At 67.6% G+C, this 56,726-nt stretch carries 52 protein-coding genes (2 of these 52 cut by a window edge); 29 read left to right on the forward strand and 23 right to left on the reverse strand.

Translation table 11 applies throughout. From position 1 onward, the window contains the following. Window positions 1-354: the 5' end (the start) of an SDR family NAD(P)-dependent oxidoreductase gene (locus DBO33_RS01330; RefSeq protein ID WP_234390641.1), read on the reverse strand. 492 nt of this gene lie to the left of the window's left edge; the window shows 354 of its 846 coding nt (coding positions 1-354); it begins with the start codon at window positions 352-354; its stop codon lies beyond the left edge, outside the window. Window positions 355-432: 78 nt separating this feature from the next. Further along, on the reverse strand, window positions 433-1,359 hold the full coding sequence (locus tag DBO33_RS01335; RefSeq protein ID WP_234390642.1) for a polysaccharide deacetylase family protein: 927 nt from the start codon (window positions 1,357-1,359) through the stop codon (window positions 433-435). A gap of 245 nt (window positions 1,360-1,604) precedes the next feature. On the opposite strand from DBO33_RS01335, the gene DBO33_RS01340 reads away from it, so the two are divergent. Then, window positions 1,605-3,977, forward strand: a complete 2,373-nt coding sequence (locus tag DBO33_RS01340; RefSeq protein WP_107653419.1) for a lysylphosphatidylglycerol synthase transmembrane domain-containing protein — start codon at window positions 1,605-1,607, stop codon at window positions 3,975-3,977. On the opposite strand, the gene DBO33_RS01345 is transcribed toward DBO33_RS01340, so the two are convergent. Continuing rightward, the gene (locus tag DBO33_RS01345) at window positions 3,974-4,690 is read right to left on the reverse strand and encodes a class I SAM-dependent methyltransferase (RefSeq protein ID WP_107653420.1); all 717 of its coding nucleotides are present in this window, start codon (window positions 4,688-4,690) and stop codon (window positions 3,974-3,976) included. The two genes, DBO33_RS01340 and DBO33_RS01345, sit on opposite strands and share 4 nt — an antisense overlap. A gap of 110 nt (window positions 4,691-4,800) precedes the next feature. Here DBO33_RS01345 and DBO33_RS01350 point away from each other — a divergent pair, with 110 nt between their 5' ends. Continuing rightward, window positions 4,801-5,385, forward strand: coding sequence for a TetR/AcrR family transcriptional regulator (locus DBO33_RS01350; RefSeq protein WP_234390643.1), 585 nt, complete (start codon window positions 4,801-4,803; stop codon window positions 5,383-5,385). An 8-nt stretch (window positions 5,386-5,393) separates the two neighbouring features. On the opposite strand, the gene DBO33_RS01355 is transcribed toward DBO33_RS01350, so the two are convergent. Beyond that, window positions 5,394-6,365 (reverse strand): NAD(P)H-dependent flavin oxidoreductase, encoded by a 972-nt coding sequence (locus tag DBO33_RS01355; RefSeq protein ID WP_107653421.1) that lies wholly within the window; start codon window positions 6,363-6,365, stop codon window positions 5,394-5,396. Window positions 6,366-6,706: 341 nt separating this feature from the next. Between DBO33_RS01355 and fadD5 the strand changes: the two genes are divergently transcribed. Both fadD5 and DBO33_RS01365 read left to right on the forward strand, forming a co-directional pair. Beyond that, a complete protein-coding gene (fadD5, locus tag DBO33_RS01360; RefSeq protein ID WP_107653422.1) occupies window positions 6,707-8,278 on the forward strand; it encodes a fatty-acid--CoA ligase FadD5 in 1,572 nt (523 codons plus the stop codon). A 27-nt stretch (window positions 8,279-8,305) separates the two neighbouring features. Further along, window positions 8,306-8,911, forward strand: coding sequence for a cysteine hydrolase (locus DBO33_RS01365; protein WP_107653423.1), 606 nt, complete (start codon window positions 8,306-8,308; stop codon window positions 8,909-8,911). An 18-nt stretch (window positions 8,912-8,929) separates the two neighbouring features. Here DBO33_RS01365 and DBO33_RS01370 read toward each other — a convergent pair whose 3' ends face one another. Then, complete coding sequence (locus DBO33_RS01370) at window positions 8,930-9,889, reverse strand: MBL fold metallo-hydrolase (protein ID WP_234390644.1); 960 nt, start codon at window positions 9,887-9,889, stop codon at window positions 8,930-8,932. Between the two features lie 151 nt (window positions 9,890-10,040). Between DBO33_RS01370 and DBO33_RS01375 the strand changes: the two genes are divergently transcribed. From DBO33_RS01375 to DBO33_RS01390, 4 genes are all read left to right on the forward strand, one after another. After that, entirely contained in the window at window positions 10,041-10,280 is a 240-nt protein-coding gene (locus tag DBO33_RS01375; RefSeq protein ID WP_107659858.1) for an acyl carrier protein, read from the forward strand. Next, the gene (locus tag DBO33_RS01380) at window positions 10,277-14,764 is read left to right on the forward strand and encodes an SDR family NAD(P)-dependent oxidoreductase (protein WP_107653424.1); all 4,488 of its coding nucleotides are present in this window, start codon (window positions 10,277-10,279) and stop codon (window positions 14,762-14,764) included. The genes DBO33_RS01375 and DBO33_RS01380 overlap by 4 nt, the downstream gene beginning before the upstream one ends. Beyond that, complete coding sequence (locus DBO33_RS01385) at window positions 14,761-16,476, forward strand: fatty acyl-AMP ligase (RefSeq protein WP_107653425.1); 1,716 nt, start codon at window positions 14,761-14,763, stop codon at window positions 16,474-16,476. The genes DBO33_RS01380 and DBO33_RS01385 overlap by 4 nt, the downstream gene beginning before the upstream one ends. 74 nt (window positions 16,477-16,550) lie before the next feature. After that, a complete protein-coding gene (locus DBO33_RS01390; RefSeq protein ID WP_199856916.1) occupies window positions 16,551-16,928 on the forward strand; it encodes a hypothetical protein in 378 nt (125 codons plus the stop codon). A gap of 72 nt (window positions 16,929-17,000) precedes the next feature. Here the strand turns inward: DBO33_RS01390 and DBO33_RS01395 are convergent, their stop codons facing one another. The 3 genes from DBO33_RS01395 to DBO33_RS01405 all read right to left on the reverse strand — a co-directional run bounded on the left by DBO33_RS01395 (window position 17,001) and on the right by DBO33_RS01405 (window position 18,742). Further along, on the reverse strand, window positions 17,001-17,420 hold the full coding sequence (locus DBO33_RS01395) for an RNA-binding S4 domain-containing protein (RefSeq protein ID WP_267897872.1): 420 nt from the start codon (window positions 17,418-17,420) through the stop codon (window positions 17,001-17,003). 2 nt (window positions 17,421-17,422) lie between these two features. Continuing rightward, window positions 17,423-18,055, reverse strand: a complete 633-nt coding sequence (locus tag DBO33_RS01400) for a C40 family peptidase (RefSeq protein WP_306796124.1) — start codon at window positions 18,053-18,055, stop codon at window positions 17,423-17,425. 408 nt (window positions 18,056-18,463) lie between these two features. Continuing rightward, window positions 18,464-18,742 (reverse strand): hypothetical protein, encoded by a 279-nt coding sequence (locus DBO33_RS01405; RefSeq protein WP_107653427.1) that lies wholly within the window; start codon window positions 18,740-18,742, stop codon window positions 18,464-18,466. Window positions 18,743-18,901: 159 nt separating this feature from the next. Here DBO33_RS01405 and DBO33_RS01410 point away from each other — a divergent pair, with 159 nt between their 5' ends. The 4 genes from DBO33_RS01410 to DBO33_RS01425 all read left to right on the forward strand — a co-directional run bounded on the left by DBO33_RS01410 (window position 18,902) and on the right by DBO33_RS01425 (window position 24,127). Continuing rightward, complete coding sequence (locus DBO33_RS01410; protein ID WP_107653428.1) at window positions 18,902-20,083, forward strand: ATP-binding protein; 1,182 nt, start codon at window positions 18,902-18,904, stop codon at window positions 20,081-20,083. Between the two features lie 154 nt (window positions 20,084-20,237). Beyond that, the gene (locus DBO33_RS01415) at window positions 20,238-22,193 is read left to right on the forward strand and encodes an acyl-CoA dehydrogenase family protein (protein ID WP_107659861.1); all 1,956 of its coding nucleotides are present in this window, start codon (window positions 20,238-20,240) and stop codon (window positions 22,191-22,193) included. A 423-nt stretch (window positions 22,194-22,616) separates the two neighbouring features. Then, window positions 22,617-23,582 (forward strand): alpha/beta fold hydrolase, encoded by a 966-nt coding sequence (locus tag DBO33_RS01420; protein WP_107659862.1) that lies wholly within the window; start codon window positions 22,617-22,619, stop codon window positions 23,580-23,582. Between the two features lie 257 nt (window positions 23,583-23,839). Next, the gene (locus tag DBO33_RS01425; RefSeq protein WP_107653429.1) at window positions 23,840-24,127 is read left to right on the forward strand and encodes a hypothetical protein; all 288 of its coding nucleotides are present in this window, start codon (window positions 23,840-23,842) and stop codon (window positions 24,125-24,127) included. A gap of 135 nt (window positions 24,128-24,262) precedes the next feature. Here the strand turns inward: DBO33_RS01425 and DBO33_RS01430 are convergent, their stop codons facing one another. Further along, window positions 24,263-25,486, reverse strand: a complete 1,224-nt coding sequence (locus tag DBO33_RS01430) for an acetyl-CoA C-acyltransferase (RefSeq protein ID WP_107659863.1) — start codon at window positions 25,484-25,486, stop codon at window positions 24,263-24,265. Window positions 25,487-26,020: 534 nt separating this feature from the next. Here DBO33_RS01430 and DBO33_RS01435 point away from each other — a divergent pair. From DBO33_RS01435 to DBO33_RS01445, 3 genes are read left to right on the forward strand one after another with little or no spacing between them, the layout of a single operon-like run. Further along, on the forward strand, window positions 26,021-26,854 hold the full coding sequence (locus DBO33_RS01435) for a hypothetical protein (protein ID WP_107653430.1): 834 nt from the start codon (window positions 26,021-26,023) through the stop codon (window positions 26,852-26,854). A gap of 30 nt (window positions 26,855-26,884) precedes the next feature. Continuing rightward, on the forward strand, window positions 26,885-28,825 hold the full coding sequence (locus tag DBO33_RS01440) for a fumarate reductase/succinate dehydrogenase flavoprotein subunit (RefSeq protein ID WP_107653431.1): 1,941 nt from the start codon (window positions 26,885-26,887) through the stop codon (window positions 28,823-28,825). Between the two features lie 2 nt (window positions 28,826-28,827). Further along, window positions 28,828-29,574, forward strand: a complete 747-nt coding sequence (locus DBO33_RS01445; RefSeq protein WP_107653432.1) for a succinate dehydrogenase/fumarate reductase iron-sulfur subunit — start codon at window positions 28,828-28,830, stop codon at window positions 29,572-29,574. Window positions 29,575-29,623: 49 nt separating this feature from the next. Here DBO33_RS01445 and DBO33_RS43475 read toward each other — a convergent pair whose 3' ends face one another. The 4 genes from DBO33_RS43475 to DBO33_RS01460 all read right to left on the reverse strand — a co-directional run bounded on the left by DBO33_RS43475 (window position 29,624) and on the right by DBO33_RS01460 (window position 31,435). Further along, complete coding sequence (locus tag DBO33_RS43475) at window positions 29,624-29,761, reverse strand: hypothetical protein (protein WP_228540563.1); 138 nt, start codon at window positions 29,759-29,761, stop codon at window positions 29,624-29,626. Window positions 29,762-29,957: 196 nt separating this feature from the next. Next, complete coding sequence (locus tag DBO33_RS01450) at window positions 29,958-30,185, reverse strand: DUF397 domain-containing protein (protein WP_107653433.1); 228 nt, start codon at window positions 30,183-30,185, stop codon at window positions 29,958-29,960. 96 nt (window positions 30,186-30,281) lie between these two features. Further along, window positions 30,282-30,485 carry a DUF397 domain-containing protein gene (locus DBO33_RS01455; protein ID WP_107653434.1) on the reverse strand — a complete coding sequence of 68 codons (204 nt, stop codon included), beginning with the start codon at window positions 30,483-30,485 and terminating at the stop codon, window positions 30,282-30,284. Next, on the reverse strand, window positions 30,482-31,435 hold the full coding sequence (locus DBO33_RS01460) for a helix-turn-helix domain-containing protein (RefSeq protein WP_234390645.1): 954 nt from the start codon (window positions 31,433-31,435) through the stop codon (window positions 30,482-30,484). The genes DBO33_RS01455 and DBO33_RS01460 overlap by 4 nt, the downstream gene beginning before the upstream one ends. Window positions 31,436-31,739: 304 nt before the next feature. Between DBO33_RS01460 and DBO33_RS01465 the strand changes: the two genes are divergently transcribed. The 3 genes from DBO33_RS01465 (at window position 31,740) to DBO33_RS01475 (ending at window position 33,886) form a co-directional block, all read left to right on the forward strand. Beyond that, window positions 31,740-32,060 carry a hypothetical protein gene (locus DBO33_RS01465; RefSeq protein ID WP_107653435.1) on the forward strand — a complete coding sequence of 107 codons (321 nt, stop codon included), beginning with the start codon at window positions 31,740-31,742 and terminating at the stop codon, window positions 32,058-32,060. Then, window positions 32,060-32,266, forward strand: a complete 207-nt coding sequence (locus DBO33_RS01470) for a hypothetical protein (protein ID WP_107653436.1) — start codon at window positions 32,060-32,062, stop codon at window positions 32,264-32,266. The genes DBO33_RS01465 and DBO33_RS01470 overlap by 1 nt, the downstream gene beginning before the upstream one ends. A 99-nt stretch (window positions 32,267-32,365) precedes the next feature. Then, window positions 32,366-33,886: an alpha/beta hydrolase gene (locus DBO33_RS01475; protein WP_199856507.1), complete on the forward strand. Its 1,521-nt coding sequence runs from the start codon at window positions 32,366-32,368 to the stop codon at window positions 33,884-33,886. A 4-nt stretch (window positions 33,887-33,890) separates the two neighbouring features. Here the strand turns inward: DBO33_RS01475 and DBO33_RS01480 are convergent, their stop codons facing one another. After that, window positions 33,891-35,771: an ABC transporter ATP-binding protein gene (locus tag DBO33_RS01480; RefSeq protein ID WP_107653437.1), complete on the reverse strand. Its 1,881-nt coding sequence runs from the start codon at window positions 35,769-35,771 to the stop codon at window positions 33,891-33,893. A 232-nt stretch (window positions 35,772-36,003) separates the two neighbouring features. Between DBO33_RS01480 and DBO33_RS01485 the strand changes: the two genes are divergently transcribed. Both DBO33_RS01485 and DBO33_RS01490 read left to right on the forward strand, forming a co-directional pair. Beyond that, window positions 36,004-38,856: an FAD-binding and (Fe-S)-binding domain-containing protein gene (locus tag DBO33_RS01485; RefSeq protein WP_107659866.1), complete on the forward strand. Its 2,853-nt coding sequence runs from the start codon at window positions 36,004-36,006 to the stop codon at window positions 38,854-38,856. 362 nt (window positions 38,857-39,218) lie between these two features. Continuing rightward, window positions 39,219-40,166, forward strand: a complete 948-nt coding sequence (locus DBO33_RS01490; protein ID WP_107659867.1) for a DNA-3-methyladenine glycosylase family protein — start codon at window positions 39,219-39,221, stop codon at window positions 40,164-40,166. Window positions 40,167-40,182: 16 nt separating this feature from the next. Here DBO33_RS01490 and DBO33_RS01495 read toward each other — a convergent pair whose 3' ends face one another. Next, entirely contained in the window at window positions 40,183-40,899 is a 717-nt protein-coding gene (locus tag DBO33_RS01495; RefSeq protein WP_107653438.1) for a TetR/AcrR family transcriptional regulator, read from the reverse strand. Window positions 40,900-41,025: 126 nt separating this feature from the next. Here DBO33_RS01495 and DBO33_RS01500 point away from each other — a divergent pair, with 126 nt between their 5' ends. Continuing rightward, on the forward strand, window positions 41,026-42,537 hold the full coding sequence (locus DBO33_RS01500; RefSeq protein ID WP_107653439.1) for an MFS transporter: 1,512 nt from the start codon (window positions 41,026-41,028) through the stop codon (window positions 42,535-42,537). 69 nt (window positions 42,538-42,606) lie between these two features. Here DBO33_RS01500 and DBO33_RS01505 read toward each other — a convergent pair whose 3' ends face one another. Together DBO33_RS01505 and DBO33_RS01510 are read right to left on the reverse strand one after the other, a co-directional pair. Next, window positions 42,607-43,602 carry an oxidoreductase gene (locus DBO33_RS01505; RefSeq protein WP_107653440.1) on the reverse strand — a complete coding sequence of 332 codons (996 nt, stop codon included), beginning with the start codon at window positions 43,600-43,602 and terminating at the stop codon, window positions 42,607-42,609. Window positions 43,603-43,666: 64 nt separating this feature from the next. Then, window positions 43,667-44,737 carry a DNA polymerase IV gene (locus tag DBO33_RS01510; protein WP_107653441.1) on the reverse strand — a complete coding sequence of 357 codons (1,071 nt, stop codon included), beginning with the start codon at window positions 44,735-44,737 and terminating at the stop codon, window positions 43,667-43,669. 128 nt (window positions 44,738-44,865) lie between these two features. Here DBO33_RS01510 and DBO33_RS01515 point away from each other — a divergent pair, with 128 nt between their 5' ends. Genes DBO33_RS01515 through DBO33_RS01525 form a run of 3 tightly spaced genes read left to right on the forward strand, consistent with a single transcriptional unit; the run spans window position 44,866 to window position 46,579 of the window. After that, on the forward strand, window positions 44,866-45,471 hold the full coding sequence (locus tag DBO33_RS01515) for a DUF1707 SHOCT-like domain-containing protein (RefSeq protein WP_107653442.1): 606 nt from the start codon (window positions 44,866-44,868) through the stop codon (window positions 45,469-45,471). Between the two features lie 60 nt (window positions 45,472-45,531). Next, window positions 45,532-46,086, forward strand: coding sequence for a TetR/AcrR family transcriptional regulator (locus DBO33_RS01520; protein ID WP_107653443.1), 555 nt, complete (start codon window positions 45,532-45,534; stop codon window positions 46,084-46,086). 55 nt (window positions 46,087-46,141) lie between these two features. Further along, the gene (locus DBO33_RS01525; RefSeq protein WP_107653444.1) at window positions 46,142-46,579 is read left to right on the forward strand and encodes a PaaI family thioesterase; all 438 of its coding nucleotides are present in this window, start codon (window positions 46,142-46,144) and stop codon (window positions 46,577-46,579) included. 161 nt (window positions 46,580-46,740) lie between these two features. On the opposite strand, the gene lon is transcribed toward DBO33_RS01525, so the two are convergent. The 4 genes from lon to DBO33_RS01545 all read right to left on the reverse strand — a co-directional run bounded on the left by lon (window position 46,741) and on the right by DBO33_RS01545 (window position 50,832). Further along, window positions 46,741-49,101: an endopeptidase La gene (gene lon / locus DBO33_RS01530; protein WP_234391311.1), complete on the reverse strand. Its 2,361-nt coding sequence runs from the start codon at window positions 49,099-49,101 to the stop codon at window positions 46,741-46,743. Window positions 49,102-49,259: 158 nt separating this feature from the next. Beyond that, window positions 49,260-49,529, reverse strand: a complete 270-nt coding sequence (locus DBO33_RS01535) for a Txe/YoeB family addiction module toxin (RefSeq protein WP_325050685.1) — start codon at window positions 49,527-49,529, stop codon at window positions 49,260-49,262. Window positions 49,530-49,533: 4 nt separating this feature from the next. After that, window positions 49,534-50,151 (reverse strand): type II toxin-antitoxin system Phd/YefM family antitoxin, encoded by a 618-nt coding sequence (locus tag DBO33_RS01540; RefSeq protein ID WP_107653447.1) that lies wholly within the window; start codon window positions 50,149-50,151, stop codon window positions 49,534-49,536. 114 nt (window positions 50,152-50,265) lie between these two features. Beyond that, on the reverse strand, window positions 50,266-50,832 hold the full coding sequence (locus DBO33_RS01545; RefSeq protein WP_107653448.1) for a dihydrofolate reductase family protein: 567 nt from the start codon (window positions 50,830-50,832) through the stop codon (window positions 50,266-50,268). A 246-nt stretch (window positions 50,833-51,078) separates the two neighbouring features. Here DBO33_RS01545 and DBO33_RS01550 point away from each other — a divergent pair, with 246 nt between their 5' ends. Then, a complete protein-coding gene (locus DBO33_RS01550) occupies window positions 51,079-51,621 on the forward strand; it encodes a hypothetical protein (RefSeq protein ID WP_107653449.1) in 543 nt (180 codons plus the stop codon). A 50-nt stretch (window positions 51,622-51,671) separates the two neighbouring features. On the opposite strand, the gene DBO33_RS42535 is transcribed toward DBO33_RS01550, so the two are convergent. After that, the gene (locus DBO33_RS42535) at window positions 51,672-51,845 is read right to left on the reverse strand and encodes a hypothetical protein (RefSeq protein ID WP_159080095.1); all 174 of its coding nucleotides are present in this window, start codon (window positions 51,843-51,845) and stop codon (window positions 51,672-51,674) included. Here DBO33_RS42535 and DBO33_RS01555 point away from each other — a divergent pair. Beyond that, window positions 51,844-52,662: a PrsW family intramembrane metalloprotease gene (locus DBO33_RS01555; RefSeq protein ID WP_107653450.1), complete on the forward strand. Its 819-nt coding sequence runs from the start codon at window positions 51,844-51,846 to the stop codon at window positions 52,660-52,662. The genes DBO33_RS42535 and DBO33_RS01555 overlap by 2 nt on opposite strands. Window positions 52,663-52,666: 4 nt before the next feature. Here DBO33_RS01555 and DBO33_RS01560 read toward each other — a convergent pair whose 3' ends face one another. Then, a complete protein-coding gene (locus DBO33_RS01560; protein WP_234390646.1) occupies window positions 52,667-53,383 on the reverse strand; it encodes a cupin domain-containing protein in 717 nt (238 codons plus the stop codon). 213 nt (window positions 53,384-53,596) lie between these two features. Here DBO33_RS01560 and DBO33_RS01565 point away from each other — a divergent pair, with 213 nt between their 5' ends. The 3 genes from DBO33_RS01565 to DBO33_RS01575 form a co-directional block, all read left to right on the forward strand. After that, window positions 53,597-54,952: a hypothetical protein gene (locus DBO33_RS01565; protein ID WP_107653452.1), complete on the forward strand. Its 1,356-nt coding sequence runs from the start codon at window positions 53,597-53,599 to the stop codon at window positions 54,950-54,952. A gap of 175 nt (window positions 54,953-55,127) precedes the next feature. Further along, a complete protein-coding gene (locus DBO33_RS01570) occupies window positions 55,128-55,919 on the forward strand; it encodes a TIGR03084 family metal-binding protein (RefSeq protein WP_107653453.1) in 792 nt (263 codons plus the stop codon). 375 nt (window positions 55,920-56,294) lie between these two features. Further along, window positions 56,295-56,726, forward strand: partial view of a hypothetical protein gene (locus DBO33_RS01575; RefSeq protein WP_159080096.1) — the 5' portion only. The gene runs 264 nt beyond the window's last position; the window shows 432 of its 696 coding nt (coding positions 1-432); its start codon is at window positions 56,295-56,297; the stop codon falls past the right edge of the window.

Below are 56,726 nucleotides of genomic sequence, written 5' to 3' on the forward strand. Positions count from 1 at the left end.
CAGCAGGAACGGGGACAGGTGATTGACCTGGAAGGTCAGCTCGTTGCCGTCGTCGGTGGCGGTCCGCTTCGGCCAGGAACCGCCCGCGTTGTTGGCCAGCACGTCGATGCGGGGATAGCGGTCGAGCAGCTGGTCGGCGAGTTTGCGCACCTCGTCGAACCGGGCGAAGTCGGCGAGGAAGGGCTCAGCACCCGCCTTGGCCGCCACCTCGGCGGTCCGCTCCGGTGACCGGCCGACCACCGCGACGGTGGCGCCGCGGGCGGCCAGTGCCGCCGCCGCCTCGGCGCCGATGCCGGAGCTCGCACCGGTCACCACCACCGTCTTCCCTGTCAGATCCTGGTCCTGCACAGCCATTCCTGCCTCCTGAACATCGGGCCAAACGCGAGCAGCCGGACGTAGTCGATCCCCGGCCTCGTACGGCCGCGGGTACGCCTAACTGACCTGATCGTCTTCGGCGCGCGCGGATTCGGCAAGGGGTGACTCGCCCGCGAAGTGCGCGGCGATGTCGTCCGCGGTGGTCGACCACACGCCGGGATGGTTCACCACGTACTCCAGCGCCTGATCCAGATACTTGGCGCGAAACGCTTGCCCGATGACGAAGGGGTGCAGCGCGAGCGCGAGCACCCGGCCGCTGTCGGCCGACTCCGCGTAGAGCTGATCGAGTTGGTCTCGCACGATCTGTACGAAGTCGGGGCCGCTGGTCCCCTTGCCGAGGAACAGGGTGTTGTCGTTCAGCTCGACCGTGTACGGAACGCTGAGCATTCCAGGCACATTCAGACGATACGGCTGGTCGTCGTTGGTCCAGTCGAGCACGTAACTCAGGCCGAGCTCGGCCAGCAGCGCCGGGGTGTGGAAGGTCTCGGTGAGCGCCGGGCCCATCCAGCCGCGCGGCCTGCGCCCGGTCGCCCGCTCGATCGTCTCGACCACCTCGGTGAGGTAGTCGCGCTCCTGCTCGATCGTCATATCGGCCTGGAAGATCGAGTTGTTCTTCCCGTGCGCCAGCCAAGCCCAGTCCCTGGCCAGGCCCGCCGTGATGATCTGCGGATTGTGCTCGACCACATCGGAATTGAGCAGCACGCTGGCGCGGATACGGTGCCGGTCCAGGATCTCGGTCAACCGCCAGATGCCCACCCGGGGGCCATAATCACGCCAGCCGTAGTTCAACGGATCGGGGGTGAGCGCGGCGGTCCCGGGGAAGATGCTCGTCGAGGGCCGATCCACCTGATAGTGCTCGACGTTCAGGCCGACGTAGAAGGCGATGCGAGCGCCGTCGGGCCAGCGAATCGGGGATCGGTCGGTGATCGGGCTGTAGTCGTAGAGCTCGTTGTCCATGTGTTGATTCTTGAATCTGACACTCATGTCAGGTTCAATCCCGGCGCGGCGTGAGATACGGCACAGCCCGGCGGATCGGCGGCGATTCGGGCGAGGCAGCCGCGCCGCGGCGGTGTGTATTCTCCCCGGCGGACGTAAACAACTGATTTCGTCACTACACGGGTAACTCGCCGGGTACGCCCAGAACGCAGCATGCCGTGAACCGCCGGGCCGCGACGGTACGTTGAGCGCACCGAACGACCGGCAAGAGACGCGGAGAGGCGGAGGAGCTCATGCGAGTCGACGGGCGGGAAATCCCGGTAACGGGCAACCTCCTACAACCGCTGATCCGGCGGACGAGCGACATCATTCGTGTGGTGCTCGCGGCGACGTGGGTGGCGATCGTCATCGCGGCCTCGGTGATCACCCGGCCGGAATGGCTTGCGCTGGAACGTTCGGTATCCAACATCGTCGGATTCTTGAACCCCGACCAATCGAATCTGGTGTATCTCGTCTACGGCATGGCGATTCTGGCGCTGCCGTTCGCCATCCTGATCGAGTTGATCATCGGCAGGCAGTGGAAACTGCTGGCCGGCTACGCGGCCGCGGGGCTCACCGCCGGGCTACTGCTCTCGATCACCGGCACGGGCCTCTCGGCGCCGAAATGGCATCTGCAGGTGCCGGATCGGCTCGACACCTTCCTCTCCCAGTTCCTGGACGATCCGCGCTGGATCGCGATGCTGGCGGCCGTGCTCACGGTGTCCAGCCCGTGGCTGCCCAACCGCCCCCGGCGCTACCTGTGGTTCCTGCTGCTGGCGTTCGCGCCGATCCACCTGGTGGTCAGTACCGTCGTGCCCGCGCGGGCGATGTTCGGATTGGCCGTCGGCTGGCTGGTCGGCGCGGTCATCGTGCTGGTCGTCGGCACACCCGCGCTGGAGGTGCCGCTCGACGCGGCGGTGCGGGTGCTGGCCAGACGCGGGCACACGGTCACCAGATTCACCGTGGTGCATCCGGCCGGGCGCGGCCCGCTGGTGCTGGCCGCCGCCATCGACGGGCCCGAACGCGGACTCGTCGTCGAGATGTACGGCAAGAACCAGCGCAGCTTCGGCGCGCTACGCCAGCTCTGGCGCTGGCTCACCTTCCGCGCCAGCGAAACCGCGGCGATGCACGGCTCCATGCACCGCGCCGTCGAACATCGCGCCCTGATGACCATTGCGGTCGGCGAGCTCGGCCTGGCGAGCAGCACACCGGTCGCCGTCGCGGCGCTGGACCGCGGCTGGATGCTGCACGCGCACACCATGCCGAAGGGCACCCGGATCAGCGAAGCGTCGGTCGACCAGCTGGCCGGGGTCTGGAAATCGCTCGGCGCCCTGCACCAAGGTCAGATCTCGCACGGCGACCTGCGCCCGACCGAGATCCGAATCGACAACGGCACCACGCTGTTCGGCGGCTTCGCCAACGCCGAGTACGGCGCCTCGGACAAGCAGCAACAATCCGACATCGCCCAGCTGCTGGTGTCCACCACCGCGATCTTCGGCAAGGAACCCGCGGTCCGCGCGGCCATCGAGTCCCTGGGCAAGGAGCCGGTCATCGCCGCGGCGAGCCGACTCGCCAAGTCCGCCATGCCGGCCGGGCTGCGCAAGTCGGTGCCCGGCTGGAAGGACGCGCTGGCCGACGCCCGCGACGAGGTGCGCAAGCAGACCGGCCAGGACAAGATCGAGGCCGAACAGATCACCCGGTTCACCCGCAACCAGATCATCCAGCTGGTGCTGCTGATCGGGCTCGTCTACGTCGCGTACCCGTTCATCAGCGCGGTGCCGACGTTCTTCACCCAGCTCAAGACCGCCGACTGGTGGTGGGCCCTGCTCGGGCTCGCCGTCTCCAGCCTCACCTATGTCGGTGCGGCGGCGGCACTCTGGGCCTGCGCGTCCGGCGCGGTGAGCCTGAAGAACCTGGTGATCATGCAGATCGCCAACACCTTCGCCGCGACGACCACCCCGGCCAGGGTCGGTGGCCTCGCCCTCAGCGTCCGGTTCCTGCAGAAGGGCGGCGTCGGCACGGTGCGCGCCACCGCGGCGGTGGCGCTGCAGCAGGCGGTCCAGGTGATCACGCACCTGTGCCTGCTCGCGGTATTCAGCATCGCGGCGGGCACCTCCGCGGATCTTTCGCACTTCGTGCCCGATGCCACGGTGCTGTATCTGATCGCCGGTGTCGGCGTCGGCATCATCGGCACCTTCATGTTCGTGCCGAAATTGCGCCGCTGGCTGAATAATTCGGTGCGCCCGCAATTGCAGGAGGTGCTCGGCGAGCTCGCCCAACTGGCGCGCGATCCCAAGCGTTTCTCGGTGATCATTCTCGGCTGTGCCGCGATCACTCTCGGCATGGCCGGTGCGCTGTGGGCCAGCGTGGAGGCCTTCGGCGGCGGCACCACCTTCATCACCGTCACCATCGTCACCATGATCGGCGGCACGCTGGCCTCGGCGGCGCCGACACCCGGCGGCGTCGGCGCCGTCGAGGCGGCCCTGATCGGTGGTCTGGGCGCCTTCAACGTGCCGCTGGATATCGCGGTGCCCTCGGTGCTGCTCTACCGCGTGCTCACCTGCTGGCTGCCGGTGCTGTGCGGCTGGTTCACCATGCGCTGGCTGGCATCGAAGGACATGATCTAGACCTGAGCCGGCTTGGTGGCCAGCAGGACTCCCGTCGCGGGCTTTACCGCGTGGAAGGTCACGGTGGCGAATCCGGCCGTGGTCAGCATGTCTCGATAGCGGCGAATATCTATCGCCGCCAACGGATCCGAGTGGTGATCCGAGCCGATCTCGTCATGCGTGCGGTGGGCGGCGGCGCGTGCCATTACCCGGACCACCGCGGGCAATACCCGGCCCGTCGGATGGGTATCGGCCAGCAGTAGCGTGCCGCCGGGCCGCAGTATCCGGAACATGTGCGCGACGGCCGCCGCGCGGTGCGCCTCCGGGATATGGTGCATGGCGAAGGTCGAGGTGACCACGTCACAGGAAGCGTCGGGCAGCGGCAGCGTCTGTGCGGCACCGAGTTCGAATCGGCAATTCGGCACCGCACGGGAATGCCGGGTCGCGAACTCGATCATTTCCACGGCCGGATCAATGCCGATGGCAGTACCGTCGCGGCCGATTCGCGCGGCCAGTGCTCGGACGAGATCACCTGGCCCGCAACCGATATCGGCTACCGCATCGCCGGGGGCCGCACCACTGAGCGCGACCAGCCTGGCGTTGAGGCGGTTACCTCGACCGAGTAGAAATAGAGCCTTGAATATGCGGTAACGCCGCGGCTCGGTAAGCAGAACACCGGTTTCGGTGTCATGGTGGCCCTGTCGAATGGAAGACTGGGGTGCGTTTTTGGTCATGTGTTCATGGTCGGGAGGGGCCGCCACTTCGACCAGAGGCAAAACCACGGAAACCGTTCCATTCGGGACGGATTCGCGACATTTGTACGGGAGGCACATTGTCGTCGGAAGTGAAAAGACTGACGGGCAGCACGGATCGCCGGGTACGGCGGACCAAAAGCCTGCTGCATCGGGCGTTGATCGAACTCATGCTGGAGCGCGGTTACGACCGAATCTCGGTGCGCGACATCTTGCACCGGGCCGACGTCGGGCGGTCCACGTTCTACGCGCACTTCCGCGACAAGGACGACCTGCTGTTGCTGAGCAGCACCGACTACCTGCGGGCCGCGGTGACCGCACCCGGCGCCGACGCGGGTGCGGACGCCACGACGCCGCTGGCCCCGGTGCACACACTGTTCCAGCTGGCCGCGGCGAATCCTGAGGTGTACCAAGCCCTGCTCGGTCGCAAAAGCGGTGCGCTGCTGCTGCGGACGACGCGGGAGATGGTCGCCGAGATCCTCGCCGAACGCCTCGCCGAGCAGCTCGACATGGATGAGGCCGAGTTCGCCGCGACCGTGACGTTCCTGTCCTGGGGCGTGGTCGGGATCCTCGGCGCGATCGCCGACGCCGACCCGCCGCTCTCGCCCACCGAGGCGTACCGGCGGCTGGTGCAACTGATCGGACCCGGCCTGTCCGGCCGGGTCCGATCAGGCTGAACAGGGGGTCAGGCGACCACGCCGGCGAGCCGGGCGGTGATGAGCGCTTCGGCCTCGCTGACCATGCGGCTGATGAGCTCCGCGCAGGTGGGGATGTCGTGGATGAGGCCCTGCACCTGACCGGCGCTCCAGATGCCGGCGTCGAGGTCGCCCTCTTCGAAGACGCGGCGGCCGCGGGCGCCGGCGACCAGGTCGCGCACGTCGTCGAAAGTGCCGCCCGCCTTCTCGATTTCGACGACCTTGCGGCTGATCTCGTTGTCCGCGACGCGGGCGGTGTTGTGCATGGTGCGGAAGATCAGCTGGGTGTCGCGTTCGGTGTGCGCGACGATCTGCTCCTTGACCTTCTGGTGCACCGCGGACTCCTGCGTGCACAGGAAGCGGGTGCCCATGTTGACGCCGTCCGCCCCGAGGGCGAGCGCGGCGACCAGTCCGCTGGCGTCGGCGAAACCGCCGGACGCGACCATCGGAATGTCGAGCACCCGTGCGGCGGCGGGGATCAGGATCAGGCCGGGCACGTCGTCCTCGCCGGGGTGACCCGCGCATTCGAAACCGTCGATGCTGACGCCGTCGACGCCGATCCGCTGCGCCTTCAGCGCGTGCCGCACGCTGGTGCACTTGTGCAGCACCTTGATGCCCGCGTCCTTGTAATACGGCAGGAACGGTTCCGGATTGCTGCCTGCCGTCTCCACGATCTTGACGCCGCTGTCGATGATCGCCTGCACGTACTCGGCGTACGGCGGCGGGTTGATCGACGGCAGGATGGTGACGTTCACGCCGAACGGCTTGTCGGTCAGCTCCCTGGTGCGGGCGATCTCGCGGCGCAGGTCCTCGGGTGTCGGTTGGGTGAGTGCGGTGATGAAGCCGAGCCCGCCCGCATTCGCGACGGCCGCGACGAGCTCGGCGCGGCCGACCCACATCATTCCGCCCTGCACGATCGGGTGTTCGACGCCGAAGGTCTCGGTGAACCTGGTCCGCAGCATTGCGCTCTCCTCTGCCTCGCGCGGGCGTGCCAGTTCGCCCGAAGACCTGAATGGTGACACGGGGATCCACTCGGGTTCAACCCATAAGTGAGCCAGCATTCGCATCTGGATGCCACACTTGAGCCTTTGACCGCCCGTTTAGACGGGCGGAAGTTCAGGGAAACTGCCTGCTGAACCGCCGTTTTCCGGCTGGAACGGCGCATCGGCCGAATTAACCGCGATTCATTACTTGATCTCTTGCCGCTGCGCTAAGTTACTTGTTATTCTGCTCGCAGTTCAGCCCGTCACGGTTGTCGGCCACCCCGGCGGACGCAGGTGACGGTCCGAGAGGAGTTCGTGGCATGACCACCGGTGCGCAGGCGCTCGACGAGCCGCTCAGGTCGCGGCGCAACCACTGGAACAACCAGATCGCCGGGCACGCGCAGATGCGGCCCGACGCGGTGGCGCTGCGCTTCCGAGGTGCGGACACCACCTGGCGGCAGTTGCACGAGCGTTCGCAGAAGTTCGCCGACGCGCTCGCCCGCCGCGGTGTCGGCTTCGGCGATCGGGTGCTGATCCTCGCGCTGAACTACCCCGAATACATCGAGGCCGTGTTCGGCATCAACGCACTCGGCGCCATCGCGGTCCCGGTCAACTTCCGGCTCACGCCGCCCGAGGTCGCCTACATCGTCAGCGACAGCGGCGCGAAGGCGATCGTCACCGACACCGTGCTGCAACCGCTGGCCACCGCCGTGCAGGCGCAATCCGCCACGCTGGAAACCTGTTTCGTGATCGGCGGGGCAACCGCGGACGGCGTGCTCGGCTTCGAGGACGTGCTCGCCGAGGGCGGTACGCCGCACACCCCGCTCGACATTCCCGAGGACACCCCGTCGCTGATCATGTACACCTCGGGCACCACCGGCAGCCCCAAGGGCGCGATCCTGTCGTACGCGAACATGAATTCCCAAGCGCTGACCGTCATTCGGGCGCTCGCGACGGAGCAGAGCTCGATCGGTTTCTGTACCTCGCCGCTGTTCCACATCGCCGGACTCGGCAGTCTCGCACCGTGTTTCCTGCTCGGTGCGAAGACCGTGCTGCATCCGCTCGGCGCGTTCGACCCGACCGAATTCCTCGACGCGATCGAGCAGGAGCAGGCGACCAGTGCGTTCTGCGTGCCCGCCCAATGGCAGGCCATCTGTGCCGAGCCGACGGTGAAGGAACGCAAGCTGGCGCTCACCGCGCTCAGCTGGGGTGCCGCACCCGCCTCGGACACGGTGCTGAAGGCGATGGCCGAGTGCTTCCCGAACGCGTTCAACGTGGCGGTATTCGGTCAGACCGAGATGTCGCCGATCACCTGCGTGCTGGAGGGCAAAGACGCGCTGCGCAAGCTCGGCTCGGTCGGCAAACCCATCCCGACCATCCAGGCCAGGATCGTCGACGACGAGATGAACGATGTCGCCCCCGGCGAGGTCGGCGAGATCGTCTATCGCGGACCCACGCTCATGCAGGGCTACTGGAACAAGCCCGAGGCCACGGCGGAGGCGTTCGCGGGCGGCTGGTTCCACTCCGGTGACCTGGTCAGCCAGGACGAGGAGGGCTTCATCTGGGTGGTGGACCGCAAGAAGGACATGATCATCTCCGGCGGTGAGAACATCTACTGCGCCGAGGTGGAGAACGTGCTCTTCGCCCACCCCAAGGTCCGCGAGGCCGCGGTGATCGGCCGGGCGCACGAGAAGTGGGGCGAGGTGCCGGTCGCCGTCGTCGCGCTCAACAGCGCCGAGGACGAACTCACCCTGGACGAACTGACCGCGTTCCTCAACGAGAACCTGGCCCGATACAAGCATCCCAAGGATTTGGTGCTGGTCCAGGAACTACCGCGCAATGCCAGCGGCAAGGTCGTGAAAGGCCAACTGCGCAAAGATTATTCATCCTGATTCGGGTCAGCTGAGTATGGTCGGGGGATGGCGAATCCTCGTATCCGCGCAGCCGTACTCGCCCTGCACTGGCAGGTGAATGTCATCAAGTCCGAGGGTTTCTTCGGGCCGATGCTCGCGGAGCCGGTGGCGGCCAGCGGGGTTGTCGCGCGTGCGGTGGAGTTTCATAACGCCGCCGCCGCGCGCAAGATTCCGGTGGTCTTCACCCGCTTCACCATTCCGGTAGGCGAGGGGGAACTGGTGCGCAACACCGGGTTCATGCGCTCGGTGGGCGCGGCGCAGACCGAGTTCCGGCCGGATTCGCCGGGCAGCCAGCTCATTCCGGAGATGGCGGCGCAGGCGACCGAAGTCTTCGACAACCAGAAGCTGTCCGGGTTGGCGGGCAACGCACTAGCGGAGTGGCTGGCCGGACAGGGAATCGATACCCTGTTCATCACCGGTGTCGCGACCAACTTGACGGTGGAGCAAACGGCAAGACAGGCCACCGATCTGGGCTTCACTGTGCACGTGCTGGCCGACTGCACCGCCGCTGCCAACGTGGCAGCACACGAAGCTTCGCTGGCCAACCTAGAACTCGTCACCGCGGGTTCGCTCACCGCGGCACAGGCGCTGGAGCTGACCGGCCGCCACTGACATTCGTGGCACAGCGCCTCAGGCCCGGGCCAGGACCGCGTCGTAGTCGTGGCTGGCGATGACCTCGATGTCGGCCGGGAGGGCGTGCAGGCGCTGGATGGTGCGGAAGGCGGCGTCGCGGTCGGCGTCGAAGAGGTTGCCGGGCATGGGAGCTTTTTCGCGGATCAGTTTGATTTGCAGCGTGTTCCAGACGGCGTCGCCGGCCAGCAGTACTCGGGTGCCGTCCTCGACTGCCAGCAGGACACCGATGCTGCCGGGGGTGTGCCCGGCCAGGTCGACGAGGATGACGGCGCCGTCGCCGAATACGTCGTGGCTGCGCGGGAAGGTGAGGACCGGCGGGCCGTCCAGTTCCACCGGGGCGACGGCCTGGCCGCGCAGGGGTTCGCGGATGACGCCGATCGGGGCCTCGGCACCGCGCATCGCCCAGTCGTATTCCACCGCGGGGACCCTCAGTTCGATCGAGTCCGGTAGTTCGAGCAGGCCCGCGACATGGTCCCAGTGCAGGTGGGTGGCCAGGGTGAAGTCGATGTCGGTGGGTGCGAGATCGCGGGCGGCGAGCGCGTTGCTCAGTCCGAGGACCGGCTTGTCGGGAGACACCAGCTTGCCGACCGGAAACGGGTGCCCGGACAGGACCCGCTCGTGCACATCCGAGCAGATGGCGGGATCTACCAGGAATCTGGCCTGCGGATGCTCGATCAGGAAGGCGCCCATCGACATCGGCAACTCGCGCAGGCTGCGCACCCCCTCGGCGACGATGATGGCAGGCGCGGCCATCTTCGCCTGCGGCAGCGCGGTCAACCGGACCGTCGCGGTGGCCTTCGGCGCGGGCGCATCCGCCAGGCTTGCCAGAAACGCCGCGTCGGGCTGCCGCGGGCGGAGCAACCGGCCGGGCGTCGCGGCCAGCGCGGCGCAACAGCGGGCCAGCGTGCGCAGGGTTCCAGGGCGGCCATCGGCCAGGCGTGCGGAGTTTTCGCTCACCTCGCCACGGTAGGTGATGGGTGTTCGCGGCGCATGCCGCGCAAGAGACTCTTCTCCACAGTGCGATATCTCGGCATAATCGCGGGGGGTACCTGGGCGGTCGAGACGAGCCGCCGTTGCGGGGGTACGTCTCGGGATGGATCGGAGCTCGATGGTACGCAGTCGTGCGGCGCTCACCACCACGGCGGTCACGGCCGTGGCGGAGCTGCTCGGCGTCGACGCGACCGCCGTCTGCACCGACGCGCCGTTCGCCGACCTCGGCCTGAACTCCACCCAATTGGCCCGGTTGACGGCACGCCTCGAGGACGCGACGGGGGTGGAGGTTTCGCTCACCGCGATGTACGACTACCCCGACATAGACCGGCTGGTCGAGTATCTCGCGATGCGATGACCGGGGCCGGGGTATCCATCATCGGGATCGGTTGCCGCGTGCCGGGAGCCGAAGGCGACGACTTCCGGCGGCTGCTGGGGCGCGACGCACCCGGTCCGAAATCGGACGGGCCGCGCGGTGAGTATCCGGACGACACCGCGTGGTTCGACACCGAATGGTTCGCCATCACCGACCAGGCGGCGGCGCTGCTGGATCCGCGGCAGCGGATAGCCATGGAGGTCGCGGTCGAGGCCATCGATGACGCCGGTATCGGCTATCGCACCAGAGGTTCGGGAGCCGCGGTGCTCTTCGGCTACGACCACAGCGCGGTGCTGGGCCGGGATGGACTCGACGCACCGCACGCAGGCACCGCGCTCAGCGGCGTCGCCACTCGGCTGTCCGCTGTGCTGGAGCTGCACGGACCGAGCCTCGTGGTGGACAGCGCGGGTTCGTCGTTGGTAGCCGTCGACTTGGCGGTCCGGCTGCTCGTCGACGAGGCGGTGCCGTTCGCCGTCGTGGGCGGGGTCGACCTGCCGGCACGCTATGCCGGCTGCGCCGTGGTGATCATGCAGCGCACCGATGATGCCGTGCGCGAAGGCAATCGGGTATACGCGGAACTCGTTGCGAAATCAGATTCCGTTGTTGCACAAGGCGTTTCATCGACCACCGAACAGATCCGGAACGGCTCGACGGCCTCCGATGACGTTTACCTTACGGCCGGCACAGGCCTGATCGGACTGATCGATGCGGCACTGTCTATGCACTACGGAGCCGGCACGGCTACGGTCGGTGCGCGCAGTCCACAGGTGTCCACCCGGCCTGTCCACTCGACCGCTGCGCGGCCCGGCGAACACGGCTGGGGCGTAGGCGTATTCGACATCGGCACTGCGCACAAGGTGCTGCGCCGCATCGAGACACCCCCGGTGACCCGCGGCGACGATCCTCCGGTACTCATCCCCGTCACCGGGCGCGACGCCGAAGAACTGAGCGCACAGGCGCTCCGGCTCGCCGACCGACTCGAATCCAGTGCCGATCCTTTGCGCGAAATCGCTTCCGCCGCTTCGCGGTTGCTGCCGGAGCGGATGCGGGCCTGCGTGCTGGCGGGGGACCGCGACGATGCGGTGCAGGGGCTGCGCGCGCTGGCAGGCGACGATCCGAGCACCGCGGTGATCGGTCCGTCCCCGACTCGACGGCCGGGCGGACTGTTGTTCTTGTTCGCCGGTACGGGCGAACAACATCTCGCCATGGGACGGGCACTCGCCGCCCGGCACAGCGCATTCGCGGCCGCCTTGACCAGGGTCGCCGACGCGATCGTCACGGCGGGCGGCCCGCGGGTCTGGACGCCGCGGCACGGCTTCGCCCTCGGCGCTGCGACACTCGCCCATCCCGCTATTTTCGCGTTCCATTTGGCGATGGCGGAGTTGCTCGCGACGTGGGGTATCCGGCCGGACGCGGTGGTGGGGCACGGTCTCGGCGAGATCGCCGCGGCCGTGGTCGGCGGCGCGCTGTCACTGCCCGATGCGGCACGGGTCGTGTTGCGGCGCAGCGCGATCCTGTCCGAATCCGGGCACGGCGACGCGGTAGCCCTGCTGTCGGCGCCGTCGCACGAGGTGGTGAAACTGGTGGAGCCGATGCGCGCACAGGTCACCGTCGCGGCGATCAACGGTCCGCGGTCGGTGGCCGTCTCCGGCACCCCGCGATACATCGATACGCTGGTGCGCCGAGCCAAGCGCCGCGACATGCCCGCACTGCGGATCGCCGGCGAGTCCGCCGCCTACCCGCGCCTCGCCACCGTGCCCGCGGAGTTCATCGAATCACTCGCCGACATGACGCCGATGACACCGCACACTCCCCTGTACTCCACCACCCGCCGCGGCGAGCTGATCGATACCGCAGCGCTGGACGGCAAGTACTGGGCCGAGAATGCTTCGTGCACAGTCGATCTAGCATCCGCGCTGGAGCGGGCTGCCGCAGCCGGGCTCTCGACGGTGCTGGAGCTCGCGCCACATCCCTCGTTGCTGTCGGCGGTCGAGGAGTACCCCGAATTCCAGGACGGCGCCCACCCGGTAGCGACTCGTGCCGACGAGGCCGGCGAATTCCTGACCTGCCTTGCCCGTCTTCATCTCGAAGGCCGGCCGGTCGACTGGTCCGCGCAAGGCCCGTTCCGGGCCGCACCACGACGGGTGTGGCGCAAGCACCGATTCCCCCTGCCTGCCGACGCGGCGACACCGGCGGCTGTCGAATCCGATTCCGCTCCTGAGGATCTCGCGGATCACGTGATCAACGGCGCACCGACCGTGCCCGCGACCTTCTGGCTGCTCGGGTTGCTGCAGCTGACCCGCACCGGCGGCGCCGCCGCGACGATGCTCACCGACTTCGTGCTGCACGAGCGGCTCGATCTCGCGGCACTGCCCGCGGTCCGCTATCGCAGGCAGGGCGGAAGCGTACGGGCGGAGGTCACGGCGGCCGCAGCGCTGGCATCGGCGCGGCCCGGCGGCGACCCCACACCCGCGGATATCGTCGCATGGATGCGAGTGGTGGATGCCAACCGGGCTGGGCGGCACCGCATGCGGGTCATCGCACCTGCCGCCTTCTACGATGCGCTGCGCGAGCTACGGCTGGAGTACGGGCCGCGTTTCCGGGTGCTGCGCGGCATCGCGACGGGACCCGATCGGGCGATCGGCGTGTTCGACGTCGCGGAAACGCGGAGTGCCGCAACGTTGAGTGGTTGCTTGCATCTGCTCGGTGCGATTGTTTTCGAAGAGATGCCCACGGGGGCGAGCCCGCTATCGATCGGGATCGACTCCGTCTGGCTGTCGGCCGAACCGAATCGGGTGGTGCTGGAGGCGCACGCCTTGCTCAGCGAGCGCACCGACACCGAATTCAGCGGCGACGTCATCGGCACCGACCAGCACGGTGTGCCGTGTCTGGCGATGTCCGGCGTGCGCATCCGAATCGCGGAATCCAGCACTTCCGCACGTCTTTCCGTGCGCCCACGAGGTACCGAGTGGCGGGTACCGCTCCGCCAGGAGATGTGGGAGTCGCTCGACACCGACTTCTTCGGCACAGCGAGCTACTCTCCCGACCACCCTAATGCCGTACGCGCCTTGGTAATCGGCGATTCGGAACTGGCTATCCGGTTGTCCGACACCCTCTCGGCCACCCTGCCCACCGAGCGGGTCGCTCGTGAACCCGACGCCGCGAGTCCCCTCATCACCGCCTTGCCGATGTCGGGTACCGGTGGCGCGCACACTGCCGTTGTGCTCGTCTGGCCGGCCGAAACAGCCTCGGCGGCCATGCTGTCCGACCCCATCGGCCCCGGCCGGAGTGCCACCGCGACCACCTGCCGGGTACTCGACCTGCTGCAACGCGTGCATGCCGACGACGGCACCGGGTCCGTGACGGTTGTGCTGCCGGAATCCGTCGAACGAACCACCGCGGCCGGGCTGCTGAGCGCCGATACCGATGCTTTGGCTGCCCCACCGGCCATCGCCGGTCTGGTTCGCTCCTTGCAGCTCGAATCCGACCTTCCGGTGCGCCTGATCTGGATCGACACGGATCCCAGAAACATCGCACCATTGAGTCGACTCGTTGCTCAGGGACTGGGCGCTTCGACCCGGCTGCTCGACGAGATACGGCTCAGGGCAGGTACTTTCGCGATCCGCCGCTTCATGCCCGCACAGCTTCGTCCTATTCCGACCGCCACCGTCGACACCACCGGCACCTACGTGGTGACCGGCGGTTTGGGTGCGGTCGGCGCGGTCGCGGTGCGCTGGCTGCTCGATGCCGGGGCACGCGACGTGGTGGTACTCACCCGCGCGCCCCGTCCGGTGCCCCCGCTGCTGGACGGACTGGAGGACCGGATCGTCATCGTGCGCTGTGACGCCGCAGATCGACGTGATCTCGCGAACGCGCTCAACGACATTCGGGAATGCGGCTCCACCATCCGCGGTGTCGTACACGCCGCAGGCGCAGCGACCGAAGCAACCTTCGACACGACCACCCCGGGGCAACTGGCCGAGGTGTTCTCGCCCAAGCTGACCGCGGCAGGCAATCTGATCGGACTCACCTCGGCCGACCCGACCGACTTCATTCTGCTGTTCTCCACGGCCGCCGGCGCACTCGGCGCACCGGGCCGGGCGGCCGAAGCCGCTGCCAACGCCGCGATGGATTCCCTCGCACTGGCGCACCCCGGGCGGGGCGTGCTCAGCATCGGCTGGGGTGCGTGGGCGACAGGGCCGGCAGTGCCGCTGCGGCAGGCGGGCACAGCCGGCTTCGACGTCCGCAGTGCGGCCGCGTTGCTGTCCGATGCGCTGCGGTACACGGGGGCATACCTGTTGGCCGTCGACCACACCCCGTCCGCCGACACCTCACCCATGGCGATGCGGCTGTCGAATCTGCTTGCGCCCATGGCGGTTTCATCCGAGCCCACCCGCACGGCCGAACGCCATACACTCGACTCCCTCGGCCGCCTGGTCGACGCACACCTCGGCGAGGCCCCATGACCGCCTGCAACAGCCTCGCCGCCCGGATCGCCGAGTGGGCCGCGTCCCGGCCGGACACGGTGGCCTGCACCGAGCTGCGCTACCGGATCCACGAGCGGCTGCCCGTCAGCGTGACCTACGCCCGCTTGCACGCCGCCGCAGGCGAACTCGCCGAACGCATCCGGGACGGCAGCGCACCGGGCGACCGCGTCGCCATCCTCTGCGCGCACGGACTCGACTATGCCGTCGCGTTTCTCGCCTGCCTGTACAGCAATCGCATTGCGGTGCCGTTGTTCCCGGCGGCCGGTACCCGCAACAAGGAGCGGCTGCTCGCGGTACTCGCCGATGCGCGGCCCACGCTCGCCTTGCTCTCGCACGGCGACTCGACCAGTTCGTCCGTACTGGGTCCCATGCTCGGCCAGGTGCTCGAACTGCCGCCGGATGTCACTGCGTCGCCGCAGGATTCGGCCGAGCCGGTCATCGACCCGATCCGCACCGAACTCGCCTACCTGCAATACACCTCGGGTTCCACCCAGTCGCCCGCCGGCGTACGAGTCACCCATTCGAACATGACCACGGCACTGGACCAGCTCTGCCAGGCGCTGGCACCCTCCCCGGACAAACCCATCCTGACCTGGCTGCCGTTCTTCCACGACATGGGTCTCATCCTCGGCATGGCGCTGCCGCTCTATTGCGGCGTGCTCGGTGTGACCATGTCCCCCTCGGAGTTCGTGAAGCGCCCGATCCGGTGGCTGCGGGCCGTCAGCGACTACCGTGCGGGCATCACGGGTGTACCGAATTTCGGCTTGGCCCTTGCGGTTTCGGCGACGACGCCGGAGGAGCGGGCCGGGCTCGACCTGTCCTGCCTCGACATGCTGCTCAACGGCTCCGAACCCATCCGGGCCGAGGCCCTCACGGACTTCACCGCGACGTTCGCCGAGTACGGGTTCCGGCATCGGGCACACACGCCCGGCTTCGGCCTGGCCGAGGCGACGCTGACGGTGACCGTCGGTGACTGGCGAAAACCGCCGGTGGCACAGCATTTCGAGCGAAGTGCGCTCGCCGAGGGCCGGGCGGTGCCGCATGCCGCCGATCCGCCACCGCTCGGCGGTGCGCCGCTGGTGGGTTGCGGCGCGCCGATCGGTCAGGACGTGCGCATCGTGCACCCGGTGTCCTGCGTCGAGCTGCCGGTCGGCCGGGTCGGCGAGATCTGGGTCGCCGGCGCCAATGTGTGCGACGGCTACCACGGCAGACCCGACGCCACCGCCGAGACCTTCCATGCCACGCTGCGCGGCAGCGACGCTCGCTGGCTGCGCACCGGGGACCTCGGCTTCTGGTTCGACGGCCAGCTCTACATCGCGGGACGCCGCAAGGACGTCATCGTGGTGGACGGCCGCAATCACTTTCCGGTCGATATCGAGGCGACGGTCGAGAGCTGCGCCGCCGCGATCCGGCCCGGCCATGTGACGGCGTTCGGGCACGACGACGGGCGCCGCGAGGATCTGGTGATCGTCGCCGAACTGACCGCCGTCGAGGCCATCGAGCCCGCCGAACTCTCGGCGCTGGCGCGTCGGATCCGGGCCGAGGTCGCGGCCGCGCACGAGGTGATCCCCGGTGCGGTGATGCTGGTCGAGCCTGGACGCATACCGAAGACGACCAGCGGAAAGCTGCGCCGTGGTGAGTGCCGGGCCCGCTATATCGCCGGTCAGCTCGAGCCGGTGGCGATGATCTGAGCTCGGCCGAAACACCGTCGAGGTCCCGCCGATCCGGCCGGCTGGCCGCGAGGATGTGGCCTATGGCAACCGAGATCATCGCTGTGCGATGGAAAGACGTCCCCGAGGAGCACGACTACCCCGCGGCGGCCGACTATCTGGAGTTGCTGGCCGGACCGAAGATCGTCAGCGCGGTGGTGGACGATCTGCGAACGGCCCCGATCGTGCACAAAAAGGCGAAGGACATTCTTCGTGCCGCGCGGCTCGACCTGCTGCCACCGGAGAACCTGCACGTCCGCCGCGACCTGATCAAGATTCACAACGGCAAGGCACTGTCGCCGATCCTGTTGGTGCGCGGCGACTTTCGCACCGGCGCACCGATGGTGATCGCCGACGGATACCACCGGGTCTGTGCGATCCACTGGGCCGACGAGAACCTTGCTATTCCGGCGAAACTCGCCGCGATGCCGTGATTTTCCCGCGCCGCGCATTCACAAATGCGCTGCGGCGAATCGCCTAGGCGCGCCGACTTCGACGAAGAACGTTCAGTCTTCGGTGCGGCCGAGCAGCCGATCCGTCTCGCGCCGTTCGCGTTTGGTGGGCCGGCCGGAGCCGCGGTCGCGCCGCGGCAGGGCGGCGAGCAGTTCGCGCGACGGTGGCGGCGGGCTGCGATCGATCAGGCATTGGGCCGCGACGGGGGCGCCGACGCGTTTGGTGACGATCTGTTCCACGATCACGATGCGTTCGAGGCCGCTGACGCGGATGCGCACCTCGTCGCCGGGCTTGACCGGCTGGGCGGGTTTGGCCGCGACGCCGTTGACGCGGACGTGACCGCCTCGGCAGGCCGCGGCGGCGGCGGATCTTGTTTTGAACAGGCGCACGGCCCAAGTCCAGGAATCGACTCGGGCCTGCGTCGCAGTGCTCTTGTTTCCGTTCGCACGGATGCCGTTATCGGCGGGGGTCACCCTTAAACGATACGGCGTGCGGTGACGACGTCGCCGGGGCGGAGCGGGGTGTAGGAGACGGGCGAGCCGGACTGGACGGCGTTGAGCAGCTTGCCGTCGCCCGCGTAGATGCCGACGTGGTTACCGCCGTTGGTGATGACGATGTCGCCGGGCTGCAGGTTCTGGAAGGCCACCGGAGCGCCGACGTGCGACTGCTCGAAGCTGGTGCGGGGGAGTTCGACGCCGGCCTGCCGGTAGGCCCACTGGACCAGACCCGAGCAGTCGAAGTTGGAGGGGCCCGCAGCACCCCAGGAGTACATCGCGCCGACCTTGGTCTTGGCGGCGTCGAGCGCGATATCGCTGGCACTAGGAGCGGGATTGAACATGCCGGGCATGTTCGGCGCGAAGTTGGGGACGCCGGGCGCCGACTGCTGCGGGGCACCGGGCAGCTGCGCGTTCGGCATCGCCGAGACAGCCTGCTGGATCTGCTGGTTCAGTTGCTGGACCGGCGCCTCGTATTCCTGCGGAACAGGAACATCGAAGTTGCCGAGGCCGGGAATGCTGACGGTTGCCGCCATCGCGGGAATCGCCGGCATGGCACCGGTTGTCGCGGCCACCGCGCCCATCACGAGGGCACCCTTGACGGAATTCGGCAAGCGAGAATCCCGCTGCATGCTGTGTTTACCCACCGAGCTACGTCTCCGATCTTCGTGCTTTCCCGCCGACCGGGCTAGCTGACCAGAAAATGGCCGCAAGGCATCACCCGAATGAACCCTGTGGGTGATCCCGGCACGACAGCCGGGAAGATGGCCCCGACGGCCGTTAAGGCGGTAACTCTGTGGCGCCGCTTCTCTTTCGAAGCGACAGGATTCCACTAAGTCACGAAGAGATTACGATGCCGACGCGGTGTTGTCCAGCGCACAGACCTGCGAGTTTTTCACTCTCGGCAAACCCGCTGGACGATCGCCCGGAAACGCGACACGCCCACTAGGTCACGACACGATCTCGGCGCAGCGGTGTCCGTTACCGATCGGCGGCAAATGTCCGAATCGGCCGCTGCGAATTCAGGATTCGTGGCCGTTCGAGGACTCGTCGTCGCGTTCGGCGAGCGCCCGCTCGAGTTCGATGATCCGGCGCCGCGCATCGGCCAGTCCGACTTCCAGCTGCCCCAAAGCCATCACCAACGGCCCGACCGCCAGATCCGCCACCAGCTGCGGATCGTCATAGCCGCGCTCTATCGCCACCAGGATGTTGGAGCGGATGCGCCGCGCGACGGTGGCACCCGCCGGAACGTTCCAGGATTCGACCACCTCGGCCGTGGTGGGGGTGGGTTCGTCGGACATGGCCCTCCGATACTCGCCGGAAACGCCACCAGCGTAGTGAGTTCCGGGCCTATAGCAATAGTGCGAGTGTCATCGTGCAATACCTTGCGCTAGGCGTATCTAGGACACGCCGTAGATACGGGCAGATTCTCCGGACCGAACGGGCTACGGTGTCAGGGTATGGACCCCGTGCGGAATCCGTATGCTCCCGGAGCCGGACAGCGCCCACCCGAATTAGCCGGGCGCGACAAACAACTCACCGCCTTCGACATCGTGCTGGAACGCGTCGCCCGCGGCCGCCCGGAACGCAGCGTCATGCTCACGGGGTTGCGCGGCGTCGGAAAGACGGTGCTGCTCAACCAACTTCGCTCCGCCGCCGTCTCGCGCGGCTGGGGCACCGGCAAGATCGAGGCCAGGCCGGACCAGGAGCTACGCCGCCCGCTGTCTTCGGCGCTCCATATGGCCGTGCGCGCGATCGCCATGGCACACCGCAATCCGGAGCGGGTCGACGACTTCCTCGGCATCCTCAAGGCTTTCGCGCTGCGCGCCACCGCCGACAAGGGCATGCGCGAACGCTGGCAGCCCGGTATCGACGTGCCCGCGGTGACCGGGCGCGCGGACTCCGGCGATATCGAGATCGACTTGGTCGAGCTACTCGTCGAGGCGGCCGCGCTGGCCAGCGAGATCGGCGTCGGCATCGCGATTTTCATCGACGAGATGCAGGACCTGGGCCCCGCCGACGTCTCCGCGATCTGCGGGGCCTGCCACGAATTGAGCCAGGACGCAGCGCCGCTCATCGTGGTCGGGGCCGGGCTGCCACACCTGCCCGCCGTGCTGTCGGCCTCGAAGAGTTACTCGGAGCGACTGTTCAGTTACCACCGCATCGATCGACTCGACCGGGAATCCGCGGACCTCGCGCTGATCGCGCCCGCCGAGCGCGAGGAGGTGAAGTTCACCGACGAGGCGCTGGATGCGCTGTACCACAAGGCCGATGGCTATCCGTACTTTGTGCAGGCCTACGGCAAGGCGGCCTGGGACCAGGCGCCGGAGAGCCCGATCACGGCCGAGGATGTCGAGGTGGCCGCGCCGAGCGCGGAAGAGGAGCTGGCGGTCGGCTTCTTCGGCTCCCGCTACGAACGGGCAACGCCGGCCGAGCGCGAATACATGCGCGCCATGGCGGATCTGGCCGGCGACGACGGTCCGGTGGCGACCTCGGCGGTGGCCAGCGAACTCGGCCGCAAACCCGCCTCCCTCTCGCCCGCGCGCGACGGCCTGATCAAGAAGGGCCTGATCTACTCGGCCGAGCGCGGCACCATCGGATTCACCGTGCCGCACTTCGGCCGCTACCTGCGCAGCGTCTGACGTTCTGAAATGCGGACGACCGGATAGCCTCGAATTAGCTTGTCTACCAAGATCGTTAGAGATCGGTAGAAATCAATCGGCCCACAGCCCTACCGGCCGGTAACTAAAGTTCTTACACTCGAATGTGATCCTGATCACGTCCGAGGAGGACATCATGGCGACAGCCGCGAAAGTCGACGCCACCGAAGAACAGGCCCGCGCACTGGTCGAGGAGTCCCGCGAAACCAGCTGGGCCAAACCATCGTTCGCGAAGGAGATGTTCCTCGGGCGGTTCCGGCTCGATCTGATCCACCCCTACCCAGAGCCGAGCCCGGAGGATGCCGCGCGAACCGAGGCCTACCTCGCCCGGCTGCGGCCGTTCTGCGAGTCCATCGACGGCGGGGTGATCGAGGCGGAGGGCCGGATCCCGGACGAGTACGTCAAGGGGCTCGCCGAACTCGGCTGCTTCGGCTTGAAGATTCCAGAATCCTATGGCGGACAGGGCCTCTCCCAGTTCGGCTACAACCGGGCGTTGATGCTGGTCGGCTCCGCCCATCCCAGCCTCGGCGTGCTGCTCTCGGCGCACCAGTCCATCGGCGTGCCCGAGCCGCTGAAGCTGGCGGGCACCGCGGAGCAGAAAGCGGAGTTCCTGCCCCGCTGCGCCGCGGGCGCGGTGAGCGCCTTCCTGCTCACCGAGCCCGACGTCGGCTCCGACCCGGCCAGGATGGCCAGCACCGCCACCCCGGTCGATGACGGAACGGCCTATGAACTCAACGGCGTCAAGCTGTGGACTACCAATGGTGTGGTGGCCGAGCTGCTGGTGGTGATGGCCAGGGTGCCCAAGAGCGAGGGCCATCGCGGCGGCATCTCCGCGTTCGTGGTCGAGGCCGATTCGCCGGGCATCACCGTCGAGCGGCGCAATGCGTTCATGGGCCTTCGCGGCATCGAGAACGGTGTCACCAGAATGCACAACGTGCGGGTGCCGCGAGCCAACCTCATCGGGCGCGAAGGCGACGGCCTGAAGATCGCGCTCACCACCCTCAACGCGGGCAGGCTGGCCATCCCGGCGCTGTGCACCGCGTCGGCGAAGTGGTCGCTGAAGATCGCCAGGGAGTGGAGCACCGAGCGGGTGCAGTGGGGCAGGCCGGTCGGCGAGCACGAGGCGGTCGGCCAGAAGATCTCCTTCATCGCCGCGACCACCTACGCGCTGGAGGCCGCGCTCGATCTGTCCGCCGCCATGTGCGACGAGGCGCGCAACGACATCCGGATCGAGGCGGCGCTGGCCAAGCTGTGGGCCAGCGAGATGAGCTGCACCATCGCCGACGAGCTCGTGCAGATCCGCGGTGGTCGCGGCTACGAGACGGCGGCCTCGCTCGCGGCCCGCGGCGAGCGTGCGGTCGGCGCCGAACAACTGGTCCGTGATCTGCGCATCAACCGGATCTTCGAAGGCTCCAGCGAGATCATGCGGCTGCTGATCGCCCGGGAGATGGCCGACGCGCACATGGCGGCCGCCGGCGCGCTGGTGGACCGCAACGCCGAGTTGAAGGACAAGGCCAAGGCGGCGGTCGGCGCAACCGGCTTCTATGCCAAGTGGTTCCCGCAACTCGCGGTCGGTTCGGGCACCGTGCCCGCGACCTATACCGAATTCGGTTCGCTGGCAAAACATCTGCGCTTCATCGAGCGCAGCTCGCGCAAACAGGCCAGGTCGCTGATGTACGCGATGGGCCGCTGGCAGGCGAAGCTCGAGTACAAGCAGAACTTCCTCGGCCGGATCGTCGATATCGGCGCCGAGTTGTTCGCCATGTCGGCGGCCTGCGTGCGAGCGCACGCACTGCACGCCGCGGGCGCGCCGGAGGCCAACGCCGCCGCCGAGCTCGCCGACGCCTTCTGCAAGCAGGCCAGGGTGCGGGTGCGCAGCCTGTTCGACCGGCTCTGGGACAACACCGACGACGACGATCGCGCGCTGACCCGCGGCGTGCTCACCGGTCGCTACACCTGGCTGGAGGAGGGTGTGTTCGACCCCAGCGAGGGCACCGGTCCGTGGATCGCCGAGTGGCAGGTCGGCCCGTCCACCGAGGAGAACCTGCTGCGGCCGTTCCTCCCCTCCACCCGCAGCACCGCTACCCCATAAACGGTCGGCCGCTCACCGGGCGTCACGTTCGATAACGCTGTGCCACGAACGTGACGTCCGGCGGGTGCATCATCAGGCGAATATCAGTCCATATGGGCAAATCACTAGACGGGCATAGATTTTCATGACAGCGGAGCGGTGGCCGCTCTGTAACCAAATCTAGGGGAGTCTAGGGAATTCGATCGAGGGCCCGATATCGGGCAAGCGACGGACGATCATGGTTCTCTATCGGAATCTAGCGTTTGACCTAGGGATTCCTAGATTGCCCGAGAGGGGAGCGGCGCCGGGGCGGTAACTACGTCTCCGGCGTCAGTTGCACAACTTGTCCATAACGCCGGGTATGACCTGCTAACGCGGCGGAAATGTATATCGACAACCGGGCAAGAACGCTCCGCGAGGATGCACCCTCCCCAGGAGGACGTCATGTCCATGATCATCGCCCGCAGCGCCGCTGGCTATGACGGTCACCGTGTCACCGTGTCGGCCGACGACGGCGTTCCACTGTCGGTCCGCGTGTTCGGCACCGACACCGCACCTGTCACCGTGGTATTCGCCCACGGCCACTGCTTACGCACCGAATCGTGGCGCTTCCTGCGCGACCAACTGCTGCGTCAGTGGGGTGCCGAAACCAGGATGGTGTTCTACGACCACCGCGGTCACGGCGAATCCGGGCAGGCCCACCCGTCGACGTACACCATCGACCAGCTCGGCCACGACCTCGACGCCGTGCTGCGCACGGTCGCGCCGACCGGACCGGTGATCCTGATCGGGCATTCGATGGGCGCGATGGTCGTGCTCGCTTACGCCCGGCTGTTCCCGGAGATGATCGGCACCCGCATCGTCGGTGTCGGCCTGATCGCGGGCGCTGCCAACGGCATCACCGAGGTCGGCCTCGGCCGGTTCCTCAAGCGCCGCGCGGTGAACTCGCTGCAGGTGGCCGTGGTTCGCGCGCCGCGCGTCATGCAGGGCTCGAAGCGGCTGTCCCGCCGGATCTTCGAGCCGATCATCCGGGCGGCGAATTCCGGTACCAGGAAGGTGAATCCGCGCATGGTCGCGGTCGCCACCGCCATGCTGAACGACACGCCACTGCTGACCATGTCCAGCTTCCTCGCCTCGCTGATCACCTTCGACGAGACCGCGACCCTGCACCGCCTCGGCACCATCCCGGCGCTGGTGCTGGCGGGCACGGCGGACATCGTGGTGCCGTTCGCGCATTCGGTGGTGCTCGCCTCGCAGCTGGCCGGCTCGCAACTGGTTCCGCTCGAAGGGGCGGGGCACAGCGTGATCTTCGAGCGGGCCGAGGAGGTCGCGCTGTCCATCGTCGGACTGGTCGATCAGGTCGTCGCGAGCCTGCGCGGGCAGGGGCCGGAGTACGCCGTCGCCGGATGAGTGCCGAGTGAGTCGGGAGTACCGAAAATGACCCACCGTCGGTTCACACAAAGCGCGATGCCGGAGGCTGAGCAACAATTGGGCGAACTGCCGAAGATTCGCAGCTGACGAGCCAGATCAGGAATCTTTCTGTACTGTGTTAAAGATCACGTTGTGTGGTGAGTCACACGGCTTGGTGCAGCGCGCTTCCAGGCAGGACACGGAAGTACCCGTTACCCACCGAGTTCGCATGTCTGCCCGGAACACAGGAGGTATCGATGACACGCAGCGAAATCGCGGAACTCCGCTACACCGTCGGCCAGCTCCGGCAATCCATCGGCGCACTGCGCGCCCACTACGGTGACGCCAACATGGTGCGGCGGCTGGAGAACGATCTCGAGCGGCTCGTCATCGACGCCGACGAGCTCGAGCAGTCGCCGCCGCCGGAGGTCCGCCGCCGCCCGCAGGACACCATCTACGTCCCGGACAGCAAGTCCGACGAGGCGGCCTGGATGGGTGCGCAGGACGAGGGGCTGGGTTTCCACTCCCGCCCGCGGACCGAGTAGCGCACGACCGAACAACTTCGCGGGCCCGCTCCGTGCCGGTGGGCCCGCGAAGTCGCGTCCACCCCCGGCAGCCTCGGGCCCGATCCCCCGGTGCGTTCAGGCCCGAGTGCGGTCGGGCCCGATCCCCGAGTGCGGTCAGGCCCGATGGCGGCCGAACCGCCGGGCCGGGCGGGCGCCGTGGAACCGAGCTCCGCGCGGAGTCTCGGCGACCGGTGCGGCCGCGGCCGATTCGAACAACGCGGCGATGCCGTGATCGTGGCCGAGGGCGATCGCCTCCAAGCCGTAGGTGCCGCCCGTGCGGGCTAGTTCGTGCAGCATCGTGGTCATGATCCGCAAGCCGGTGGCGCCCACCGGGTGCCCCAGCGCGATGGCCGAACCGTTCACGTTCAGCCGATCCCGCGGATCGAATTCCCATTCCCGCGCCAGCGCAAGCACTTCCACCGCGAAACCCTCGTTGACCTCGACCAGATCGATCTCGTCCAGTCCGATCCCGGTGCGGCCGAGCACCTTCGCCACGGCGGGCGCGGCTCCGAGCGTCGCCGTCGCCGAGTCACATCCGGCCGCGGCCCAACCGGCCAGATACGCCATCGGCGTCAGGCCGAGTTCGTCCAGTCGCTCCTCGGCGACCACGAGACACGCCGACGCGCCATGCCGGTGCGCAGTCATATTGCCCGCGGTCACCACACCGTTGGCGAACAACGGACGCAACGCGGCCAAGGTGTAGGTGGAGACGTCGTCGCGCACACCCTCGTCACGCAGGATCCGATGTCCCCCGGTGCCTTCGACATCCGCGGCGGACCAGCCCGGCTCGCTGGCCACGCCGACCGGAATCACCTCGGCGGCGAAGGTGCCCTGCCGCCAGGCGCGCGCGGCCTTGCGATGGCTGGCCGCCGCGAACTCGTCGGCTTCGGCCCGGCTGACGCCGTAGTGGCGAGCCAGTTCCTCGGCGTTGCGCAGATCGGCGACCCACACCGAATCCCCTTGACGGACAGTGGCATCCGCGGCGCACTCGACGCCGCCCGCCACCACCACATCGGCGGCGCCGGTCTGCACCATCATGGCCGCGGTGATCACCGCCTGCAGGCCGCTGCCGCAGCGGCGATCGGTGAGGAAGCCGGGAACGGCGAACGGTAGCCCGGCGCCACGCGCGGCCAGCCTGCTCAACTCCGGCGCGTTGGCCAGACCCCCGTCGACGCAAGCCATCGCGACATCCTCGATGCGCATCGGGTCGACCCCGGAGCGCTCGATCACTGCGGACAGCACCGTCGAGGCCAGCCACTCCGGCGGCATTCCCGACAGCGCACCCCCTTCGATCCCACTGGGCGTACGGACCGGCGCGACGATCGCGGCTCTTCGCATCATGGTCTTCCTTCCCCCGGCCTGGCGCCATGTCCGATCAGCGGCGCTCGCAAGCCTGGTGGTCGAGCAGGCTGTCGCCACCGGTCCCTCACGCGAACCGCACGGACATCGGCGCACGTCAGCGGGCACATCTCGGAAAAAGAGGACCACAAATATGTTGCCGCCGTGTGACGCTCGGCGCGTCGGCATTTCGACTCCAGGTTTCCTTTCCGGGCACCTGTCTCGAATCGTGTTCTGTTTTAGTCGAGTTCGAAGAGTTTGCGGTCCGTTCACCACCGGACCGCCTCAGTTGAAGCGACATCGAATGTGGCGCAAATCACGGGCATCCCGGCGGGTCTGGAATGCCGGGACCCCGCTCGAGCGATAGCCGGGGTGTCGTATGGTGCTGGGCATCACATTCGATTGCGGAGGTAACGATGACCACCCGCACAGCAGATCAGCGAGGCATTTACCTGTGAGTGAGCGCAGCGATCGAACCAAAAACACAGCGCCCTCGGCATTCACGGCGGTGCCGAGCGCCAGCGAGGCGCGGTCGTGAGTGCCGCACCGACCACCACCACCCCGGAAACGGGGACCGGCGTCTTCAGCAGGACCAGGGCTCGCATCTCCGAACGCACGCTACGTACCGATCGCTGGTGGATTCCGCCGGCGATCACGGTGCTCGGCCTCGCCGCGTTCGTCATCTACGCGACGGTCAGATCCTATGCGCGCGACCACTATTGGGTCGCCGACTACCACTATCTGACGCCGTTCTACTCACCGTGCCTCAGCACCGCGTGCGTCGAGGGCTCCAGCCACTTCGGCACACCGTTCGGCGATCTGCCCGCGATTCTGCCGCTGGGTTTCGTGGTGCTGCCGTTCCTGCTCGGTTTCCGGCTGACCTGCTACTACTACCGCAAGGCCTATTACCGCGCGGTGTGGTTCTCCCCGCCCGCCTGCGCGGTCGCCGAGCCGCACGCCAAGTACACCGGCGAGACCAAGCTGCCGCTGATCATCCAGAACGCGCACCGCTACTTCTTCTATGTGGCCGTGGTGGTTTCGGTGATCAACACCTACGACGCGGCCGTGGCTTTCCACGGTGCCGACGGCGGCTTCGGCTTCGGTCTCGGCAATATCGTCCTGTGGGTCAACGTGATCCTGCTCTGGGCATACACGCTGTCCTGCCATTCCTGCCGGCATATCGCCGGCGGCCGGCTCAAGCACTTCTCCGCCCATCCGGTGCGCTACTGGTTCTGGACCCAGGTCTCGAAGTTGAACACCCGGCACATGGCACTGGCCTGGACCACCCTCGGCACCCTGGTGCTGACCGACTTCTACGTCATGTTGGTTGCCAGCGAGAAGATTTCGGACTTGCGGTTCATCAACTGACCCGCCCCAACCCCAGGAGTATTCGCGGCCATGCCAGAAGTGGAACGGCACAAGTACGACGTCGTCGTCATCGGGGCCGGTGGCGCAGGATTGCGCGCGGTGATCGAGGCCAGAGAACACGGCCATTCCGTCGCGGTGGTGTGCAAATCCTTGTTCGGCAAGGCGCACACCGTGATGGCCGAAGGCGGCTGCGCCGCGTCGATGGGCAATGCCAACGAAAAGGACAACTGGCAAACGCATTTCAAGGACACCATGCGTGGTGGCAAGTTCCTCAACAACTGGCGCATGGCCGAACTGCATGCCCAGGAGGCGCCCGACCGGGTGTGGGAACTGGAAACCTATGGGGCGCTGTTCGATCGGACCGCGGACGGCCGGATCAGCCAGCGCAACTTCGGTGGCCACACCTACCCGCGGCTCGCGCACGTCGGTGACCGCACCGGGCTGGAAATCATCCGCACCATGCAGCAGAAAATCGTCTCGCTGCAGCAGGAGGATTACGCGGCGACCGGCGACTACGAGGCGCGCATCAAGGTCTTCTCCGAATGCACCATCACCGAACTGCTCAAGGACGGCGACCGCATTTCCGGTGCGTTCGGCTATTGGCGCGAGTCCGGCCGATTCGTGCTTTTCGAAACTCCCGCAGTGGTTCTCGCGACCGGCGGCATCGGCAAGTCGTACAAGGTGACCTCGAATTCGTGGGAGTACACCGGCGACGGCCACGCGCTCGCGCTGCGAGCAGGCGCGACGTTGATCAACATGGAGTTCTTGCAGTTCCACCCGACCGGCATGGTCTGGCCGCCCAGCGTCAAGGGCATCCTGGTCACCGAGGGGGTGCGCGGTGACGGTGGCGTGTTGAAGAACACCGAGGGCAAGCGGTTCATGTTCGACTACATCCCGCCGGTCTTCAAGGGGCAGTACGCCGAGACCGAGGAGGAGGCCGATCAGTGGTTGCGCGACAACGATTCCGCGCGCCGAACCCCTGACCTGCTGCCGCGGGACGAGGTCGCGCGCGCGATCAACGAGGAGGTCAAGGCCGGTCGCGGCACACCGCACGGCGGGGTCTACCTCGATATCGCCTCGCGCATGCCCGCCGAGGAGATCAAGCGCCGCCTGCCGTCCATGCACCATCAGTTCAAAGAGCTTGCCGACGTGGACATTACGGCGGAGCCGATGGAGGTGGGCCCGACCTGTCACTACGTGATGGGCGGCATCGAGGTCGAACCCGATACCGGGGCGGCGACAGTGCCCGGATTGTTCGCCGCGGGTGAGTGTTCCGGCGGTATGCACGGCTCCAACCGGCTCGGCGGCAACTCGCTGTCGGACCTGCTGGTCTTCGGCCGCCGGGCCGGGCTCGGCGCCGCCGCGTATGTCGAGCAGCTCGCGCAGCGGCCCTCGATCACCGACGCCGACATCACCGCAGCCGCGAAAGTCGCGCTGGCGCCGTTCGATCCGCCGTCCGACGGCCGGGGTGAGAACCCCTACACCCTGCACACCGATCTGCAGCAGACGATGAACGACCTGGTCGGCATCATCCGCAAGGAGCACGAGGTGCGCGAGGCGCTCAGCAAGCTCGAAGAGCTGCGGGCCCGGTTCAAGCAGGTCACCGTCGAGGGGCACCGGCAGTTCAACCCGGGCTGGCATCTCGCGCTCGATCTGGAGAACATGCTGCTGGTCAGCGAGTGCGTCGCGAAGGCGGCGTTGCTGCGCACCGAGAGTCGCGGCGGGCACACGCGCGACGATCATCCGTCGATGGATCCCGGCTGGCGGCACAAGCTGCTGGTGTGCGCGGTGGATCCGAGCACGGCGGGGGAGACCATCCCGGACGTCACTGTGACGCCCAAGGAGCAGACCCCGATGCGACCGGAACTGCTCGCCCTTTTCGAACTCGGCGAGCTCGAAAAGTACTACACCCCCGACGAAATCGCCGGGCATCCGGCGGCAGCCGGGAAATCGACAGAGCGAGAGGCGTAGCGATGGGTTACGACGCCAAATTCCGCGTATGGCGCGGCGACCTCGACGGTGGTGAGTTGCACGATTTCACCGTGGCGGTGAACGAGGGCGAGGTGGTGCTCGACATCATCCACCGGCTGCAGGCCACCCAGGCGCCCGATCTGGCGGTGCGCTGGAACTGCAAGGCGGGCAAGTGTGGTTCGTGCTCGGCCGAGATCAACGGGCGACCGCGCCTGCTCTGCATGACGCGGATGTCCACCTTCACCGAGGCCGAGGTCATCACGGTGACCCCGATGCGCACCTTCCCGGTGATCAAGGATCTGGTCACCGACGTGTCCTTCAACTACCAGAAGGCCAGGGAGATACCGTCGTTCACGCCGCCTGCGGATCTCAAGCCGGGTGACTACCGGATGAAGCAGGTCGACGTCGAGCGCTCGCAGGAGTTCCGCAAGTGCATCGAGTGCTTCCTGTGCCAGGACACCTGTCACGTGGTGCGTGACCACGAGGAGAACAAGACCTCGTTCGCCGGTCCGCGGTTCCTGATGCGGATCGCGGAATTGGAAATGCACCCGCTGGATGTCGGTGACCGGCGCGGCCTGGCGCAGGACGAGCAAGGGCTCGGGCTCTGCAATATCACCAAGTGCTGCACCGAGGTCTGCCCGGAACACATCAAGATCACCGACAATGCGTTGATCCCGATGAAGGAACGCGTGGCGGATCAGAAATACGATCCGCTGGTGTGGTTGGGCAACAAGCTGTTTCGTCGTTGACGAGGTGCCCGTCGGCCGGAATCATCCTCGGCCGGCGGGCACATCTGTCTCACAGCATGGCCACGACACCGACGGCAACAACTCCCACGAGTACGCCGATGAACAGCGATGACATCAATGAGCCGGTGAGGATGAACAGCCCGATCGACGTCACTGCGAACAGCAACGCGACGATCAACCATTCCACCCAGTCCCCAGGTCGCAATTTCTTGTACCGGGAGTGGGAACCTTTCAGCCCACGATCCACAAAAGATTAACTACCCGAAAATTTCCTTGGCGAAACCCGTTTTGTTGCCCGATTTGTGCCATTTCGTGATCTTGCTGAAGCGCTCGGTGCCGCAATGAAGCCCGGCGCGCGTTCGGACGCGGCCGGGCTTCTCGGGCTACGCGCCGGGCCGGTCGAACTCGCCGTCGTGCACGCCTGCGGTGAACGCGGCCCACTCGCTCGGGGTGAAGACCAGAACGGGGCCGTCCGGGTTCTTGCCGTCACGTAGGCCTACGTGACCGTCTGCGAGCATGGCTACCTCGACGCTGTCGTTGCCCGCGCCCGCGCCGGCCTTGCGCCAGGTCGCGCCGTCCAGATCGACATTCGCGCCGTTATTGACACTCATGACTCCGCCTCACTGCCCCTACGGCTGCATCGAAAGCAGCCCGTTGTCCATGGATTCGTGCACGCACGGTCGAACTCCGCAACTACCGAAACCGCTTCACGCCCGCGCGAATTCACCGTCCGCCACACCGGCCGTGAACGTATCCCATTCCGTGGGAGTGAAAACCAGGGCCGGGCCGCCGGGATTCTTGCTGTCGCGCACACCGACATGTCCGCCACCGAGGAAGGCGACTTCCACACAATCCTTGCTGCCGCTGCGGGCGCTGGTAAACCACTGCGCCCCAATAAGATCGATACTCATGCCGCAAACTCCTTCGCTATCTGCCGAAGCAGATGTCTACTCGTTTGGATATCCAGCGCGGCGCGCTGGAGGCACTCGTGTGCCCGATGGTACCGCTGCACATCGACCGGTCTTTCCAAGTAGAGATCTCCGGTGAAACCCTCCACATACACCACCGGTGGTTCTACCGGTTGCCCTTTGCTATCGGTACCGAACTCCAGAACAGTGAACGGTCCCGTTGAATCCCCGAGCGGAATACCGGCCGCGAACGGCAGAATACGCACCGCAACATTGTCATTGGTACTCAAATCCGCAAGATGTCTTAGCTGCGCCGCCATCACTTTCGCGCCACCGACCACCCGGCGCAGCACCGACTCGTGCAACACCACGGCAACTGTTGCGGGCGAGGCCTTCCTGGTGATCAAGGCCTGCCGCTGCAACCGGAGCTGGACCCGGCGTTCGAGCTCGGCCTCGGAATCGTCCGGATAGCCGAGACGATGCAGAGCCCTCGCGTAGTCCGCGGTCTGCAGGAGACCGAGGATCAGTTCGGACTGGTAAGAACTGAGTTGCTGGGCCGAAGCTTCCAAACCGACATAGACATCGAAGTTCTCCGGGATCAGGTCACCGTAGGCGTGCCACCAGCTCTTGACCGCGGCCTGCTGGGCCAGGCCCTTGAGGCCGTCGGCGAGCTCGTCGGGGATGCCGTAGATGCGGCACAGTTCCTGTATATCGATGGTGCGGATGCGATCGGCCTGGCCTTTCTCCAGGCGTTGCAAAGTGCTTGCGCCCCATTCCATCAGCCGCGAGGCCTCGGCGATGGTCAGGCCGGCCTGGGTGCGCCAGTCGCGTAGATACCTGCCTAGCTGCCTGCGCGGTAGGGTGGAGGAGGCGCTCTCGGTACCGGTCGGTCTGTCGGACCCCCCGGACGCTCGCTCCGAACTCGCTGACAGTCTTGCCGAACTCGCTGACACAGCACGCTCCGTTCTGTGTTCGGCTGCTCACCCGTGATTTTGCGGGGGCAACCAGCAAGCTCGGTCCCCCGTCACTTCGCTTGGGCAGCGGGCGCTTTCGTCCACTATGGAGAATCCTCCCCTCCCGGCTGGTTTTCGTGCTGGGAATTCGCGCGAAATCTTTGGATATCCATCGCGGGCGTTGTTTCGCGCCCCCGTCAATGGTGTGCTGGAAGTATGCCCGGAGGGATCGAACGCCATCCTCGGCGTCCCGCCGCGAAACCTCCGGGCACTCAGCAGGAGTCGCCCGCAGGAACGAGGAGTCATGGCTGTACATGTCATTGCGTCGTCCTTGATGACCAGCGATCACACCGCGCATCGCGCGCGCAGCGTCGGACACGGGAGCTGGGTGGTTTCCTACCTGCCCGGCCGCACCCTGACGTGTGCGCAAGCCGTTGCCGCGCTGCGGGTTGCCGAGGTGGTGCCGACCCTGCTCGATCTGGTCGGCGAACTCGCCGACGAGGTCGGGTTGACCGCGCTGGAGGCGGTCGGCATGGCCGTGCGGCAATCCGCCTGGCCGGAGGAGCGTCCGGCGCCCACCCGACATCGATGGACCGCAGGCGCGCACGGGGCGGGTGTCTCCTGATGCAGTTGACCAACCTGAACATGCATGTGGCGGCCCTGCTGGCCTGCGGCGCCGACCCGGGCATCATGACCGTCGAACAAGCCCATGCCGCAATGCAATTGCACCTAGATTGCACGGTTGACCGGTGCCGGGTGCGGCGGCGCGCACGCACGACGCTGGTCGAGGCGGGCAAATGCGTGCTCGACGAGCGCGCGCTGCCGTCCTGAGCTGCCGTCCTGAGGAAATGCCACGCCCACCGGAGCCTGGCCCGATCCGTTACCGTTCTCTGCGCGACGAGGATTGTGATCGTGTGAGAGGCGAGTCTGGTGTTGGTGCGGTTGTTCCGGCGTTCGGTAGCGGTGGTGGCGGTGTCGGTGCTCGCCGCCGTGCCGGTCAACAGCAGTGCCGCGCCCGGGGGTGACGCGCAGCCGGTGGGTTTGGAACGGTTCTATCGCCAGCAACTGCAATGGCACCCGTGCGAGCTCGAGAATCTGGACAAGGCGGGCGGGCAGTGCGCCGACGTGCTGGTGCCGCTCGACTACGGACGGCTCGACGGCCGGACCATGACCGTGGCGATCTCCCGGGTCCCGGCCACGGATCCGGCTCGCCGCCAAGGGATCCTGCTGGCCAACCCCGGCGGGCCCGGTGGTGAGGGACTGGACAGTATTGATCTGCTCGGTGACGTACTGACGCCGGACGTCCTGGCGACGCACGACCTGATCGGAATGGACCCGCGCGGCGTCGGCGAGTCGGGGCGCAGTCCGCGCTGCGGCTGGCCGGTCGGCGAGATGATCCGCTCGGCGGGTCTGGATCCGCTCGGCTTCGTACACGACACGGTGCAATCGGCAGGCATGGCCGCGGGCTGTCTGATCCACGACCCGGAGATGATGCGGCAATTCACCACCCGCAATACCGCCCGGGATATCGACATCGTGCGCGGCGTGCTCGGCGAGCAGACGGTCGACTACTTCGGGTTGTCGTACGGCACCTACCTCGGTGCGGTGTTCACCCAGATGTTCCCGGACCGCAGCGGGCGGATCGTGCTGGACAGCGCGATCGATCCCGACCGGTATTGGGAAGGGCTGGTGCAGGATTGGGGTCCCGCCGACGAGCTCGCGCTGGACGACTGGGCGATCTGGGCGGCGACCCAGGACGACACCTATCACTTCGGCGCGACGCCGCAGCAGGTGCGCGGCACGGTCGAGGGGCTGGTGCGGACCGTGGCGCGGCAACCGATCGTCGTCGACGGCTTCGCGGTCGACGATCACTGGCTGCCGTTCGTCCTGCACGGGATGTTGATGAACTTCCGGCTGAACGCGGCGCTGGCGGACACCCTCCGTGAGCTCGCCGATGCCGCGGGCGGACCGCCGACGACGGCGAAATCGCCTCGGCTGAAGGCGATTGTCACCGCGTTGCGGGACGGCGAGAATTCGACGTTGGCGCAGATCGCCTGCGGTGACGCCGGCGCGCCCCGCGATCCGGGCTGGTACTGGCGCAATATCGAACAGACCAGGGCCACTCAGCCGGTGTTCGGGGCGATGGCGAGCAATATTCAACCGTGCGCGTTCTGGCCGGGGCCGGTGGAGCCCGCGACCGTCGTGCGCAACACGGTGCCCGCGCTCATCGTGAACTCCACCGGTGATCCGCGCACTCCGTACTCGCATGCCGTCCAGTTGCATCAGGACATGGCCGGGTCGCGGTTGGTCACCCTGCAGGATGTGCGCATTCACATGACCTTTCGGCCGAAGCTGAGCACCTGTGTGAACGACGCGATCAACACCTACTTCGGCACGGGCACGCTGCCCGCCGAGGACACGACCTGCTACGCCGACGCGGCACCTCAGTAACCGATCAGGCGGCTACCGGCGCCGGGTCGTCGGCGAACTGGGTGCGGTACAGCTCGGCGTAGCGTCCGTCGGCGGCCAGCAGTTGGGTGTGCGTGCCGCGCTCCACGATCCGGCCGTCCTCCATCACCAGGATCTGGTCGGCCGCGCGGATCGTGGACAGCCGGTGGGCGATCACCAGGGCGGTCCGGCCGGCCAGTGCTTCGGAAAGCGCCTCCTGCACCGCGGCTTCCGAGGTCGAGTCCAGCGAGGCCGTCGCCTCGTCCAGGATCACCACGCGCGGCTGCTTGAGCAGCAGGCGTGCGATGGTGAGGCGCTGGCGCTCACCGCCGGACAGGCGGTAGCCGCGTTCGCCGACCACGGTGTCCAAGCCGTCCGACAGCGACTCGACCAGGTCGCCTAACCTGGCCCGCTGCAACGCGTCCCAGAGCTCCGACTCCGCCGCCTCCGGCCGGGCGAGCAGCAGGTTCGCGCGGATGGTGTCGTGGAACAGGTGCCCGTCCTGGGTGACCAGGCCGACCGCCGCCCGGATCGACTCGGTGGTCAGCTCGCGCACATCGGTGCCGTTGAGTCGCACCGCGCCGCCGTCCACGTCGTACAGCCGGGAAACCAGCTGCGCCACCGTGGATTTACCGGCTCCCGACGAACCGACCAACGCGATGAGCTGGCCGGGCTCGGCCCGCAGCGACACATTGTGCAGCACGTCGACACCGCCGCGGGTGTCCAAGGTCGCGACGTCCTCCAGCGAGGCCAGCGACACCTTGTCGGCGGACGGGTAGCCGAACGTCACGTCGTCCAGCTCGACCGCGACCGGCCCCTCCGGCACCGGCACCGCACCGGGGGCGTCCTCGATCAGCGGCTTCAGGTCCAGCACCTCGAAGACCCGCTCGAAGCTCACCAGCGCGGCCATGATCTCCATCCGGGCGCTGGCCAGCGCGGTCAGCGGGGTGTAGAGCCTGGTCAGCAGCAGCGACAGGGCGACAACCGCGCCCGCGTCCAGCTGGCCGCGCAGGGCGTACCAGCCGCCGAGTCCGTAGACCAGCGCGATCGCCAGCGCCGACACCAGGGTGAGCGAGGTGACGAAGACGGTCTGCAGCATCGAGGTCCGCACGCCGATGTCGCGTACCCGGCGGGCGCGCAGCTCGAACTCGACGGATTCCTGGTGCGGACGGCCGAAGAGCTTCACCAGCGTCGCGCCGGGCGCGGAGAACCGCTCCGTCATCTGGGTGCTCATGGCGGCGTTGAGTTTGGCGGCCTCGCGCTGCATGTCGGCGAGCCGGTTGCCCATGCGCCGGGCGGGCAGCACGAACACCGGCAGCAGGAGCAGCGCGAGCAAGGTGATCTGCCAGGAAATGCTGAGCATCACGGCGAGGGTGAGCGCGAGGGTGACCAGATTGGCGACCACACCGGACAGGGTGTCGCTGAACGCGCGCTGCGCGCCGATCACGTCGTTGTTCAACCGGCTGACCAGCGCGCCGGTCCGGGTCCTGGTGAAGAAGGCGATCGGCATCTTCTGCACGTGATCGAAGACCGCGGTGCGCAGATCCAGGATCAAGCCCTCACCGATGCGCGAGGACAACCAGCGGATGACCACGCCGAGCACGGCATCGAAGACCGCGAGCACGCCGATGATCAGTGCGAGCGTGACCACGATCCGTGGCGCGGCGCCGCCGACGATGTTGTTGACCACCCGGCCGGCCAGCACCGGCGTCGCCACCGCCAAGAGCGCGGACACCACGCTGAACAGCAGGAACACGCCGATCCGGCGCCGGTGTGGCGCGGCGAAGCGCAGAATGCGCCGGGCGGTGGCCATGCTGAACGGCCGCTGCTCCTTGGGCGCGTTGGCCTGCCGGTACATCTGGCTCCAGGCCACCGATTCGATACTCACGTCTTAAGTCCTCTCGCTCCCCACCCATCAAAGCCGTCGGCACCGACACTAAGACCTCAACAAAGGTTCAGAGCAAGTCGATGCCGCCGGATTCCGATTCCGCGCACAGCGAAATGTGCAGGCGATCTCGTACCGTTTGCCGACCGGCATTCAGGACCGCGAACCGCTGGCCATTCCAAGGCAGCCTGGGATCGAGAGCCGCGCTTAGGCTGGCGTGGTGACCAAGGACCGGATGGTGGCGGCGCTGGGGAGCAGGCTCAGCGGTGAGGTCGACGCGTCCGAACGCCGACGGGCCGAGTATTCGTCCGATGCCTCCAACTATCGGGTGCCGCCACGAGCAGTGGTGTTTCCGCGCACGGACCAGGATGTGGCGGTCACGTTGGAATTCGCCAGAGACAACGGACTGTCGGTGACCGCGCGTGGCGGCGGGACCTCGGTCGCGGGCAATGCGATCGGGCCGGGGCTGGTGCTCGACTTCAGCAGACACATGAACGGCATCCTGGAAGTGGATCCGCAGGCCCTGGTGGCCCGGGTGCAACCCGGTGTCGTGCTGTCGGAATTGCAGCGCGCGGCCCGGCCGCACGGGCTGCGGTTCGGGCCGGATCCGTCGACGCAGAACCGCTGCACCCTGGGCGGCATGATCGGCAACAATGCCTGCGGCCCGCGCGCGGTCGCCTGGGGTCGCACCTCGGACACTGTGCGGGAACTGCGGATTCTCGACGGGATGGGCGTCGAGCGGACGCTCGCGCACGACCTGTCGGTGCTGCCGGGACTCGCCGAGTTCACCCGGGCGAACCTCGCGGTACTGCGCACCGACCTGGGCCGTTTCGAACGCCAGGCCTCCGGCTACGGGCTGGAACATCTACTGCCCGAACGCGGTTCGGCGGTGGCGAAGGCGTTCGTCGGGTCCGAGGGCACCTGCGGGTTGCTGCTCGACGCGACCGTCGACCTGGTGCCGCTCCCGAAGGCGGCCGTGCTGACGGTGCTCGGCTACCCCGACATCGCCACCGCCGCCGACGATGTCGCCGCGGTGATGGCGTGCAAGCCCACTGCGGTCGAGGGTATCGACGCCCGGCTGGTCGATACGGTCCGTGCCCATCGCGGCACCGTGCCCGAACTGCCGCGCGGCGGCGGCTGGCTGTTCGTGGAGACCACCGGCGACACACCCGCCGAAGCTTTGGCAGGGGCCGAACAGCTGCGCCGGTCGGCCGACGCGCTGGACTCCCGCATTGTCACCGATCCCGCTGCCGCGGCGGCACTCTGGCATATCCGCGCGGACGGCGCGGGCCTGGCCGGTCGCACGCCGGACGGGCAGCCGGCCTGGCCGGGCTGGGAGGACGCGGCGGTGCCGCCGGAACGGCTCGGCGCCTATCTGCGCGATTTCGGCGACCTTACGCGCGCGCACGGCGTGGACGGCTTGCTGTACGGCCACATCGGTGACGGCTGTATCCATGTGCGGCTCGATCTCCCGATCGCCGATGCGCCGCAACGGTTTCGGCGCTTCCTGTTCGACGCGGCGGAACTGGTTGTGCGGCACGGTGGTTCGCTCTCCGGTGAGCACGGGGACGGGCGGGCTCGCTCGGAGTTGCTCGCGCTCATGTACTCCCGGCCGGTGCTCGAGGTATTCGCCGGGTACAAAACGCTTTTCGATCCGCACGCGGTGTTGAATCCCGGCGTTCTCGTCGCACCGCGACCGATCGACGCCGACCTGCGACTGGCCGGGTTGCCGCTCCTACCGCCGGCGGGGGGTTTCGCCTTCCCGCACGACCACGGCGACCTGAGTACGGCGGTGCACCGCTGTGTCGGTGTCGGCAAGTGTCGTGCCGATACCAGCGCCGCCGGTGGTTTCATGTGCCCGTCTTATCTGGCCACCAAGGACGAGAAGGACAGCACCCGCGGCCGCGCCCGAGTGCTGCAAGAGGTGGTCCGCGGCGCGTTGCCGTGGTCGTCGGACGCGGTCGCGGAGTCGCTCGACCTGTGCTTGTCCTGCAAAGCATGTCGCTCCGACTGCCCGGCCGGCGTCGATGTCGCCACCTATAAAGCCGAGGCACTGTATCGCAGATACCGGCACCGCCCGCGACCGCTCGATCACTACTCGCTGGGCTGGCTGCCGCGCTGGCTCGCGGTGGCGACCCGGCTGCCGCGCGCAGCCAACGCATTGGCGAATGTCTCGGTGCTGCGCCGAATCGGGTTGCGCGCCGCGGGGATCGACCCGCGCCGCGAGGTACCGCGACTGGCGGATCGCAGCTTTCGCCATATCTGGCGTGACCTCGGCGGCGTAATCCCGCCCGCGGGGCCGGTAGGTCGACCGGAGGAGATCCAAGGCAACGTCGCGGCGGTCGAGACAGGGAGCCTGGTCGCCGGACCACAAGCCGAGGGGAACCGGCCCGAGGGGATGCTGTGGATCGACACCTTCACCGACGCCTTCGACCCCGAGATTGCGCTGGCCGCAGCGCAATTGGTGCAGTCGCTCGGCTACCGGGTGCGTATCCCCGCCCGGCGGGTCTGCTGCGGACTCACCTGGATCAGCACCGGACAGCTCGACGGTGCCCGCGCGCGGCTGCGCGGCACACTGGACGCGCTGGCCGAGCACGTGCACGCCGGCGGCATCGTGGTCGGACTGGAACCGTCCTGTACCGCGGTGCTGCGGTCGGATCTGCCCGAACTGCTACCGGAGGATCCGCGCGCGGCGGCCACGGCGCGGGCCGTGCGCACGCTCGCGGAGTTCCTGAGCGAACAACCGAACTGGCGGCCACCGCAATTGCCCGGACGATCCGTGGTGGTCCAGCCGCATTGTCACCATCATGCGACGCTCGGCTTCGCGGCCGATCGCCAGTTGTTAACCACAATGGGAATGAATGTGACTGAGGTCACCGGATGTTGCGGTCTCGCGGGAAACTTCGGAATGCAGCGCGACCATTACGACATTTCGGTTGCGGTCGCCGAGAACGGTCTGCTGCCCGCGCTGCGGGCCGCCGAGGATGCCACCGTTTTCCTGGCGGACGGCTTCTCGTGCCGGACTCAAGCGGCGCAATTGGCGGGTCGCCGGAGCCGCCATCTGGCCCAATTCCTGTTGGAGCAGTGAGGCTTTCGCGCACTCGCCGGACGCGCGGTCACGGCGAGTGCGCGGGCCGGGTCAGCTACCGAAGGGCAGGGTGCCGGGCGGAATCTGGTAACCCGAACTACCTGCGGAAACACCGCCCCAGGCGGCGAGCAACCAGTTGAGCAAGTTGGTGATCATTCGATACCTCCGTGTGGCGACTGCCAGCTGTTTGCCGATCGGAACCAATATCGCCACGTCCATTCTTCGCGTTACAAAATACCGGGGACCTGCGGTCATACGCATTCGGTATCGAATAGCGCTGAATTCCGTTGTCCGCGAAGACCTTCTCGACCGATCACGGACTGGCCGCATTGCACGCGGGTGCCATCGGGCAGAATGAGCCGATGCGTAGCGCGATGGTCGAACCGGTAGGTGATCCGACCGGTCTGACCAGAACCGTGACGTCCGACCGCCCGATCGACCTGGCGTGCACGATCGCGCCGCTGCGCCGCGGTGCGGGCGATCCGTGCCACCAGACCACCCGCGACGGCGCGCACTGGCACGCCTCCCGCATGTCGTCGGGCCCGGTCACCTACCGGCTGACCCAGGCCGGTCCGTGCGCGGTAAAGGGCAACGCCTGGGGACCCGGTGCCGAGGAGTTCCTGGACGGGCTCGACCACATGCTGTGCCTGGACGAGGACCTGGACGGCTTCGTCCCGGACCACCCGAAGCTGGTCGAGGCGCATCGCCGCTTCCCCGGTCTGCGGATGCTGCGCACCGGCCTGGTGTTCGAGGCGCTGGTGCCCGCGGTGCTCGAGCAGAAGGTGCACACCATCTCGGCGCGTGGTTCGTGGCGAAAGCTGGTGCGGCAGTTCGGTGATCCGGCCCCAGGGCCGGCGCCGGAGGGCCTGCGGCTGCCACCCGATGCCGATACCTGGCGGCGGGTGCCGTCCTGGGCCTTCCATCGCGCCAATGTCGGTCCGCAGCGGGCGCAGACGATCGTGCGGGCCGCGCGGGTGGCGAGCTCACTGGAACGGGCAGCCGGTGTCGACCCGGCTGAGGCCGCCCGCAGGCTCCGGACGATCGCCGGCATCGGCGAGTGGACCGCCGCCGAGACCGCGCAGCGCGCGTTCGGTGACGCGGACGCGTTGTCGGTCGGCGATTTCCACCTCGCGGCCATCATCGGCTGGACCTTGCTGGGCCACCCGATCGACGACGACACGATGGTCGAATACCTGGCACCGCTGCGGCCGCACCGGTATCGGGCGGTCCGGCTGCTGGAGATCAGCGGTCAGGCGCACAAGCCGAAGTTCGGACCGCGCACGCCGCTCACCGATCACACCTGGCACTGAGCGCGTCGACCGCGCGTCAGCCGCGGCGGGCGTCGAGCCCGTCCAGCAGTCGGTCCAGGCCGTAGCGGAACTTCCGATCGCGGCGCTCGCTCGGGTCGGCGTCCCAATTCTCCTGCTGCGCCCTCGGATAGTTCTTGGCCGCCGCCTCGGCCGCAGGTCGCAGCGCGGCGACGAACTCCTGCTCCGTTTGCCCGGAGCGCACGAGTAGCGCCAGCCAGGCCGCCTCACTGATGCCCATGCCGACGACGTAGCTCATCACCGCACTGAGCGCCTCGTCGGTCCCCGCCGCCGGAAACCCGCCCGCCTCGAACAGCCCGACCAGACCGTCGTTGAGTCGCATGACGTTCGGGCCGAGGTAGGACAACCCCACCTGACCGAGCGTCGACGCCATCCACGGATGCCGCAGGATCATCCCGCGCAGGCTTTGCGCGCACTGCTCGGTGGCCGCGCGCCACGCCGTCGGGTCGGCGAGCTCGGGCACCCGGATCTCGCCGTAGACCTCGTCGACGACCAGCTCGATGAGCTCGTCGCGGTTGGCGACGTGCCGGTACAGCGACGTGGCACCCGCGTTCAGCCGGGCCCCGAGCTGACGCATGGTGAGCGCCTCCATGCCCTCGGCGTCCAGCAGGGCGACGGCCTCGGCCACGATCTGCTCCCTGGTCAGCGCAGGCTGCTCCCTGCCCTTGCGTGGACGGGTCCACACCGATCCGACCTGCTGTTTCTCGACGGCCACGTCGACTCCTTCCAGTTGCCCTCAGCGTAGCGCACGATGTTCGCACTTGCGAACGTCCGAACCTTGTGCGTACATTGTTCGCAACAGCAGAACGTTGTACGCAACGCCGTGAGAAGAGAGCTTCCGATGAATCCGATCGAGACCCGCAATCCGAAGCGCTGGTGGATTTTGATCGTGCTGTGCCTCAGCACGCTGGTCCTGGTCATCGACAATTTCGTGCTGGCCGTGGCGGTGCCGCCGCTGGCCGAGGACCTGAACGCCAGCGCCCAGGACATCCAGTGGATCCTGGATTCCTACATCCTGGTTTTCGCCGGTCTGCTGCTCACCTCGGGCAGCCTGGCCGACCGGTTCGGCAGGCGCCGGGTGATGATCATCGGGCTTGTTTTGTTCGGACTGGCCTCACTCGGCGCGACGCTGGCGTCGAGTCCGATCGAGTTGATCGTGGCCCGCACCGTGATGGGTATCGGTGGCGCACTGGTACTTCCGAGCACGCTGTCGATCCTGATCACCGTGTTCGACGATCAGGAGCGCCGTAAGGCGATGAGCTTCTGGAGCGCCGCCTCGGTGCTCGGACTGGTCGGCGGGCCGGTGCTCGGCGGGGTGCTGATCGCGCACTTCTGGTGGGGCGCCGCGTTTTTGATCAACATTCCGGTCGCGATCGTGGCGATCATCGCCGCGGTGGTGCTGATGCCGGAGTCCAAGGGGCCGTGGACCGCGCCCGACGTGCCCGGTGCGGTGCTGTCCATGGTCGGCATGACCGCGCTGGTGTGGACCATCATCGAATTCCCCAAGGGCGGTTTCGATCACGCGTCCACGCTGAGCACGCTGGCCATCGCGATCGTCGCTCTGGTCGCGTTCATCGTGTGGGAGAAGCGCGTCGAACACCCGATGGTCCCGCTCGACCTCTTCCGCAACCGTGACTTCACCGGCGGCAGCCTGTCGCTGACCCTGGTCCAGGTCGCCAACGGTGGTCTGCTGCTCGTCCTCACCCAGTACCTGCAGTTCGTGCTCGGCTACTCGCCGACCAAAGCGGGGCTGGCGTTCATTCCGATGATGGTGGCCTCCATCGCGTTCAACGGACTCGGCGCGAGTCTGGGCAACAAGGTCGGCAACCGCACACTCGCCGTCACCGGCATGCTCGTCTCGGCCGTCGGCCTCGGCCTGCTGGCCGGTCTGGCCGCGGACAGCGGTTTCGGCATGCTCGCCCTGGCGCTCGTCATCCTCGGTGCCGGTGCGGGACTGGCGCAGCCCGCGGCCATCGCCGCACTGATGGGCGCGGTGCCGCGGGAGCAGGCGGGGGTCGGGTCCGCGCTGAACGACACCATTCAGCAGGCGGGCGCCGCACTCGGCATCGCGGTGCTCGGCAGCATCCTGTCCAGCACCTACACCAGCGGCATGCCGGACTCCGCGCCCGCGGCCGCCAGGCACTCGATCGGTGACGCGCTGGCGCTGGCCGCGCGCACCGGCGACACCGCCTTGTTCGGCACCGCGCGGGAGGCGTTCACCGATGCCATGTCGGTCAGCTTCCTCGCGGGTGGTGTAGGCATCCTGGCCGGCGCGGTGGTTGCACTGGTCGTCATGCGCAACAAGAAGAACGCGACGGTGGACGCGTTGGACGAGGTCGCGCTCGTCGACTAGGACAACGGCGAAAGACCGGCTCGATTACTCGTCGAGCCGGTCTTTTCGCATCAATTGCGTGCTAGCCGTTCAGAATTCGCCGAGGACGTTGAACACGGTGCGACCACTGTGGCTGCCCTGCTGGATGGCGTGCAGCACCTCGGCGGCATCGGTGATGGACGCGAAGTGGGTGAGCGACGAGAGGTGTTGCGGGCGCAGCTCGTTCGCGAGGCGGCCCCACAGCTCACGGCGCTTCTCGATCGGCAGGAAGACGGAGTCGATGCCGAGCAGGCTGACACCGCGCAGGATGAACGGCAGCACCGTGGTGGGCAGACCGGGGCCGCCGGTCAGACCACTGACCGCGACCGCACCGCCGTAACCGGTGGTGCTGAGCACATAAGCGAGCGACTTGCCGCCGACGCTGTCGACCGCGGCGGCCCAGCGGGCCTTGTTCAGCGGTCGCGGCTTCGCGTCGGGGTCCTCCGGCAGCCGGCCGATCACCTCGTTGGCGCCGATCTCGGCGAGCAGCTCGCCCGCGTCGGTCTTGCCGGTGGAGGCGATGATCTCGTAGCCGAGGCCGGACAGGATGTCGATGCTCACGCTGCCGACCCCGCCGGTCGCGCCGGTGACCAGCACCGCGCCCGTCTCCGGGGTGATGCCGTGGTCGAGCAGAGCCTGCACGCTCAGACCGGCGGTGAAGCCGGCGGTGCCGAGCGCGGCGGCGTCGCTGGGGCTCAGGCCGTCGAGCTTCACCACCCAGTCGGCGGGCACCCTGGCGTACTCGGCGAACCCGCCGTGGTGCGAGACGCCGATGTCGTACCCGTGCGCCACCACCAGGTCGCCCGGCGCGAAATCGTCGTCCTCGGACGAAACCACCTCGCCGGTGAGATCGATGCCGGGGATGATCGGATACTTGCGCACCACCCCGCCACCGGGCGTGATCGCCAGCCCGTCCTTGTAGTTCGCGCTGGAGAAATGCACCTTGATCGTCACCTCGCCGGGCCCGAGGAAATCTTCCCCGACCTCCTGCTTGGTCAGCACGATCCCGCTGTCCGATTCATGCGCCACCATCGCCCAGAACTCCATGCGACGAGCATACGAGCGTCCGCCCGCGTCCGCGCGGCTCCCGACGTCCGCGCCGAGGGGGGGTCTACTCGGGGACGAGTTCGAGGCGGACGCCGAGCAGGCGGATCGGGCGGTCGAGCGGGAAGCGGTCGATGATGCGCAGGGCGGTGTCGGTGATCTCGGCGGGGTCGATGGTGGGCGTGGGTAGTTTTTCCTGCTTGCTACGGGTGTAGAAGGTGTTCGTGCGGACGGTGACCGAGACCCGGGTGCCGACCCGGCCCGCTTCGGCCATCTCCTCGGCGACCTCGGTGGCGAGGCGGGCCACCTGCGCGCGGATGTCGGCGGGGTCGGTGAGGTCGCGGGGGAAGGTCTCGGATTTGCTGCGGCCCACCGGGACCCGGGGTTCGGTGGTGACGTCGGTGTCGCCTTTGCCGTGACCGAGGACCCAGAGGTAAGGGCCGGTGGTCGGGCCGAATTCGGCGGCGAGGCGTTGCCGGTCGGCGGCCATCAGGTCGGTGACGGTGTGGATGCCGAGGTCGGCGAGGCGGGCGGCGATCCGAGTGCCGATGCCCCACAGGGCATTTGTCGGGCGGTGTGCCATCACCTCGGTCCAGTTCGCGGCGGTGAGGCGGAAGATGCCTGCGGCCGCGCCCGCGTCGGTGGCCGGTCCGGCGTCGGTCTTGCCCGTCGATTTGGCGAAGCCGGTGGCCAGTTTGGCGGTGAGCTTGTTGTCACCGATGCCGATCGCGCAGGTCAGTTCCAATTGCTCGATGGCGCTGCGTATCTCGCGGGCGAGGGCCTCGGGGTCCGCCGTGTCGGTGGCGAGAAAGGCCTCGTCCCAGCCCCACACCTCGACGCGGCCGGGAAAGGTCCGCAGCAGCGCCATGACCTCTTCCGACGCCTCCTCGTAACTGGCCATGTCCAAAGGCAGGAACACACCCTCCGGACACTTGCGCTGCGCGCTGCGCAGCGCCATCCCGGCGCGCACGCCGAACGCGCGCGCCGGATAGGACGCGCAGGTCACCACCTTGCGGGGCTCGGCGGGATCGCCGTTGCCGCCGACGATGACCGGCAGGCCGCGCAGCTCCGGGTGCCTGCGGAACTCCACCGCGGCCTGGAACTGATCGAGATCGACATGCAACAGCCACCTGGCCATATGTCCGTCTTACCCCACGGGGGTGACAGACAGCCGGACTTCCGGCTCGATCGGGCGCTGACGGCGGTGTCTCGCACCGCGCCAGGTCGTACGATTTCGGGAGAACCACCACAAGGGGGAGCACGCCGATGACCGACCCGCAGGACGAGCCCACCGCACTGCCCGAGATTCGCGTCGGCCACATCGACCGGGAGATCGCCGCTCGACAGCTGCACCTCGCGGTCGAGGAAGGTCGGCTGGATCTGCTGGAGCTGGATCGGCGACTCGTCACCGTCTACTCGGCGCGGACCACCGATGAACTGGTGGCCGTTACGGCGGATCTGCCGGTGGCCGCCGCGGCCCGCGAGCCGATCGAGCTCAGTGTCGGGAGCGGGACGCGTAAGAAGGGCGGGCAGTGGATCGTGCCCGCCGAGATCACCGCCGAATGCACTTCCGGGACCATCATCATCGACTTCTCCCAGGCCTTCTGCCCCCATCGCGAGGTGGTGCTGCACGCGTCCGTCGGCTCCGGCAGCCTCAAACTGATCGTGCCGCGGGGGTGGATGGTCGACGTAGATCGCGTGCGGGCCAAGAGCGGTGACGTGCGCAGCAAGGTCACCGGGCCGGTGCGGGCCGGTGCGCCACTGTTGCGAGTGGACGGTCGCGTCGGTTCCGGCACGCTGCTGGCGCGGTATCCGCGGCGACCGCGCCGCTCCTTCCTGGAATGGTTGCGGGGCAAGCCGCGCCCGGCCTGACTCGACCGCATTGCCGATCCGACCATTGCGCTGTCCGAAAAACAGAACTAAATTCTGGTTATGAAGATTCGAGATCGGTTGCTGTTGGCAGCCGAGCGGCAGTTCGCGGAGCAGGGGGCGCTGGAAGCCACGCTGGCCCAGATCCGCGACGCGGCGGGCGCCAGCGTCGGCGCCCTCTACCACCACTTCCCGGACAAGGCGGACCTGTATCGGCAGGTCTGGGCGAACGCGCTCGTCGACTATCAGCAGCACTTCTGGGCAGCAGTCGGTGACAGCGCCGACGCCAGGGAGGGGATCACGGCGGGGGTACGGGAACACCTGCGCTGGGTGGCCGAGAATCAGTACCGGGCAAAGGTTCTCACCTCTGCCCGGCCGCCGGGGGTGCGGGAGAGCGACAGCAATCGCGAGTTCCTGCGCAATGTCGCGCGCTGGTGGCGCACGCACGCCGGATACGGCGTCGTGCGCGATCTGTCGTTCGATCTGGTGTACGCGCTATGGCTCGGGCCTGCGCAGGAGTACAGCAGGCAGTGGCTCGGCGGCGACATGCTCGCCGCGCCGACCGACGTCGCGGACGACCTCGCGGACGCGGCATGGCTTGCATTGCGCGCAGCCTGAAAAACGCTTCACCCCAACGACTATCGTGCTTCGGCGCGCGAACGAAGGACAACTGATGACCGCGACCATCGATATCGACCTCGCCAAGAAGGTCCTCGCCGCGCAACCCTTCGCCGAGCTGGTCGGCACCGAGATCGCCGAATTCGGCGACGGCACAGTCACTCTGGTGATCCCCATCCGCCCCGAACTCGGCCAGCAGTTCGGCTTCGTGCACGGCGGCGTGCTGTCCTACGCGGCCGACAACGCGCTTACCTTCGCCGCAGGCACCGCCCTCGGCCCCAACGTGCTGACCGGCGGCTTCACCATCACCTACCTCCGCCCCGCCGCAGGTCAGCGGCTACGCGCCGTCGCCACCGTCACCGGCGCCACCCGCCGCCAAGCCGTGGTCCGCTGCGAGATCTACGCCGAGGACGCCGACAGCGAGCCCGTGCTGTGCGCGGTCGCGCAGGGCACCACCAGGTCGGTCGAGCGCGAACTGACAAGTCGCGCTTGATACCCGCCGGCACCGGGCAGCGCGGGGTTGCCCGGTGCCGGGTCGCCGCCGTGCAGAAGTGCTCGGGGCAGCGTCTGGCGGGCACTTCGCGGGTCAACGAAAGCTCTTGCACCGCAAAAGAAAAGGCCGGGCACCCCAGGTACCCGGCCTTTTCTCCTTCGTCAGGCGGTGGCCGCGAAAGCCCGGCTGTCCAGGGCCGGTTCGGCGACCGGCTCGATGGCGTAGGCCAGGATGTCGGCCACGTCACCGACGGGGCGGACATCCAGTGCGGCAAGCACTTCGGCCGGGACGTCGTCCAGGTCCGGCTCGTTGCGGGCCGGGATGAACACCGTCTTCAGGCCGGCCCGCTGCGCGGCGAGCAGCTTCTGCTTGACGCCGCCGATCGGCAGCACCCGTCCGTTCAGCGTGACCTCACCGGTCATGCCGACATCGGCGCGCACCTGCCTGCCCAGCGCCAGCGACACCAGGGCGGTGACCATGGTGACGCCCGCCGACGGTCCGTCCTTGGGCACCGCGCCCGCCGGGAAGTGCACGTGGATATTGCGATCCAGCACCGACGGCTCGATGCCGATCTCCTCCAGGTGCGAGCGTACGTAGGTCAGCGCGATCTGCGCGGACTCCTTCATCACGTCGCCGAGCTGGCCGGTCAGGGTCAGCGAACGCTCACCCTCCGCGGCGTTGGCCTCGATGTAGAGGACGTCGCCGCCGAGACCGGTGACCGCGAGTCCGGTCGCCACACCCGGCACCGCGGTGCGTTCCACCGAGTCGGGGGTGAAGCGCGGGCGGCCCAGGTACTCCTTCAGATCGCCCAGGTCGATCGTCAGCGCCTGCTTCGCCGCGCTCTCGGACTTGACCAGCGCGTCGTAGCCCAGCTCGGCGTCGTAGCCGAGATCCGCTGTGCCCGAGTCGGTCCCGACCTCGGACAGGCGAGTCGCGGCCTTGCGCAACGCCTTCGCGATCAACCGCTCCATCTGCCGCACCCCGGCCTCCCGGGTGTAGTTGGCGGCGATCTCGCGCAGCGCCGCGTCGGTGACGGTCACCTCGTCGGTGGTCAGCGCGTTGCGTTCCAGCTGCCTCGGCACCAGGAAGTCGCGGGCGATGTCGACCTTGTCGTCCTCGGTGTAGCCGTCCACGGTGATCAGTTCCATCCGGTCCAGCAGCGGGCCGGGGATGGTCTCCATGACATTGGCGGTCGCGATGAACAGCACGTCGGACAGGTCGAGATCCAGGTCCAGGTAGTGGTCGCGGAACGTGTGGTTCTGCGCCGGATCCAGCACCTCGAGCAGCGCGGCCGCCGGGTCACCCCGGAAGTCCGAGCCCACCTTGTCGATCTCGTCCAGCAGGACAACGGGATTCATCGAACCCGCCTCCTTGATCGCGCGGACGATCCGGCCGGGCAGCGCGCCGACGTAGGTGCGCCGGTGGCCACGGATCTCCGCCTCGTCGCGCACGCCGCCGAGGGCGACCCGGACGAACTTGCGGCCCATCGCGCGGGCCACGGATTCACCGAGCGAGGTCTTGCCGACACCGGGCGGACCGACCAGCGCGAGCACCGCGCCGGAACCGCGTCCACCGACGACCTCCAGCCCACGCGCGGCCCGCCGGGAACGCACCGCCAGGTACTCGACCATGCGGTCCTTGACCTCGTCCAGGCCGTGGTGATCGGCGTCCAGCACCGCGCGGGCGGCCGAGACGTCGGTGCTGTCGGTGGTGCGCACCGTCCACGGCAGCTCCAGCACCGTGTCGAGCCAGGTCCGGATCCAACCGGATTCCGGGCTCTGATCGCTGGCCCGCTCCAGCCTGCCGACCTCGCGCAGCGCCTCGGCGCGCACGTTGTCCGGCAGGTCGGCCTGCTCGACCCTGGTGCGGTAGTCGTCGGCGCCGTCCGGCTCGTCCTCGCCGAGTTCCTTGCGGATCGCGTTGAGCTGCTGGCGCAGCAGGAACTCGCGCTGGCTCTTCTCCAGTCCCTCGCGCACGTCGTCGCTGATCTTCTCGGTGACCTCGGCCTCGGCGATGTGGTCCTTGGTCCACTCGATCAGCGTCTTCAACCGCTGGGTGACGTCCGGGGTTTCCAGCAGTTCACGCTTCTGATCGTCGGTCAGGTACGGCGCGTAACCCGCGGTGTCGGCGATCGCCGACGGGTCGCTCAGCTGATTGACCGCGTCGATGATCTGCCAGGCCTCGCGGCGCTGCAGCACCGAGACGACCAGCTTCTTGTACTCGGCGGCCAGCTCTTTCGTCCGGCCGTCCGGGGTGGGGACCTCGACCGGCTCCGCCTCGACCCACAGCGCGGCGCCCGGCCCGGTCACCCCGTGCCCGATCTTGGCCCGCCGTTCGGCCTTCAGTACGGCCGCCGGTGCGCCGCCGCGCATCCGGCCGACCTGTTCGATGGTGGCGACCACGCCGTAGGTGGCGTAGCCCTCGGTCAGCCGCGGCGCGAGCAGCACGGCATCGGTCTTCGCGGCGCGCGCGGCGTCGATGGCGGCCTGCGCCGATTCGTCCAGTTCGATGGGCACGACCATGCCCGGCAGCACGATCGGATCGGTCAGGAACAGCACCGGCAGGTTCTGTGGTGTAGTCACGTGTTCGACCCTTCCAAAAGTTGAGCGATACCAACTCAACCCCACCCCCAGCCCCTTTGTTCCGAACTTTTGCCACGTTCGCTGTCGGCGAATCTCAGCTAGTCGTCGTAGTGGCTGCCCACCTGCACAACGACGATCTCGGTATCGCTGACGTAATAGACCAACCGGTGCTCCTGGCTGATCCGTCGCGACCAGTGCCCGGCGAGCTGATGCCGCAGCGGCTCGGGTTTGCCGATCCCAGCGAACGGATCAGCGAGCACGGCGTTGATCATCTTGTTCGCCGCCTTCAGTACCGCGCGATCCCTGGCCAGCCAGGATGAATAGCTACGCCACCCCTGGGCGGTGAATGTCAGCTTTCGATCGGGCACGCCATCACGCCTTCCCTCGACGTGGATGTGCACCTCGGTGGCTCGTGGTCGTGTCGTCCGGCTCGTCCGCCCCCACCGACAGCAATTCATCCGTGGCGGCGATTCGATCCCACTCATCCATAAAACGCCTGAAGCGATCCGCGGAACTGGTTCCGCCGACGTCGTCACCCAAGAATTTCTCAGCGATTGCCCACAGCTTCGCGCCTTGTACCACCGCGTATCGCCGCGCACCCTCGACCAGAAGCTTGTCCGGAACGTCGTCGCCGGTCTCCGGTTCGTTGCGGAATGCCTTGGGCTCGATCGCCAAGATCACGTCACCGCGCCGGAGCGTGAAAGCACGAGCCGGCCGTTCCGCCGCCGACGTCTCCTCGTCCGGGTCGATCAGGGCGTGAGCTTCCGTGCGCCCCTCACGAGCGTCTCGAGCGGAGGCCAGCAGTTGCGCACCGCCGTGGGTCTGGAGCACATACAACGTCTCCATGATCGAATTCCAATCGGACTCGGCCATGAGCACGGCGTTCTCACCGGTCTTCGTCACCACGGTCACTTGATCGTGGTCTTCATTGACCTTCTTCACCAGTCCGAACAGGTCCTGACGAACTGTGGAGATCGGTAGCGCTGACATCGGCAATCACCCTTCAAAGTCGTACGACATATCGTACACCTACTTTGTACAACATGTCGTACCACTTGTAGCGGTGGCCGGGAAACTCAATGCCGGACACCGTCGCTGCCGTGCTCAGGCGCTCTTCGGGGCGTAGTGGAGGGCGGTGATGCCGCAGTCGAAGGGGGTTGCGGCGACGGTACGGAGGGGTTGGTAGGTGCCGGGGGCGAAGACGGGGAGGCCGGTGCCGATGGCGGTGGGATTGACGAAGAGGTGGAGTTCGTCGATGAGTTCGGCGGCGATCAGGTTGGCGGCGAGGGTGGCGCCGCCGTAGACGATGAGGTCGCCGCCGGGCTGGGACTTGAGGTCGGTGACGGTTTTGGTGAGGTCACCGCCGGCGATGGTGGTGTTGGGCCAGGGGGATTCGGTGAGGGTGTCGGAGAAGACGATCTTGGGGGTGTTGTTCATCCAGTCGATGGTTTCCTGGTCCTCGCCGTCGGCCTCGGTGCGGTTGGCCCAGACCGGGATGAAACCCTCGGCGAGGTTGCGGCCGAGCACGATGGTGTCGACCGAGGCCATCACGTTCTTGATGTAGGCGCCGACGTCGTCGGTCCAGGGGAAGGTCATCCAGTCCATCTCGCCGTTCGGGCCGCCCATGTAGCCGTCGGCGGTGGTCTGGACCTGGAGCTTGAGCTTGCGCATGAGGTGCTTCCTTTCGAGGGGCGAATCCGGTTCCGAACCCGCCGTGCTGGTGTGTCTCTACTGTGCTGGAACCGGTTTACGGATTGTTTACGGTCTGCTGCGGATCCGCACGAACAGGGCATTCGAGACGGCCGGGTTCCCGGGGAAATGCTGCGAACTGGCTTACCGTGGAGGCGACTGCACCGCTGGTCGGCGGCAGTTTCTCGGCTAGAGCGCGCCATCGAGTGAGAACGCCGAGGGGAGCACATGAGCCAGCCGATCCGCACCGGCAACGACTGGAAGCAGGCCGGGCTGGTGCTCGCGGTGGTCGCGGCACTGCTCGTGGTCCCCTCGGTCGTCGCCGCGCTCGTACCGGTCAGGGAGACCGCGGTCGCCCCGGACAGCGAGATCGAATTGACCGCGCCGGGAACGGAACCGGACACCGTCGCCTTCGGCGGGGTGGGCGGCTGGCAGCGCAGACCGACCGGCGACCAGACGACCGCCGTGCTCATAGCGCCGGATGGTTCGCGACTCGCGGTCAGCGTGATCGACGGGGTCACGGACTTCCCCGAAGCCACCGAGTGGCGACGAAAAGTGCTGGGCGTGCAGGGTTTCGACGCCTACTTCGACGGCGGCGAGGTCACGACACCGAACGGCTTCAGCGGGCCGACCTGCCGCGGCACCGATAGGACGGGGGTCTGCGCCATTCTCGGCAACGACAATCTGGCGGTCACCCTGGTACTCATCGGCGACGACGCCACGCTGCCCGAGCTGGCCCCGGTGCTCGACTCACTGACGGTGCGCCGATGAGCTGGTTCCAGCCGAAATCAGCGCTGTGGTGGGTATATTGCCTGACCTCGCTACTCGGCGTGGTCGGGCTCGCACTCCAGTTGGCTCCGGTCGCCGCGCTGACCTGGCGCGACATCCTGGTCGGCCTGCCGTTCACACTGGCGACCCTGGTCGTATTCGGCTGGCTGGTCCTGCATTTGGATCGGCTCCGCGCACACCCGGCGGATCAGGACACCCCTCGTCATGGGCTTCGCCTGGGGTGCGCTGGCCGGCCCCGGCATCGCCCTCTTCGCCAACGACCACAACATGCGCATCATTCAGAACCTGGCCGGTGACGCGTTCGCCATGGACTGGCAGGCCCCGATCTCCGCCGCGCTCGTGGAGGAGGCGGTCAAAGGGATCGGCGTCTTCGCCGTCGCGTGGCTCGGCAAGCCGCTGCTGAATCGGCCGATCCATGGGCTGCTGCTCGGCGGCTGCACCGGCCTCGGCTTCCAGGTGGTCGAGAACATCACCTACTCGGCCAACGCCGGATTGCTCTCGGCACAGCACAATCCGGCGAACGCGCTGCTGGTCGGCTTCGTGCGGCTGCTCACCGGGATCACCTCGCACTGGATGCTGACCGCCCTGGCGGGTATCGGCATCGTGCTCGCGGTGGCCCGCGCGGATTGGCCGGTCAGGCGGCGCGCGCAGGTCTTCGGCCAGTTCTATCTGCTCGGTGCCGCACTGCATTTCGGCTGGGACGCGCCGAGCCCGGCGAGCATCCCGGTCGGCTCGATCGCGGCGCGCACGATCCTGTACATCCTGATCTTCGCCGTCGTCTACACCTGGGTGCTGCGCACCGAACGGCACTGGTTCCGCGCGGTGGTGGGCTGGGCAGTGACCCGAGGGATCGCACCGGCCGGCGAACTCAGCACCTTGATTTCCCGGCAGAGCAGACGCCGAGCCCGCAACGCGGAACGGCTGGGTGGTAACTACAACCGTCGCAACCTGTTGCGCCGGCAGCGCACGCTGCTCGACTGGGTCCAGGAGACCGGCGCGCGATCCGGTATCCGGGTGCCCTGACGCACTACGCGCGTTTGGTGATCACCACCGGCTTCGCCTCCGTGGGGACCGCACCGAACGCCGCGACCGGCACCCCGAACGCGGCGGCCAGTATTTCGCGCGGCAGCGAATTCACGGTGGCCACAATGCCGATGTCGTCGTTGGGTTCCTGGGCGCTGGTATTGAAGACCACCAGCACCTGCAGGGGTTGCTCGGTGCTCGAGTTGGCGAAGTAGTGGAAGAAGCCCTGCGGCACGAACACCAGATCACCCTGCTTCGCCTCGAAGGCGTCGTTGCGATAGGTGCCGTCGGGGTGGGTGCCCAGAATCGTCCAGTCGGCCTTGCCGGAGATGATGTAGTTGAGCTCCCACGCCGTCGGATGCCAGTGCGGCTCGCGCAGTCCGCCGATCTCGAGTTCCACGTAGTACACCGACGCCTGCTGACCCGTCAGCACCGGGAAGGTGCCCTCATGGGCGCCGCGTAAGGTGCCGCCGTCGTATCGGTTCGGCTCGGCCGAGGTGAGCCGGAACAGATGCGACTCGGTGTCGAGCTTCGTATTCGCGTCCGACGCGGGCGTCGCGCTGCCGTGCTCGGCCCTGGCCGCCCCGCCCACCGTCGCGGCGAGCGCCCCGCCGATTGCCGCGCCACCGAGGGCGGCGCCGGTGCCGATCACCCGGCGCCTGCTCAGCCGGGCCTCGTCGTCCTCGGCCGGTAGGTCTTCGGGCACTGGCTTTTCGGACACGCGACCTCCTGCGACGTCGGCGGTCCGCGACCGCACGAAGGGGATGCCATGCTCACGCCCAGGGCCGGCTCGGGCGCGCTCATGGTAGCCCCACGATGTGATCGCAACCCCTATCCCGCGCCGCGTTGACACTCGCTCCGGCGCAATGACAATGTTGGGGCCTTGATACCTCATACCGGCGGTTCCGCCGGTTCGGCCTAGGGAGATCCATCGATGAGTTCACTCGCCGCCGGCGTGTTCATCGATTGGGAGGATCTGACAGGCCAGTCCAAGTTCGTGGTCGATCTGGTGACGTTCCCGATCTTCAGCGCGCTGGCGGGCTGGCTGACCAACTGGACCGGCGTGCTGATGTTGTTCTGGCCGGAACGATTTCGCGGCGTCCACATTCCCGGACTGCACCTGTTGTATCCGTACTTCCCGCGCCGGGTGCAGGTGCTGCCGACGTTCTCCGGCGACGGTCGCCGGCTCGGCTTCCAGGGATTCATCCCGGCCAGGGCCGAGAAGATGGCCAGCATCTGCGTCGACAAGGCGCTGATGCGGATCGGCAGCCCGCGCGATTTCATCCACGAACTCGACCTGGACGGCATCGCCGACTATGTCGCGGTGCTGGCCCGTAAACAGGTGCAGCCGCTGGTCGACGAGCTGATGAACCGGGAGAACCCCGACCTGTGGCGTTCGGTGCCACGCGCCGCGAAGCAGGTCATCTATCAACGGGTGGATCGGGAGATGCCCGCGCTGTCGCGGCGCGCGTTCGAATCATTGGGCGACAATGTCGATCAGCTCATCGACATCAAGAGCTTCGTCATCCGGTACCTGCAGGACAACCCCGGCATCCTGAAGGATTTGACCACCACGATCGCGGCGCCGGAGCTGCGCTTCATGGTCCGGATCGGGCTGCTCGGCGCGCCGTTCGGCCTGCTGCTCGCGCTGTATCTGCATGTGCACCACCGCATTCCGGTGTTCGGCTGGGTGCCTGGCTGGGTGATCGTGCTGCTCGCCTCGGCGGCGATCGGCGTGATCGTCAATGTCATCGCGGTCAAGATGGTGTTCGAGCCGGGCGACCCGCAGCCCTGGTACAAGTACCTGTGGCGGCAGGCGCTGCTGGCCAAACGGCAGCCGCAGGCGGCGACCGACCTCGCGCACATCCTCGCCTACCAGGTGCTCACCCTGCCGAACCTGTCGAAGGAACTGCTCGACGGACCCAACGGCGACAAGACCCGTCAGCTGCTGGAACGGCTGATCTCCGACGAGATCCACCGGCAGCTCGGCCCGACCACCTCGTTCGTCCGCGCGGCCCTCGGGCGCCGCCAGTTCGACAATCTCAAGGCGGGCGCGGCCGGGGCCGCCGTCGGGCTCGCGCCGACCCTGGTGGAGGACGCGGAGTTCACCCGGGAGCAGGCCAAGACCATCGACGTATTCGCGGCGCGCAAGCTGCGGCAGTTGACGCCGGGGGAGTTCATGGAGATGTTCTATGCCTCGGTCGAGCAGGACGCCTGGCTGCTCTATCTGCACGGCGCGGTGCTCGGGCTGGTCGTCGGCGCCTCGCATCTGATCGTTTTCGGCTGGTAGACAGCGCTTCTGCGGCCTCAGCAAAAATACAAGCACGCGTGCTTGCATTTTTCTGTGGCCGCTGCGATGCTGGACCGCGACAGCACACGACGTGGTGTGCGTGCACAGGCGTGCGTGACGCTCGGCGGCGACGACCCGCACGAGTCCGTGCACCCCGCGATGAGGCAGGGAACAGATGGCTGACCTGGAAGCGCTGCTCAACGACTTCGCCGGCGAGTGCGCGGATCTGGAAGGAATCGTCGCCCCGCTGGCGGCGGCCGACTGGGCCCGCGCCACCCCCGCACCCGGCTGGACCATCGCCCATCAGATCGGCCATCTGGCCTGGACCGACGAGGTCGCGACGCTCGCCGCCGCCGATGCGGACCGTTTCCAGCAACTGGTCGTCGAGGCCGCGCCGAAGGCCGCGACCTTCGTCGACGAGGCCGCCGAGGAAGCGGCGACCGCACCGCCCGCGGAGCTGCTGGACCGGTGGCATCGCGGCCGCAAGTCGCTCACCGACGCCCTGCGCGCCGTCCCCGCGGGCAGCAAGCTGCCCTGGTTCGGCCCGCCGATGAGCGCGGCCTCCATGATCACCGCCCGCATCATGGAAACCTGGGCGCACGGCCAGGACGTGGCCGACGCTCTCGGCGTCGTTCGCACACCGACCGAACGACTGCGCACCGTGGCCCACATCGGCGTGCGAACCAGGAACTTCGCCTACACCGTGCACGGAAAGACGCCGCCCACCGAGGAATTCCGGGTGGAACTCACCGCACCCGACAGCACGATCTGGTCGTGGGGTCCGGCGGACGCCGCGCAGCGCGTGACGGGATCCGCCCTCGATTTCTGTTTGTTGGTGACCCAGCGCCGCCATCCGGACGATTTGGCGATCGAGGCGGTCGGCGCGGACGCGGCAGAGTGGCTCACCCTCGCACAGGCCTTCGCCGGACCGACGGGAACGGGACGGACCGCAGGTCAGTTCGCCTGAAGAGGCGACAACGGCCGGATGCGAACATCCGGCCGTTGCCGACACCCGACCCGATCCATGAGATAGGGGAGCGGGCGAGCGCCACACTTGGGTGCGCCGTTCGTGTCGGCCGGACGCCATTGGCCGGGTGTCTCGATGTGGCAGTCGAGGATGACGCTCGCCAGCAAAGTTTATTTACCCCCACTCGAGGCGCTGGAAACATAAAGCACCCCGCGGATCGGCCTACTGTTTGCCGGCGGTCCGCGATGTGGACTGTGATTCTGATCTCCCCGAGGCGGTACCCCCGCAGGCTGCGCCGTAACCTGGACAACTGTACGGCTTTCAACGATGCGGGCCGGCTGCCAGGGGGAGCAGGGGCACAGGAAGGACCGCATCGTGACAAGAAACAAGCATGCCCAGATCGCTCGGCACGCCGCGATCGTTCTCGCGGGTGCCGCCAGTCTCAGCCTCACCGTGGTCGCGGGCACCTACATCGTGCACCAGATGGCCGACATCAACCGGCCCGGCGGCGCCCTCGCCGCACCACCCGCGCAAACGATCGAGGATTCGGCGAACGATCCCGAATGGGTGGACACCGTGCTGACCGGCGGCAGCTTCGAACTGCCCCCGACATACTTCCGGCCTTCGCACGACATGGTCGTTCCGGTGCCGAAGGCGGCTGACCCACAGCCTTATTCGTTGCCCGCGCCGCGGCCGGCCACCGTCGGCGGCACGCTGCTGCTCGGCGACGCCTATTTCCACGCGCAGGTCACCGCCGCACCCACCGATACGATCGCCATCACCCTGGGCACCAACGCCCGCACCGTG

The sequence above is a fragment of the Nocardia suismassiliense genome, from assembly GCF_900269665.1.
Lineage (GTDB): Bacteria > Actinomycetota > Actinomycetes > Mycobacteriales > Mycobacteriaceae > Nocardia > Nocardia suismassiliense.

Bases quoted from the DNA above. Each gene is read 5' to 3' on its own strand.
- DBO33_RS01490 (WP_107659867.1), top strand. From the start codon at position 39,219: ATGCGTAGCGCGATGGTCGAACCGGTAGGTGATCCGACCGGTCTGACC.
- DBO33_RS01470 (WP_107653436.1), top strand. From the start codon at position 32,060: ATGCAGTTGACCAACCTGAACATGCATGTGGCGGCCCTGCTGGCCTGC.
- DBO33_RS01440 (WP_107653431.1), top strand. From the start codon at position 26,885: ATGCCAGAAGTGGAACGGCACAAGTACGACGTCGTCGTCATCGGGGCC.
- DBO33_RS01570 (WP_107653453.1), top strand. From the start codon at position 55,128: ATGGCTGACCTGGAAGCGCTGCTCAACGACTTCGCCGGCGAGTGCGCG.
- DBO33_RS01405 (WP_107653427.1), bottom strand. From the start codon at position 18,742: ATGTCCGACGAACCCACCCCCACCACGGCCGAGGTGGTCGAATCCTGG.
- DBO33_RS01485 (WP_107659866.1), top strand. From the start codon at position 36,004: ATGGTGGCGGCGCTGGGGAGCAGGCTCAGCGGTGAGGTCGACGCGTCC.
- DBO33_RS01365 (WP_107653423.1), top strand. From the start codon at position 8,306: ATGGCGAATCCTCGTATCCGCGCAGCCGTACTCGCCCTGCACTGGCAG.
- DBO33_RS01380 (WP_107653424.1), top strand. From the start codon at position 10,277: ATGACCGGGGCCGGGGTATCCATCATCGGGATCGGTTGCCGCGTGCCG.
- DBO33_RS01340 (WP_107653419.1), top strand. From the start codon at position 1,605: ATGCGAGTCGACGGGCGGGAAATCCCGGTAACGGGCAACCTCCTACAA.
- DBO33_RS01520 (WP_107653443.1), top strand. From the start codon at position 45,532: ATGAAGATTCGAGATCGGTTGCTGTTGGCAGCCGAGCGGCAGTTCGCG.
- DBO33_RS01515 (WP_107653442.1), top strand. From the start codon at position 44,866: ATGACCGACCCGCAGGACGAGCCCACCGCACTGCCCGAGATTCGCGTC.
- DBO33_RS01430 (WP_107659863.1), bottom strand. From the start codon at position 25,486: ATGCGAAGAGCCGCGATCGTCGCGCCGGTCCGTACGCCCAGTGGGATC.
- DBO33_RS01345 (WP_107653420.1), bottom strand. From the start codon at position 4,690: ATGACCAAAAACGCACCCCAGTCTTCCATTCGACAGGGCCACCATGAC.
- DBO33_RS01505 (WP_107653440.1), bottom strand. From the start codon at position 43,602: ATGGAGTTCTGGGCGATGGTGGCGCATGAATCGGACAGCGGGATCGTG.
- DBO33_RS01555 (WP_107653450.1), top strand. From the start codon at position 51,844: ATGGGCTTCGCCTGGGGTGCGCTGGCCGGCCCCGGCATCGCCCTCTTC.
- DBO33_RS01550 (WP_107653449.1), top strand. From the start codon at position 51,079: ATGAGCCAGCCGATCCGCACCGGCAACGACTGGAAGCAGGCCGGGCTG.
- fadD5 (WP_107653422.1), top strand. From the start codon at position 6,707: ATGACCACCGGTGCGCAGGCGCTCGACGAGCCGCTCAGGTCGCGGCGC.
- DBO33_RS01335 (WP_234390642.1), bottom strand. From the start codon at position 1,359: ATGAGTGTCAGATTCAAGAATCAACACATGGACAACGAGCTCTACGAC.
- lon (WP_234391311.1), bottom strand. From the start codon at position 49,101: ATGGTCGTGCCCATCGAACTGGACGAATCGGCGCAGGCCGCCATCGAC.
- DBO33_RS01410 (WP_107653428.1), top strand. From the start codon at position 18,902: ATGGACCCCGTGCGGAATCCGTATGCTCCCGGAGCCGGACAGCGCCCA.
- DBO33_RS01355 (WP_107653421.1), bottom strand. From the start codon at position 6,365: ATGCTGCGGACCAGGTTCACCGAGACCTTCGGCGTCGAACACCCGATC.
- DBO33_RS01455 (WP_107653434.1), bottom strand. From the start codon at position 30,485: ATGAGTATCGATCTTATTGGGGCGCAGTGGTTTACCAGCGCCCGCAGC.
- DBO33_RS01450 (WP_107653433.1), bottom strand. From the start codon at position 30,185: ATGAGTGTCAATAACGGCGCGAATGTCGATCTGGACGGCGCGACCTGG.
- DBO33_RS01375 (WP_107659858.1), top strand. From the start codon at position 10,041: ATGGTACGCAGTCGTGCGGCGCTCACCACCACGGCGGTCACGGCCGTG.
- DBO33_RS01500 (WP_107653439.1), top strand. From the start codon at position 41,026: ATGAATCCGATCGAGACCCGCAATCCGAAGCGCTGGTGGATTTTGATC.
- DBO33_RS01425 (WP_107653429.1), top strand. From the start codon at position 23,840: ATGACACGCAGCGAAATCGCGGAACTCCGCTACACCGTCGGCCAGCTC.
- DBO33_RS01465 (WP_107653435.1), top strand. From the start codon at position 31,740: ATGGCTGTACATGTCATTGCGTCGTCCTTGATGACCAGCGATCACACC.
- DBO33_RS01540 (WP_107653447.1), bottom strand. From the start codon at position 50,151: ATGTCAGCGCTACCGATCTCCACAGTTCGTCAGGACCTGTTCGGACTG.
- DBO33_RS01525 (WP_107653444.1), top strand. From the start codon at position 46,142: ATGACCGCGACCATCGATATCGACCTCGCCAAGAAGGTCCTCGCCGCG.
- DBO33_RS01565 (WP_107653452.1), top strand. From the start codon at position 53,597: ATGAGTTCACTCGCCGCCGGCGTGTTCATCGATTGGGAGGATCTGACA.
- DBO33_RS01420 (WP_107659862.1), top strand. From the start codon at position 22,617: ATGTCCATGATCATCGCCCGCAGCGCCGCTGGCTATGACGGTCACCGT.
- DBO33_RS01385 (WP_107653425.1), top strand. From the start codon at position 14,761: ATGACCGCCTGCAACAGCCTCGCCGCCCGGATCGCCGAGTGGGCCGCG.
- DBO33_RS42535 (WP_159080095.1), bottom strand. From the start codon at position 51,845: ATGACGAGGGGTGTCCTGATCCGCCGGGTGTGCGCGGAGCCGATCCAA.
- DBO33_RS01415 (WP_107659861.1), top strand. From the start codon at position 20,238: ATGGCGACAGCCGCGAAAGTCGACGCCACCGAAGAACAGGCCCGCGCA.
- DBO33_RS01445 (WP_107653432.1), top strand. From the start codon at position 28,828: ATGGGTTACGACGCCAAATTCCGCGTATGGCGCGGCGACCTCGACGGT.
- DBO33_RS01545 (WP_107653448.1), bottom strand. From the start codon at position 50,832: ATGCGCAAGCTCAAGCTCCAGGTCCAGACCACCGCCGACGGCTACATG.
- DBO33_RS01510 (WP_107653441.1), bottom strand. From the start codon at position 44,737: ATGGCCAGGTGGCTGTTGCATGTCGATCTCGATCAGTTCCAGGCCGCG.